We start from the raw sequence: 57,671 nt of genomic DNA, 5'->3' as shown, positions 1-57,671 counted from the left end.
CAGACCGTATGCCGCGCGGACAGCGCCTCGATATTGCGCGCCCAGTGCAGCCAGCTGCCGTGCCCGCCATGCACCAGCAGCACATGCGGCCCCGCGCCAAAACGGCGCCAGACGATACGGCAGCCGTCGACATCGGTGGAATGGATATGCCCGGTCTGCGTCAGCCGGTGCACGAACGCGGCCGCCTGGCGCGCATCCGGCGCGCCTGCGGCTGCAATGGTGTCGATCGATTCCGCTTCACTGGCGGCCATATCCGTCATCCTGCGCTCTCCTGTCCGTTACGCGCCGAGCACCGCCACGCCGTCCGCCGCGCGAACGCCCTGGCCCACCGGCAGCACAAACACCGGGTTGATCTCGGCTTCCATCAGACGTGGCCCCAAGGCGGCCGCCATCCGCGAAAACGCCACGATAGCATCGACCCGCGCATCGGCGTCGGCTTTTGGCCGTCCGCGACAGCCATCGCGCGACGGGACTAGACCGCCGACGCTTCCTTGCCCTGCTTCACCGTGGCGTCGAGCACCGGCGGCGCGGTAACGATCGACGTCAGCGCGGGCTCGGCCGGCTTGAGCGCGGCCAGGTCCGGCAGCGGGCGGCGCAGCGACGGAATGGCCGCGAATGCCTGCTCCATCGCGTGGGAAACGCCCAGCGTCTCGTGGTCCTTGCGGAAACCGCCCACGATCTGCAGGCCGAACGGCATGCCCGCGTGATCGCGGCCGCACGGCAGCGACAGCGCCGGATGCGTGGTCAGCGTGACCACGTAGGTCAGCGACAGCCAGCGGTAGTAGTTCTCCTGGCGTACGCCATTGATCGATTCGGCGTAGAGCGATGTCCACGGGAACGGCGACACCGGCGTGGTCGGCGACAGGATCACGTCGTAGTCGCGATACAACTGCTGGAACCGCTGCAGGATGCGCGTCTGTTCGGCTTGCGCCCAGGCGCTGTCCACCAGCGACATGCGCGCGCCCATCTCGTAGTTGGCCCGCGTGTTCGGGCCCAGCTTCGACGGGTCGCGCGCGTAGGCGTCGCGCATGCCGGCCACGAAGCTTTCCGCGCGCAGCACGTCGAAGCAGCGGTGCGCTTCGCCCAGATCGATATCGATGGCGTCGCAACGGCGGAACAGGTGACGCATCGCGGCGATCTTCTCGCGAAACGTGCGGCGGATGCCGTCATCGACATCGCAGCAGCCAAAGTCTTCGGTGTACGCCACGCGCAGGCTGCCCAGGTCCACCGGCATCGGCGCCAGGAACGACAGCGGATCGAGCGGGTAGGTCAGCGGATCGCCGGCCGATACCCCGGCGGAGGCCGCCAGTTGCAGGCAGGCATCGGCCACGGTGCGGCCCATCGGCCCCACCACCGAGATCGGCGTCCAGCCCAGCAGCTTGCGCGAACTCGGCACCACGCCCGGCGACGGACGGAAGCCCACCACCCCGCACTTGGCGGCCGGGATGCGCAGCGACCCTCCGGTGTCCGAGCCCGTGCAGACCGGCAGCAGGTCTGCCGCCAGCGCGGCAGCCGAGCCGCCCGACGATCCGCCCGCGTTGAGGTTCGGATTGAACGGATTGCCCGTGGCGCCCCAGACGTCGTTGCGCGAATTGGCACCGGCGCCCATTTCCGGGATGTTGGTCTTGCCGGCCACGATGGCTCCCGCAGCGCGCAGGCGCGCCACCAGCACATTGTCTTCGGCCGGTACGTTGTCGCGGTACAGCGGCGAGCCGTACGTCGTCAGCAGGCCGGCCGTGGCCTCCAGGTCCTTCACGCCAAGCGGCAGGCCGTGCAGCAGGCCCAGCGGCTTGCCATCGAGCACCGCCCGTTCGGCGGCGCGGGCTTCCTCGCGGGCGCGGTCGAAGCAGGTGGCGGTCACCGCGTTGAGGAACGGGTTCACCTGTCCGATCTGCGCGATGCAGGCGTCCAGCAGTTCGACCGGCGAAATTTCCTTGCTGCCGATCATGCGCCGTAGCTCGGTGGCCGGGCGCGCCACCAGCGTCTTCTGTGCTTCGTTCACGACTGTCTCCAGAGGCCGTCTCAATCGGCCGTAATGTTCGCACGCTGTGCCGTGGCGCGCATCAGCGGCAGTTCCTTCGCAATCAATGCGGACACCGCCGCGCCGTTGCCGTCCAGCGGTTCGAAGCCCGCATGGGTCAGCGCCTTGCGCGTCTCCGGGTCGGCCATCACGTCGGCCAGTGCCTTTTCCAGCTTCAGCTTCACGTCGGCCGGCAGGCCGCGCGGCGCCACCAGCGCCAGCCAGGTGTCGGCGTCGATGCCGGGATAGCCCGCTTCGGCGGCCGTCGGCACGTCAGGCAGCAGCGCGGACCGCCTGGCGGTGGTCACCGCAATGGCCTTGACCTTGCCCGACTTCACCTGCGGGATCGCGGCGGCCACGGTATCCACCGTGAACGGGATCTGCCCGCCGATCAGGTCGGTCATGGCCGGCGCGCTGCCCTTGTACGGCACGTGCAGCAGCTTCACGCCGGCCAGGTTGAACAGCATCTCGCCGGCGAACTGGGCCGTGGTGCCGCTGCCGAACGAGCCGTACGTCAGCTTGCCCGGTTGCGCCTTGGCGGCGGCCACCAGCTGCTTCAGGTTGCCGACGGGCTGGTCCTTGTTGGCCAGCAGGATCAGACCGGTGCGGCCCATAAACCCGATTGGCTCGAAGCTCTTCACGGGGTCGTACGGCAGCTTGGCGTGGATGGCCGGGTTCACCGTGAACGTGGTGCCCGAGCTGGCCAGCAGCGTATAGCCGTCCGGCGCGGCCTTGGCGACGTAGCTGGCGCCGACGATGGTGCCTGCGCCGGGGCGGTTGTCGATCACCACGGTCTGGCCAAGCTTGTCGCCAAGCTTCTTGCCGACCAGGCGCCCGATCACGTCGGTGGCGCCACCGGGCGGGAACGGAATCACCAGCTGGATCGGCTTGGACGGAAAGGTGTCCGCAAACGCCAGCGAGGCACCGGCTGCGAGGCTGCACGCAACGACGGCGTGGGCAATTCGGGAAGGCAAACGGGTCATGATCAAGCTCCGCAACGATGCAATCGAAAGATCGGGATTCGGTTCAGGGGACTATCAGGCGGCCAGCGCCGCGCCACGCTCGGCAAAGCGCGCGTATTCCTCGGGCGGCACGAACAGGCCGCCCGTCGTCCACACCAGATGGGTGGCATGGGCCATCGCGCCGTCCAGGTGGTGCTGTGCCAGGTAGGCGCGCCCGGCTTCGGTGCCGGTCAGCATGCCCGGGCCGCTGAAGCCAGCCGCGGCGGACGGCTCGATGCGCAAGCCTTCGGCTTCGCGCACGCGATGGAGGTCGGCAAACAGCGTGTCGTCGGTTACGGTGCAGACCCCGGCCAGCAGCGCACGCATGGCCTGCGCGGCCAGCGCCGACGCCTGCGGCACGGCCAGCCCGTCGGCCTCGGTGCGGTTGGTAAGGCCCACGTCGTACACCGTTGCGCCCGGTGCCAGCATTTCCACCAGGAAGCACGGCGACTGCGTGGGCTCGACAAAGACCGGATGCACGTTCGGGCCATAAAGCTGGCGCAATCCGAAGGCGATGCCGGCTGGCGCGCCGCCCACGCCGCATGGCAGGTAGACGAACAGCGGGTGCGTGGCATCGACCTTCAAGTCTGCCCCGGCCAGCTGGTCGTGAAGATGCAGGGCGGCGGCACTGTAGCCCAGCATCAGCGACAGCGACCGTTCATCGTCGACGAAATAGCTGTATGGGTCGGCGTCGGCCTCGCGGCGGCCGGCCGCGACGGCGGCGGCATAGTCGCCCGTGTGTTCCACCACGGCCACGCCGCGCGCCCGCAGGCGGGCCTTCTTCCATTCCTTGGCGTCGGCCGACATGTGGACGGCCGCGCGGAAGCCCAGCGCCGAGGCCATCACGCCGATACTCAGCCCGAGATTGCCCGTGGAGCCCACCGCCACCTGGTAGCGGCCGAACAGCGCGCGCGCCGGGGTTTCGGCCAGCACGCCATAGTCGGCGTCACGCGTCACCAGGCCGTGTTCGAGCGCGAGCGACTCGGCAAACTCCAGCACTTCATGAATGCCGCCGCGCGCCTTGATCGAACCGGCCACGGGCAGGCTGTGATCGGCCTTGATCCACAGCGCGCCGGCCGAGGCCGGCAGACCGAGCGCACGCTGCATGGCCGGCGCTGGCAGCAGGTCCGATTCGATCCGCCCTGCGCTGCCTTGCAGTTCGGGAAACAGCCGCGCCAGCAGCGGCGCAAATCTGTCGAAGCGCGCCCGGGCCGTTTTCACATCAGCTAGACTAATGCCGCGCCCTTCCACGACGGTGGGTACGGCCGCAGCGTCACTGCGGTGGGGGTTGCCCCAGAAGACCGGGCGGGCGGCCTGCAGATCGGCGAGCAGTTGTTGCGGGAGTGTGGAAAGATCGGTCGGCATGAAGCAGGGAAAAGCGGAAGGGGTGACTTCATTCTTGTCCCATTACACCGTCGTGACAAACCATTTGTACTGATCCGAGCATTAGCCTGACTAATGGCCAATACGCTTTCTGCATCATTATTGGGCTGGCTGCGCTGTTTTGAGGCGGCGGCCCGACATTGCAACTTCACGCAGGCGGCCGCCGAGCTGTGCGTGACCCAGGGCGCGGTCAGCCAGCAGGTCAAGCAGCTGGAGCAATGGCTGGACCGGCCGCTGTTCCTGCGCACGCCGCGCGCGCTGGTGCTGACGCCGGAAGGCGAGCGCCTGCGCTTTGTGCTGCGCGAGTCGTTCCAGGCCATCGAAGGCACGCTGACGCAGTTGCGCAGGCCGCGCGACAAGCAGCCCATCGCGCTGTCGTGCTCGCCGTCATTCGCGATGGTGTGGCTTACGCCCCGGCTGGGCGGCTTCTTCCGCCAGCATCCGGACATCGGCTTGCGCGTCTATGGCGAATTCCACGCGCTCGACCGCTCGCGCATGCTGCGCGACGGCACCGAGGCCGCCGTGCGCTTCGATCCCGGTGGCTATCCGGACCTCAAGGCGCATCAGTTCCTGGAGGAATGGCTGATCCCGGTGGCCAGCCCCGCCTATCTCGACGCGCACCCCGAACTGCAATCGCCCGAAGGCCTGCGCGCCGGCATGCTGCTGCACGACGTAACCCCGTGGGATGGCGCCGGCGAGTTCGAGGAATGGCAATGCTGGCTGCGCCACGCCGGCCTGACCCTGGCCGATGCATCGGCCGGCCAGCGATTCAACCTGTCGCAGCTGGCCATCAATGCCGCGCTGGCCGGGCAAGGCGTCGCTATGGGACGTTCCGCGCTGGTGCTAGAAGACCTGGAATCGGGCCGCCTGGTGGACCTGTGGGGCATCCACGCGCGCAGCCACGCGTCGTACCACTTTGTCTGCGCGCACGGGCAGACCGCCCAGGTGGCCGAAGTGGAAGCCTGGCTGGTGGCCGAGGGCGCGGCATTCGACGCCGCGCGCCGGCGTGTGCTGGGAATCGGCTAGGGCGCCTGGCTAGCGCAGGTGGCTAGGCCTGCATCGTATCGATGTGGACCTCGGATTCCAGCGTGCGATGCACCGGGCATTTGTCGGCAATGACCATCAGCGAGGCGCGCTGCTCTGCAGTCAGCTCGCCACTGATCGCGATGCGCCGCTCGATCCGGTCCACCATGCCCACGGTGGTCTCGCAGTTGGCGCAGTCCTTCGCATGGATCTTTTCGTGCCGCAACTGCACGGCCACGTGTTCCAGCGGCAACGCCTTGCGTTCGGCGTACATGCGCATCGTCATCGACGTACAGGCACCCAGCGCCGACAAGAGCAGCTCATAGGGATTCGGGCCGGCATCGTCGCCGCCCAGCGCAGCGGGCTCGTCGGCAACGAACGCATGGCCGCCCACGCGGACGGTCTGCTGGTATCGGCCCCGATGGCGCTCGGCCACCACCACCACGCCGGGCTCGGGAATCTCGGCCTGGACGTCCTCGGTCAGCGTGGGCAGGTAATGCTGCGCCCACGCCGCAATCATGCTGGCCGCATACGCCGCGCCGGCGCGGTTCTGCAGCAGGTGGTCGGCGCCGTCCAGCGCCACGTAGCTCTTGGGCTGCGCCGCGGCCTCGAAGATCGCCAGGCCGTTCTGCACTTCCACCGTGTCGTCGGTCGGCGACTGCAGGACCAGTAGCGGCTTGCCAAGGTGGGCCACCTCGTCGAGCAGCGTGTGACGGGAAACATCGTCGATGAACTGCCGCGCGATGCGGAACGGACGCCCCGCCAGCCTGACCTCCAGCTCGCCTTCGGCGCGAATGCGCTCGACGTTGTCTCCCAGCAGCCCCAGCACATGGCGCGGATCGCTGGGCGCGGCGATCGTGACCACGGCGCGGAGTTCGGGCAGGCGGCGGGCCACGCCCAGCACGGCGGCGCCGCCCAGGCTATGGCCGATCAACAGCGTGGGCGCCTGGCCGCGCGCACGCATATACATGGCCACGGCCTCCAGGTCGGCGAGGTTCGACGAGAAATTGGTGCTGGCGAAATCGCCCTCGCTGGCGCCGATGCCCGTGAAATCGAAGCGCAATACGGCAATGCCCTGGGCCGTCAGTGCCCGCGCGATGCGCGTGGCCGCCAGGCTGGCCTTGCCACAGGTAAAGCAGTGCGCAAACAGCGCATGCGCGCGCACCGGGCCATCGGGCCACTCCATCCGGCCGGACAGCGTACCGCCCTGACTGCCGGGAATCTCGATTTTCTCGACGCTCATCACCGCCCCCTCGACACGCGTTGCCCGAACTCCCGAAGCATAGTCCACGCACCGGTTTCGCGTGAGGGCGCGCCATCGGCGCGGTCGCCTGGAACCTGTCTCAGGCCATATCGATCAGCGCGGGGTCCATGTAGCGTTCGGCGTAGGCGCGATGAATGCCTGCCGCGATGAACAGGTCGAACAGCTCGGCGTCGATATGCTGCTGGTCGCGCAGCCGGGTCATGATGCCCACGGCTTCGGACAGCGTCTTGGCCTTCTTGTAGGGGCGGTCGGCAGCCGTCAGCGCCTCGAAGATATCGGCGATACCCATCATCCTGGCTAACGGGCTCATCTGGTCGCGCTTGAGACCACGCGGATAGCCGGTGCCATCCATCTTCTCGTGGTGTCCGCCCGCAATCTCCGGCACGTCACGCAGATGCTTCGGAAACGGCAGGCGCGACAGCATGATCTGCGTCTGCACGATATGGTCCTCGATCTTGAATCGCTCCTCCGCGGTCAGCGTACCGCGCGATATCGTCAGGTTGTGCAGTTCGCCACGGTCGTAGAGATACGCGGGCGCGCGAAGCCGGAACCCCCACGGATTGATGTCGGCGATCTGGTCCCTTGCGGCACGTTCGATCCGATGATCCGGACGGTCGGCCAGCAGCGGCTCCATGACCGGCAGCGGCACGGCCGGCATGCTGTTCCGGCGGCTCAATTCCTCGTGCGAGACGCCGAGCCGGTCGTCCAGCGTGCGCCGCCAGGTCCGCGTGGCGATCTGCCGCAGGCGGGCCTGGTCCCCGGCCTCCATCTGCTCGCCGCCCACATTGCACGCCGCCACGAACGCGAACTCCTCGTCGAGCTGGCGCAGCAGCCCATCGCGCCGCTCGCGCGCGGCCTGCGGATCTTCGCCATCGGCCACGGCCTGCAGACAGGCGATTTCCGCGTCGCGCTTCAGCACCTCGAAGCGCATGCGCACTTCATGAATACGGTCATACAGCATTTCGAGCTTGGTGGCCTTGTCGATCACGTAGTCGGGTGTGGTGACGTTGCCGCAGTCATGCAGCCAGGCGGCCACGTGCAGCGCCTCCCATTCCGTTTCGGTCAGGTTGAAGGACTGGTAGGGCCCTTCGGTGGCATCGCAGGCGGCCCGCGCCAGCAGCTTGGCCAGTTCCGGCACGCGCGCGCAGTGGCCGCCGGTGTGCGGGCTCCTGGCGTCGATGGCGCCGGCCAGCAGGCGGATGAACGCATCGAACAGGTCGCGCTGCGCCGTGGTGAGCTCGCCCACCTCCAGCGCGCCGGCCGACAGGCTGGCCATGGTGCTGGCAAATGCCAGCTGCGCGGCTTCGATCGGCGTATCGCGCAGCACCAGCACGACGCCCAGCAGCGCCTGCTGGCGGTTGATCAGCGGAATGACGGCGGCGTGTACCGGCGCCGCGCCCGCCAGCACATCGAGCCGCGCGGCGGCCACGTCGGCCGATGTCAGATGGCCGGCGCGCGCCGTGCCTTCGCGCACGGCCGTGCGCACCAGCGCCAGGGTGTCGTGCGCCAGCGTCTCGCTCATCGTGGTCACTTCGGTGCCACTGCGGTCGAAGCCCACGGCGGGGCGCAGGCCTTCGTCCTCACTGGCCGCCAGGTACAACGCCCCGGCCTGTCCGCCTGCGGCGCTCAGCGTCTCCTGCAGCAGCAGCGGCAGCAGCCGGTCGAGACGGTGCTCGGCCGATACGGCCCCCATGACGTGCAGCATGCGCTGGATGGTGCCGCGCATCTGGTCCATCGTCATGGCCAGATCGTTCACTTCGTCAATTTGCGAGCGGACCGACACGGGACGCACGAAATCGAAGCGGCGGATGGCGTCGGCCTCGGCGGCCAGCGACTGCAGCGGCCGCGCCACGCTGCGCGCGACCAGCCAGGTGACCGGCAACGCCAGCAGCAGCACCAGCCCGGTCATGACCATGCCCCACGCGGCGTGTTGCCGGGCATCGTGCAATAGCTCGGTCTGCGGAATGGCGGACACCAGCAGCAGCGAATTGGGGTCCTTGGGGTCCAGCCAGTCCACCGACGTGTACCAGGCTTCGCCATCGGCACGTTCCAGCTGCATGGGGTGCGCGACGGCCTGCCGGTCGCCGGGCGCCGCCACCCTGGCGGCAAGGCCGGTCAGTACGGCCAGGCCGTAGTCCTCGGGACGACCCGCCGGATCCATGATCACCGTATCGGGCGCGGCCACGGAATCGGGCGTCGTACGGTTGATGGCGACGAGCCTGCCCTTGCGGTCCAGCAGCGCCAGCACCGCGCGCGGCGTCAGCGTTTCGTGGTTCAACAGCTGGCCCAGCGCGTCCAGCCGGAAGTCCCCGCCAACCACGGCCTGCCCGTCAGCGGTGCGCAAGGCCAGCGTGGCGCCCGATTCGCGGTCGGAATAGAACATGTACGGATCGGTGCGCACCAGCGTTCCGGACGCCATGGCCGAGGCGTACCAGGGCCGCGTGCGCGGGTCGTAGCGCCCGGCAAAGTCGGCGGCATCAGCCTCGCCGACCGGAGCCAGATCAGACGCAAGGTAATAGTACCGACCCACTGCGCGACCGCTGTCGCGGTCCACGCTTTGCACCAGGAATGCCGCGCGCGGCGGCGCCTTGTAGGCGCCGCGCTCGCCCTCGTCGCGCAGCGGGCGCATATAGAAGAAACTGCCGTCCGCGTAGCCGATATACAGCGCCTGCAGGATCGGCGAGCTTTCCAGCGCGTCGCGCATCAGCGCCATGCGCTGCTTGCGCTGCGCCAGCAACCTGGCATCGGCCAGCGAACTGTGGGTGAGCAGCCGGACCGCCATCTGGGCCGGCTGCAACAGGTTCTCGACTTCCTCCAGGCTCTCGCGGCTGACGCGCTGGGTGGTGTCCGTGACGGACCGCTCAAGCGCGTCCTTGGTCATCACGTAGTTGATGCTGCAAATCAGCGCCCCCACCAGCAGCACCAGCGAGCCGAACCACGTCCAGAGATGGAAATGGAGCCGCACGCTCCGTCGCACTGCCGTTGCCATACAGCCCCTCCCGATGTGGGGTGCTTCGTGAAATGACAGTTCAGCGTCCGTCGAATCTGCGCGCCAGGCCCTTGCGCTGGAAGGCATCGACGACGAATTCGATGAACACGCGCGTCTTGGGCGGCAGCAGCTTGCGGTTGGGATAGTAAAGCGCCAGAGGGCCGTTGTCAGCACACCAGCCAGGCACCAGGCGCACCAGGTCGCCGCGTTCCAGCCACGGCGCGGCATGCGGCATCGGCAGCAGCGCCACGCCCAGGCCCTGCATCGCGGCGTGGGCCATGGCTTCGGGGTCGTCGAAGATCAGCCGGGTACGCGGCTCGGCCAGGGCTTCCTCGCCAATCTGGTTGCGCAGGTTCCACAGCCGCAGGCGGCCGGTGGAGGCAGACCGGCGCACGATTCCATCGAACGCGGACAGGTCGGACGGATGCTTCGGAAGGGTCTTGCCTGCCAGGTAGGCGGGGGAGGCTACCGCCACCACGTAGGTCCGCGCCAGTTCGCGCGCCACCACGCCCTCGGTCAGTTCGATGCCGCCGCCAATGGCCGCGTCGAAGCCGCCGGCAATCAGGTCCACGCTCCGGTTCTCGAAATGCCAATCGGGAACGATGGCTGGATACATCGACAGGAATTCGCCAAGCAGCGGCACCAGGTATTCGCGTCCAAACGCCACGCCCATGCTGACCTTGAGCACCCCGGCCGGCTTGCCGTCTTCCTGCGCGGCGCTGGCAAACGCATCGCGCAACGTGGAATAAGGGTCGGACACCTGCCGGAAGAACTGCTCGCCGCCCATGGTCAGCGTGAGCTTGCGCGTGCTGCGCTGGAACAGCCGCAGTCCGAGGTGGTCCTCGAGCCGGGCCACGTTCTTGCTGACGGCGGCGGGCGTCAGGCCGAGCCGGCGGGCCGCAGCCGAAAAGCTGCCCGTTTCGGCACTCTGGATAAACGATTCGAGCAGATTCAAGGCTTCCATGGCGGCAAGCTTATACCAATGGTTGAAAAAGTTGATCCGGATTTATGACTACCGGTAGGGGATACCACAAACCATACTTCGCTTACCAACCCTCTCTCAACAAGGAAACGGATCATGACCTCGCTCTCGAACAAAGTTGCCTTCGTAACCGGCGGTGCACGGGGCATCGGCGCTGCCGTGGTACGCCGCCTGGCCCGGGACGGCGCCGCCGTCGCCTTTACCTACCAGAGCTCCGGCGCCGCCGCACAGGCGCTGGTGGAGTCGATCCAGGCAGCCGGCGGCCGCGCCAAGGCCTATCGCGCCGATGCAGCCGACGCCGCCGCGCTTACCGACGCCATCAACGATGCGGCCGTGCATTTCGGCAAGATCGACATCCTGGTCAACAACGCCGGCGTGCTGTTCCTGGGCGCGGTCGAGGACTTCTCGCTGGAAGACTTCGACAAGACGCTGGCCGTCAACGTCCGCGCCGTGTTTGTGGCCAGCAAGGCCGTGCTGTCGCACATGGGCGAAGGTGGCCGCATCATCAACATCGGCAGCACCAACGCCGACCGCATGCCGTTCGCCGGCGGCGCCGCCTACGCCATGAGCAAGTCCGCCCTGAAGGGCCTCGTGCAAGGCCTGTCGCGCGATCTGGGCCCGAAGGGCATCACGGTCAACAATGTGCAGCCCGGCCCGGTCAACACCGACATGAACCCCGAGAACTCCGACTTCGCCGCATCGCTGCATGGTCTGATGGCCCTGCCGCGCCACGGCCACCCGGATGAAATCGCAAGCATGGTCGCCTATCTGGCGGGCCCGGAAGCCAGCTTCGTCACCGGCGCCAGCCTGAACGTGGACGGCGGCTTCGCGGCGTAACGCCTAACGCCGGTCGCTCGGCGCGCAAGCGCCGGCATCGACGCTCCGCTCGGCATCGCCCCTCCGCCGCATGCGGTCGAGGGGCCATTGACCGTCATGCCCGCACGCATGCGGGGCAGTCGCAACACGTACGGCGCCACAAAGTTGCGAACAACAAGCGGTGTGAGACAATCGCAGGCGTTTTCCGGGCAATTGCCCGGCATACCTTTTTAACGCCCCGTACATGTCCAGCACTACCCAGCACATTCCGGCTACCACCGAGGGCATCGATCCCTGGTCACACCTCGACGAAGCCGGCACCGGGCTGAACGTCAACGACTTCCTGACCACCATGCTGAGCCAGCTGGTGACCGCCCTGCGCAGCAGCGTCACCGAGCCGTATGCGACGCAATTCGACCTGACCGTGCCGGAATGGCGCATTCTGGCGCTATTGGCCCACGGCGAGCCGATGTCCTTCGCGGAACTGGTCAAGCAATCGACGTCGGACAAGGCCCTGGTCAGCCGCACGCTGCGATTGCTCGAAGACCGTGGCCTCGTCACGCTGGAATCGGAGGGCACGACGCCGCGCAAGCGCCTGTCCTGCAAGATCAGCGAAGCCGGGGCGGCCCTTCATGCACAGGTGATTCCACTGGCGCGGCGCGGTCAGGCTTCCGTGATCCGGCTGCTCACGCCCGAGGAGCGGCAGGGTCTCTATGCTGGCCTGCGCAAGCTGCACGGGATCTGCACGGGCCCCGGCAAGGCATAGCGCGCCTTGCCGGCAACGGCGGCGCCGGCAGTTAGCGGCGCCTGGCGACGTGATCGAGGACGCGATCCAGCTTGGCGTCCATCGTTGTCAGTTGCACCTCGACCTTGTTCAACCGCTCGTCGGTCCGGTCGGCTCGCGCTTCCAGGCGTTCGAGCCGTTTGTCCATGGCAGCGAACCTGCCGTCATAACGCTGGTCCATGGCTGCCAGCTGACCGTTGAACCGCTTGTCCATCTCGTCGAAACGCACATGGATGCGCTTGTCGAGTTCCTCGATGCTCCGCGTCACGGCAACCAGCTTGTCTGCCATCGACGCGTTGATCGTGGTCATGATGTAGAGCACGAACGTCACGCCTGCGCCGACCATCGCCAGAACGGGCGCCCACTCCGCCACGCCGTAGCGGCCCGGTGGCGGCCCGCCCGCATCGCCCGGTGCCCGCGACCTGCCCCGGTGCGGCTTCGCATCGATGGCGTCATTGGCGCAGTGTTCTGCCATTGCGGCAGTTCGAAGAATCCTCATGATTGACCCCTGAAACGAAGGTTGCCCGTCGGTGGCCCGCTCCGTTTTGGGCGGACTTCATCACACGAAACAACCATACCGCAGCGTACAGAAAGCCGATATCGTATTTGTCTCATCGCGGCTAGATTCAGATTGCTCTCATATGCCGCGGGGCAAAGGACGCGCCCATGGTCGCGTGCACCCAGCGCGCCATGGCGCAAATTACAAACGTCGGTAAGTCGGCGCTGCCAGTTGCCGGGTCAAATGGCAGCGAGCCGCGCGGCGTCAGTGCATTGGCCGCTGGTATGAAACCTGCGCCAGCAAATTTCCGCATACGCACCCAGCGAGGAGACGCCATGGCCGCCTTTGACCCCAACGACACCAATGTATCCAGCACCCAGCAAAAGCTCCAGGCCGATACCCGGCAGCTGGCGAAGGATCTCGATGACCTGCTGGCCCAGCTGCCAAACCTGACCGGCGAGGCAATCGAAACCGCCAAGCAGACCTTCCTGGCGAAGGCCGCCCAGGGAACGGACAAGCTGGCATCGATCAAGGCATCGGTCAGCGACAGCGTGTCGCGCGGCCAGGAATGCGTGACCGACTATACGCACCGGGAGCCGATCAAGGCGCTGGGCATGGCGCTGGGAATTGGCGTCCTGCTGGGCGCGTTGCTATGCCGGCCGACCCGTCATGGCGACCGCTACGACGACTGACGCGCGGGCCCTGGCGGCTGGCTGAATCAGGCTGCCAGGGCGTCCGGCACCGGCGTGCCGGGCAGCGCCGCGCGCAGGATGTCGGCAAGCCGCTCCACCTCGGGCGGCATCGTGGCCGACGCGCGCACCATCGCGAGCGACATCGACGGCAGCGCAGGCAGGCCATGTTCCCCGGCCTGCAGCGCCCGTACGCCCGCGGGCAATCCGTAGCGCGAGCGCACCGTCAAGCCCAGCCCCGCAGCGGCGGCGGCCCACAGCCCGCCAAGATTCGGGCTCGAAAACGTGATTCGCCACGGAATGCCTGCACGGTCCAGTGCGGCCACCGCGGCCGAATGAAACTGGCACGGGCGGTCGAAGGCCACCAGCGGCAACGGCTCGCCATCGTCCGGCTGCCAAGGCATCGTCGCCGCGCCGGTTGCGGCGCCGACCCAACACATCGGCACGTCGTCGATCCGTTCCACGTACCGGTGCCCCATCGCATACCCGGCCACATCGTCCGATATGGCGGGATGCATGTCGGCCCACACCAGCGCCAGATCGCACCGTCCGCTGTCGATCCGCTCCAGCAGGTCGGCATTGCGGGACACCACCGCCTCGATGCGCACCCTTGGGTGGGCGCGTGCGAAGCGGCCCAGCACTTCAGGCAGCAAGCCTTCGCCAAATTCCTCCTGCAGCCCCAGGCGGATGCCGCCCGACAGGTCCACCCCGCGTACCGCACTGACGGCTTCGTCGTTGAGCTCCACCAGACGGCGCGCGTAACCCAGCATCGCCTCGCCAGCGGCCGTCAGCGCCAACCCGCGCCCGGCCTTGCGGAACAGCGGCGTGCCGGCCTGTTCCTCGAGCTTGCGGATCTGGGCGCTGATGGCCGACGTGGATCGGCCCACGCGATCCGCCGCGCGGGCAAAGCTGCCCAGTTCCATGCCGGCCAGCAGACTGCGCAGCGCAGCCAGATCGAGATTGGTTCGGGACATCGCAACCATCCTGTTTTATCGAACGAACTGTGAAGAATTTTCCGATTTTCAGGATGAATTCTCGGTGACAGACTGGATCACGTCAAACAGCTTCGGGATCACCTGTCACCTATGTCTTCGCACACCGTTCCGCTTCCCGTACCGCCAGCCCGGCGCCTGACACCTTCCCATCGCTGGAAGGTATTGGGCGTCGGCGTGGCGGCCAACGCCAGCGTACTGGCCGCTGTCGGCGGCATTCCGACCACAGCCGTCTGGATGCGCACGGGCTACCACCTGGACACCGCGCAAGTCGGCCTGGCCGTCGGCGCGATCGGTCTGGGCACCGCGCTGTCCGAACTACCGTGGGGCGTGGCGGCCGACCGCTGGGGCGATCGCCCGGTGTTGCTGGGCGGACTGGCCGCCACCAGCGCGGCGCTGCTGGCGATGGCCCTCTGGCTGTCGCCCATGACGGGGCCCGCCGCGCATATCCCCTCACTGTCATGGCTGGTGGTGGCCATGACGCTGGTCGGGCTGGTGGGCGGCAGCGTCAACGGTGCCAGTGGGCGCGCGGTCATGCGCTGGTTTCACGAAGGCGAACGCGGGCTTGCCATGAGCATCCGCCAGACTGCCGTGCCGATGGGCGGCGGCATCGGGGCGCTGACCCTGCCATGGCTGGCGTCAACCGTCGGCTTTACCTGGGCTTATGGGTGGCTCGCGCTGTTGTGCGGCGTCTCCGCCCTCCTGACCTGGTGCTGGCTCCATGAACCGCCCGACTTCCAGGCCACCTCCGTGGCGCAGTTGCGCAGCCCGAACCCGCTCGGCCGGGCAGGCATCTGGCGCATCGTGCTGGCCATCGGTCTGCTTTGCGTGCCGCAATTCGCAGTGCTGACCTTCACCTCGATCTTTCTGCATGACTACGCACAGGCCGGGCTGGGTACGATCACGACCACGCTGGTCACGATCCAGGCCGGCGCGATGCTCACGCGCATCTGGAGCGGCCGCTGGACCGACCGGCACGGCAATCGGCGAACCTATCTGCGTGCCTGCACGCTGATCGCGGCGATTGCCTTCCTGCTGCTGGCCGGCTGCGTGCATGGCAGTGCGGCGGACAGCCGGTGGATGGCGCTGCTTCCGGTGGTGCTGGCGCTGGCCGGTATCGCGGTATCTGCCTGGCACGGCGTCGGCTACACCGAACTGGCGGCCATGGCCGGCGCCGACCGGGCGGGCACCGCGCTCGGCATGGCCAACACGGTAGTGTTCTTCGGTTTCTTCCTCACGCCGCTTGCGCTGCCGCACTGGCTGGCGCTGACATCGTGGCCAGTCGTCTGGGCAACGACGGCCGTGGTGGCGCTCGGCGCCTCGCCGCTCTTTCCGCGGCCAGCCAGCCGCTGAAGCCGGGCCAGCCATCCGCGCCGCACAGGGACGAAAAAAAACCGGGGCGCGTTGCCCCGGTCTTCGTTTCGGCTTCTCGAGCCCTGCTCAATGCGCCATCGAGTCGTTCAGGCGGTTCTCGTTGTTCGACTGGCCTTCCTCGTCCGGCCAGTTCCGGCCCACCATCCACTCGTAGAGCGTCGGCAGCACGATCAGCGTCAGCAGCGTGGCCGTAATCAGGCCGCCGATGATGACGATGGCCAGCGGACGCTGCGTTTCCGAGCCGATGGCGCGCGAGACGGCCATCGGGAACAGGCCCAGCATGGCCAGCATGGCCGTCATCAGCACCGTGCGCAGGCGGTCCATCGAACCGGTCAGCACGGCCTGGCGCACCGGCATGCCTTCCTGGCGCAGCTGGTTGAAGTACGTCACCATCACCACCCCGTTCAGCACGGCCTGGCCAAACAGCGCGATAAAGCCGATGGCCGCCGACACCGACAGCGGAATGCCGGTCAGGAACAGCGCGAACACCCCGCCAATCAGCGCGAACGGGATGTTCGAGATGATCAGCGCCGCGCTCTTGAACGACTGGAACGCATTGAACAGCAGCAGGAAGATCAGCAGCACCGACAGCGGCACCACGATCGACAGGCGCGCCATCGCGCGTTCCTGGTTCTCGAATTCGCCCGACCAGCTGATCTTGACGTCTTCGGCGTTCACGTTCTTCTTCACCAGTTCCTGCATGTCTTTCACCACGCTGCCCATGTCGCGGTCGTGGATGAAGATGCCGATCGACGTGGTGCGCTGGCCGTTCTCGCGGCTGATGTTCATCGCGCCGGACGCCGCCCGGAACGTCACCAGCTGCGACAGCGGCACCTGCGCCCCGTCGGCGGTCTGCATGAAGATGTTCGGCAGGTTCGGCAGTTCGCGCTCGCCCGGCTTCAGGCGCACCACCACGCTGAAGTGCTTTTCGCCCTCCCACAGTTCCGTGGCGGCCTTGCCGGCCAGCGCGCTTTCCATCAGGTCCTGCACATCGGCCACGTTGATGCCGTAGCGGGCCGCCTGGGCGCGATCGAATTCCAGCACGTACTGCGGCAGCTCTCCGTCGCGGTCGATGAACGCGCGCATCACGCCCTTGACCGACTGCACGTTCGCCAGGATCTGGTCGGCCACCTTCTTGTTGTGCTCGAGGCTGTCGCTCTGCACCTTGATCACGATCTGGCCCTTGATCTGCGAGATGCTTTCCAGGATGTTGTCGCGCACCGGCTGCGAGAAATTCGGCTCGATGCCCGGCAGCTGACGCAGGTTGTGGTTGATCTCGTTGATGATCTTGCGCTTGTCGAAGCCCGCGCGCCACTGCTTGTCGGCCTTCAGGTCGACCAGGATCTCCACCGTGTTGATCAGCTTGGGATCGGTACCGTCGTCAGGGCGGCCCACCTTGGAAATCGTGGTGTTCACCTCGGGCGTCTTGCGGATCACGTTGCGCAGGATGCGGGCCTGGTCGCGCGCCTCGACCAGCGACACCGACGCCGGCAGGTCGAAGCTGACCCACATCGAGCCTTCGTCCAGCTCGGGCAGGAATTCGCTGCCCAGGAACTTGCCCACGCCCACGGTCGCCACCAGCAGGCCCAGTGCAATGCCCACCACCTTCTTCTTGTTGTCCAGCGCCCAGGCCAGCATCGGCTCGTAGATGCGCTTGCAGTACCGCACCACGAAGTTGTCGTCGTGGGCGATGTTCTTGGTCAGCAGCAGATGGCACAGCAGCGGCACCACGGTCAGCGACAGGATCAGCGAGCCGATCAGCGCGCCGGTCACCGTGTACGCCATCGGCGCGAAGATCTTGCCCTCGTGGCGCTGCAGCGTGAAGATCGGGATGTGCGCCGCGATGATGATGATCATCGAGAACACGGTCGGCCGGCCCACCTCGGTGGTGGCCTGCAGGATCGCGTAAAGCCGCGCGCGGCTGTCCTTGATCTGCTGCTCCTTGAGCTCGCCCAGCCGCTTGAAAATGTTCTCGACGACGATCACTGCGCCGTCGACGATGATCCCGAAGTCCATCGCGCCCAGCGACAGCAGGTTGGCCGGAATGCCGACCCACGTCAGGCCGATGAACGTCGACAGCAGCGACAGCGGAATCACCAGCGCCACGATTGCCGCCGCGCGCACATTGGCCAGGAACAGGTAGAGCACGGCCAGCACCAGCAGCGCGCCTTCCACCAGGTTGCCGAACACCGTGTGCAGCGTCTTGTCGATCAGCGTGGAGCGATCGTAGTACGGCACGATCTTCACGCCCTTGGGCAGGATCTGCGAGTCCAGCAGTTCGATCTTCTGCTTCAGTGCCTCAAGCACCACCGACGGGTTTTCGCCCTTGCGCATCACCACGATGCCCGAGACGATGTCGTCCTCGTTGTCCTGGCCCATCAGGCCCTGCGGCGGCGCCGAGCCGATCTTCACCTCGGCAATGTCCCTGACCAGGATCGGCGTGCCGTTGTTCTCGGCCACCACCACGTTGGCGATGTCCGCCGAAGAGCGGAAGCTGCCCAGCGAACGCAGCAGGTACTGCTGGCGGCCATGGGCCACCGCGCCGCCACCGGCGTTCGAGTTACCGCGCTGCAGCGCCGTGAACAGCTGCGACAGCGAGATCTTGGCGTCGCGCATGCGGCCCAGGTTGGGGTTCACCTCGTACTGCTTGATCGAACCGCCAATGGTCACCACGTCGGCCACGCCCGGCACCTGGCGCATGTTCTTTTCGACCACCCAGTCCTGCAGCGTGCGCAGTTCCTGCGCCGTATAGCCCTTGCCGGTCAGGCGGAAACGGAAGATTTCGCCGATGGCGGTGGACAGCGGCGCCAGCTCCGGCTGCACGCCGTCGGGCAGGTCCACGCTGCGCAGCCGCTCGATGATCTGCTGGCGCGCGGTGACGTCGGTGGCCTTGTCGTTGAAGGTCACCATCATGAACGACAGGCCGAACTGGGTGTGCGAGAACACCCGCACCGAGTTCGGCGTGCCTGCCAGTGCCGTTTCGATCGGAATCGTGACCTGACGCTCCACCTCCTCGGCGGCCCGGCCCGGGTACAGCGTGATGATGTTGACCTGGATGTCCGAGACGTCCGGGAAGGCCTCGATCGGCAGGTTCTTGAAGGCGGCCAGGCCGCCCGCGACGAAGATGATCAGGCCGAGCCAGACGAACAGCTTCTGGTGCAGCGCAAAGCTAACGATACGTTGGATCATCGGGCCGCCTTTATTGCTTGGCGGCCGCACGCGCGGCATTCACCGCGGTGGCATCGCGCAGGATGTCCTGCAGGTAGAGGTTGCCATCCGTGATGACAACGTCACCGTCCTTCAGGCCCGCCACCACTTCGGTCGTGCCCGGCAGCGACACGCCCAGCTTGACCTCGCGGCGCTCGAACACGAACGGCGTGGACGACGTGCGCACGAACACGTAGTTCCTGTTGTCGGCCAGGAACACGGCCTTGGACGGCACCGCAATCCCCTGGAACGACGCGGCCTGGAGCTTGGCCGTCACGAACATCTCGGCCTTCAGGCGGCGGTCGGCGTTGGGCACCACCAGGCGCACCTTCACGCTGCGCGAGGCCGGATCGACATAGTCGGCGATCTTGACCACGGTGCCCGTGAAGGTCTCGCCGGGATAAGCGGCGCTGACCAGCTGGACGTTGATGCCGGGCTTGAACAGGCCGAGGTCCGCCTCGGCGGCGTCGAGCTGGGCCCACAGCGTGCTGGGATCGGTGATCAGGAACAGCGGCGCATTGGGCTGCTGGTCCGGGCGCACTTCCATGCCGGGATTGATATTGCGTTCCACCACCAGCCCGTCGATCGGGCTGCGCAGCGCGAAACGCTGGTTCACGGCGTCGCCGCTGCCCGCGCCATACATGCGCAGCGCGGCCTGCGTGCGGGCCAGGTCGGCGGCGGCACGGGCGTTGTCGGCCTGCGACTGCTCCAGGTCCTTCTGGGCGATCACGCCGGCCTGGTATAGCTCGCGCTGGCGGGCCAGTGCCTTGGCGGCCACGGCGCTGTCGGCCGCAGCCTTGCGGGCGTCGGCCTGGGCCACGCCGAAGTCGGGCGATGTCAGCATGGCCAACGCCTGGCCGGCCTTCACCGTGGCACCCGGCTGCACCATGATCTCCATCACGCGGCCCACGAACGGCGTGGCCACGCGCACGGTCTTGTCCTCGTTCCAGACCAGGCGGCCCGGCATGCTCAGCATGCGGTCGCCGCCGCTTTGCACGGGCTGGCCAACCACCCCGGAAAGCGCCTTCACGCTGGCCGGATACGTGATGGTCTGGCCGGAGATCTTCGGCTCGTCATCGTTTTCCGGGACTTCCTTCTTGCCACAGCCGGCCAACGCCAGCGCGCACAGAGACACCACGGCGGCCATGCGGAAACGGCCGGAGAGAGACGGGAAATTATGGGCGCGACGCATCGGTACGAACCTGGGGAAGCTTGTTGATATCGGATTGGGTGGATTGCAGCGCGGTCAGGTAGGCCGACAGGGCCTTGGCATAGTTGCCCTGCGCTTCCACGGCATCCACACGGGTCTGGCGCAGCGCGCGGCGTGCGTCCAGCAGGTCCAGCACGCCGCTGGCCCCCTTGGAATAGGCGAATTCGGCACTGTTGGCCACGCTTTCGGCGGCCGGCAGCACCGATTCACGCATCTGCTGCAGCGACGCCCGGGCGGCGTCCAGCTGCGCACGCAGCCGGCCGATCTCGTTCTGGGCCTCGAGCAGGATGCGATTGCGGTCGTCCAGCGCCGCGTAGTAATCGACCTCGGCCCGGCGCGCCTCGCCGCCGAAGCTGTGGCGCACGAACAGCGGGATCGACACGAACGCGCCGTAGCTGTTGCCGCTGCCGGTGGTGTTGGTCTCCGAAACAGGATAGTGCTCGTACTGCACGCCTACGGTCACGTCGGGCACGCGGCCGGCACGGGCCAGGTCGCGCTGCGACGACGCGGCGGCCAGCCGCGCTTCGGCGGCGGTCACGTCCGGGCGGCGCTGCAGCACTTCGGGATCGAACGGCGGCACCGGCGCATCGGGGGCCGGCCAGTCCGCCACCAGGCGGTTGTCCATCAGCGTGCCGGGCACGCCCATCGCGGCGGCCAGCGCGGCCTTGTCGCTGCTGTGGTCGGCCATGGCCGCGCGCAGGTCGTTCTGGGCGCGCAGCGTTTCGAGCTGGAGCTTGGTCACGTCCGCGCGCGACACATCGCCCGCCTTGAGCCGCGTCTCGTTGGCCTGCTGGGTCCGGCCGTAGAGCCCGACGGTTTCGGTCAGCACCTCCACGCGGGTCTGGCTGACCACGGCTTCGTACCAGGCCTGGTCCACGGCGCCCAGCTGCTGGGCCACCACCGCCTGGGTCTGCTCGCCCGCGGCGGCGCTGGCCTTGCGGGCGACCTCGGTACGCAGGTTGCCCTTGTTGGCCGTCTCGATGACCTGGTCCACGCGAACGGTCGAATCCACCGTCTTGCTGCGCAGGTTGCCAGCGCCCACGCCAAGGTGCGGGTTGATATTGGCCACGCCCAGGCTCAGCACCGGGTTGGGCCGCTGGGAAGCAATCTGGATGTCGGCCTGGCTGGCCTCTTCGTTACGGCGGGCGGCGATGATGTCGCGGTTGCAGCGCAACGCGTCAAGCCGGGCCTGCGCCAGCGTCAGGGCAGCCTTGGGGGGTGGTGGCACACAGGGGCCGTCGGGCGGCATTGGCGCGCTGGCGGCGTGACCAGCACTGACCACCAGGGCAAGCAGCGTTGCCGCGGCGGCACGGAAAACAGCAGGAAAATGCACGATCGGTCTGGCTCAATTCGACTTGCGGTCTGGAGTAAACGACCGTGCCAGCCGAATGGTGGACCGGGTAAGTGACTTTTATCGTTCTGTTTTACCCGGCGTCCAGTCCATTAATACCGCATGCATGGCAGCGCACGATCTCCCATGCGCATTTGACAGCAACCCCATTACAAATTGCTTTCATCCTGTCGATAAATTTCGACATTTGCATCGAACCCACCGGTCAGGGAAAACACCGATTGGCGCCGTACGGACGTAAATGGCTGCACCGATGGTTTATTAGCGAAACATTAACGGCCTGCCGCCACGACAATACGTTGCGCGCGATCAAGGACCGGCCGGTCGACCATTTTCCCGTCCACCGCAATGGCGGCGCCCTGCGCGGCCGCGGCCTGCTCCACCACGCGGCGCGCCCACGCTACTTCGGCATCGGTGGGCGCCAGCGCCGCATGCACGCCGGCTACCTGGCTTGGATGAATCAGCAGCTTCGCGCCGAACCCGAAGCGACGCCCACGTAACGTATCGGCAGCCAGCGCCTGGGCGTCGCCGATGGCGGTGCAGACGCCGTCCACCGGAGCCGGCAGGCCGGCAGCCCGGGAATGGAGCACCAGGGCACTGCGGCAGTAGTGCAGCGGAAGGTCGTCGTCGCCCACGTCGAGATCGAACATCAGGTCGATGCTGCCGAACAGCAGGCGCGTGACGCCTGGCGTCCGCGCCACATCCGGTAAATCGGCAAACCCGGCGGCGGTTTCCAGCAAGGCATGGCAGGGGATATCCGGCAACCCTGCGCGAAGTGCCGCCAGCGACGCATTGTCTGCCTTCGGCAGCACGATGGCCTGGACCGCCTGCGTGCGGCAGAAAGCCAGATCGTCGCAAAAATACGGCGTATCGGCGCCGTTCAGGCGCAGCAGCAGCGCCACGCCCGCCGCGTCGGCCTGCTGTTGGAGTGTGCCCCATACTGCACGCAAGCCGTCGCGCGCCTGGGCCTTGGCATCGGGTGCGACGGCATCTTCCAGATCGACAATCACCGCATCGGCACCGGCCGCGATGGCTTTCCCGATGCGATCCGGCCGCGACGCTGGCACAAACAGATAGCTGCGCGGGACGCGCGCCTGGGCAGGAGTTGCGCTCATGCCGCCTCCTCAGACCACGCCGTCGGCGTGCAGGCTGGCGATCTGCGCCGCGCTGCAGCCCACTTCGGCCAGGATGGCATCGGTGTGCTGGCCGACGCCCGGCACGGCATCCATCCGCGCATCGGTCATGCCTGGCGGCAGCAGCGCCGGAATCGGTCCGGCCGGCGTGTCCACCTGGCGCCACCGCGCGCGGGCGGCCAATTGCGGGTGATGCCACACATCGGCCATGGTATTGACGTTGGCATTGGCGATCCTGGCCTCTTCCAGGCGGTGCACCACCTCGGCGGCACTGAGCCGGCTGAAGGCCTCGACGATGCGGGCGCGCAGCTGCGCGCGGTTGGCGCTGCGCAGGCTGTTCGTGGCAAAGTCAGCCTGCGTGGCCAGATCGGGCTCCTGCAGCACCACCTTGCAGAACACCGCCCATTCGCGCTCGTTCTGCAGACCCAACATGACGGTTTTGCCGTCGCCGGTCGGGAACGGCCCGTACGGATAGATCGTGGCGTGGGCGGCGCCCGCGCGGGGCGGCGGCTCGGCGCCTTCGAACGCGTAATACATCGGAAAGCTCATCCACTCGACCATCGATTCGAGCATCGACACGTCGATGCGCTTGCCGCGCCCGGTCTGGCCCCGCTCGATCAGTGCCGCCAGCACGTTGCTGTAGGCGTACATGCCAGCCGCGATGTCGGCCACCGATGCGCCCGCCTTGACGCCCTCTTCCGGCGTGCCGGTGACGGACACGAAGCCCGACTCGCTCTGCACCAGCAGGTCGTACGCCTTCTTGTCCCGATAGGGGCCATCGCCGCCGTAGCCCGAAATATCGCAGACGATCAGGCGCGGATAGCGTTTCGACAGCGTTTCATAGTCGAGCCCCAGCCGCGCGGAAGCGCCGGGCGCCAGGTTCTGCACCAGCACGTCGGTCTTTTCCAGCAACGCCTCCAGCACCGGCCCTGCGCCGGGCGCCTTGACGTCCAGCGTCAGGCTTTCCTTCGAACGGTTGGTCCACACGAAGTGCGACGACAGCCCCCGCACCCGGCCGTCATAGGCACGCGCGAAATCCCCGGGGCCGGGACGTTCGATCTTGATGACGCGCGCGCCCAGGTCAGCCAGCTGGCGGGTGCAGAAAGGCGCCGCAATGGCCTGTTCGAGCGAGACTACGGTGATGCCTTCAAGCGGTCTGGACATGGCAGTGTCGGGGGCGAAAGATGCGCATGGCGCGATGCCGACAATCTACCTGCCGGCGCCGGCCGTGTGAAATAGGGAATGCGGAAGGCACCATAAGTAGAATCAATACCCTGGCGTTTTCATATCTGATAAGTCGAAGGGGAGAGACCCACCATCATGGACATCCGCGCCATGCGCTATTTCGTGGCCATCGTCGACCACGGCAGCCTCACGCGGGCCGCCGAGGTGGTGTGCGTGGCACAGCCCGCGCTGTCGCAGCAGCTGGCCGCGCTGGAGGACGAGTTTGGCGTGCCGCTGGTGCATCGCGGCGCCAAGGGCGTGCGACCCACCGAGGCCGGCAAGACGCTGTACCGGCATGTGCGTAATATCCTGCGCCAGATCGAGATTGCCGGGGCCGACGTACGCGTGGCCGGCACCGAGGTCTCGGGCACCGTGGCCATCGGGCTGCCCACCACCGCTGCCGCCGCCTTCGGCATGGCCCTGGTGCGGGCCGTACGCCAACGCTATCCGCAGGTGCGGCTGCAGCTCTTCGAAAGCATGAGCGGCTATATCTCCGAACTGCTGAACCAGAACCGGCTCGACTTTGCGATCCTGTTCCGCGACACACCGTCGCGCGCGGTGGAGCCCGAGCCGCTGGCCAGCGAACCGCTCTACCTGATTGGCACACCACCCGGCCCGGCGCCGCGCGGCAAGGCCACCGAGACGGTGGCGCTCAAGGCGCTCGACGCGCTGCCACTGGTACTGCCAAGCGGATCGCAGGGTCTGCGCGAGGTGGTGGAGCGGCGCTTCGCACAGGCCGGCATCGCCCTGAACGTGGTGGCCGATCTCGATTCGCTGCCGTTCCTGCTGGCCGCCGCCCGCGAAGGGCTGGCCTGCACGATCCTGCCGGCCTCGTCGCTGGATGAAAGCGATGCCGCCGTGCCGCGCCGGCGTATCGTGCCCGAACTGCGCCGCACGCTGTCGCTGTGCTGGCCGCGCGCGCTGCCACGTTCGAACGCGGCGGAAGCCGTTGCCGACGTCCTGCGCGACATCGTCAAGGAGAGAATTGCAGAAGGCGGTTCGTTGGCGCCGCCGGCATTGCAAGCATTGCCAAAGAGCTGACCCCGGACAACCGCCCGGCAGGGCGCCCCGGGCCGCGCTTGCCACGCGGCGGTTCCTCCCGCATCATCGCCACATCCCACGTCGTTCGTCGCCTACCAGTCAGCCATGGCAACTGCCAGCTACGCGTTCAAGCCGCATGAACGGCCGTCGATGCCGGGGTCGCCCGCCACGCCGGACCACCCCACGCCACGGCGCGTCGCCTACTTCTGCGTGGGCGTGCTGATCGGGCTGACCGGCGCCTTCGGCAACGCGCTGGTGGTGGCCAACCTCAACAACATCCAGGGGGTGTTCGGCCTGTACAGCGACGAGGCCGCGTGGCTGTCCACGGTCTATGTCATGACCAATGTCTGCATGTCGATGCTGGTGATCAAGTTCCGCCAGCAGTACGGCCTGCAGCGGTTCACCAAGGTCTTCCTGCTGTCCTACGCGCTGATCACGGGCGCCCACCTGCTGACCCACACCTTCGGCACCGCCCTGCTGGCGCGCGCCGCCAATGGCATCGCCGCCAGCGGCATGTCCACGCTGGCGCTCTACTACATCATCCAGTCGCTGCCGGCGCGGCATCGCATGCGTGCGGTGGTGATCGGCTTCGGCGTGCCGCAGCTGGCCACGCCGCTGGCGCGGACGTTTTCCACGGGCATGCTCGAAGCCGGCAACTGGCAGACGCTGTACCAGTTCGAATTCGGCCTGTCGCTGCTGTCGCTGGTCACGGTGGCGCTGCTGCCGCTGCCGCCCAGCGAGCGGATCAAGGCCTTCGAGCCGCTCGACTTCGTCACCTTCGCGCTGTTCGCCCCGGGCATGGCGCTGCTGTGCGCGGTGCTGGGCCAGGGCCGCATCCTGTGGTGGACCGAGGCGCCGTGGCTGGGCTACGCGCTGTGCGGCGCGGTGATCCTGATCGCGGCGGCGCTGTGGATCGAGCACAACCGCGTGAATCCGCTGCTCAATACGCGCTGGCTGGGCAGCATGGCGATCATCCGCTTTGCCGTGGTGGCCACGTCGGTGCGTATCCTGCTGTCCGAACAGCCGTATGGCGCGGTGGGCCTGCTGACGGCGCTGGGCATGGGCAACGACCAGCTGATCTCGCTGTATATCGTCGTGTCGATGGCCACGGTGGCCGGCATCGCGGCCAGCGCCCTGACCCTGAATCCGCAGAACCTCGGGCGGCCAATCCGCATTTCGCTGATCCTGATCGCGATCGGCGCGTTCGTCGATGCCGGCTCGACGAACCTGACGCGGCCGCAGAACATGTATTTCACGCAGTCGCTGATCGCCTTTGCGGCAGTCTATTTCCTGGGTCCGACGCTGCTGATCGGCATGGGCAGCGCGCTGCAGCGCGGCATGAGCCATTTCGTCAGCTTTTCGGCGCTGTTCAGCATCACGCAGTCGCTGGGCGGGCTGGCGGGGTCGGCGCTGCTCGGGACGTTCCAGACCTGGCGCGAGAAATTCCATTCGCATGCGCTGGTGCAAGGCATCAGCCTGTCCGACCCGCTCGACGCCGCGCGCCTGCAACTGCTGGCCAACGCCTACAGCCGCGTGCTGGCCGACCCGGTGCTGCGCCAGACCGAAGGCACCATGGCGCTGGCGCAGCAGGTCACGCGCGAAGCCAACGTGCTGGCGTTCAACGACGTCTTCCTGGTGATCGGCATCCTGTCCACCGTCACCTTTGTCTGGCTGCTGGCGCTGTACCTGAACCGGGTGGTGCCGGGACATATTCCAGAGAAGAAGCCATCGCCAACCCCGCCCTCCACGGAGAAAGGCACTTGACCCCACCGCCCGACCGGCCAGAACCGCCCGAATCGCCCGAATCACCAGCGCAGCCCGATCGCACCCCCGCCCAGCCCCCGGCCGGCAAGCCCGAACGGCTTGACGACCCGGTGGAGGTCGATGCTTCGCCCAAGGGCTGGGCGCCGCCGCGCGGATCGCGCCGGCTGACCGCGCTGATCGTCGTCGTGGCGCTGGCCAGCGTGCTGATCATCCTGTACGCCTGGGGCCTGCCGCCGTTCTCGCCGTCGATCCAGAGCACCGACAACGCCTATGTGCGCGGCCAGACCACGATCATCAGCCCGCAGGTGAGCGGCTATGTGACCGAGGTGCCGGTGCATGACTTCGACCTGGTGAAGACCGGTCAGGTGCTGCTGCGGATCGACGACCGCATCTATCGCCAACGCGTGGCACAGGCGCGCGCATCGCTGAACACGCAAATTGCCAACCTGGCGAACGCCGACCAGACCCAGCGCGCCCGCGAGGCCACCGTGAAGTCGCAGCTGGCCAATGCCGACAACGCCCGCGCCCAGCTGCTGCGCGCCCAGGCCGACATGAAGCGTGTGGACGAACTGGTGGCCGACGGTTCGGTGTCGCTGCGCGAACGCGACCAGACCCGGGCGGCGCTGCGCCAGGCGGAGGCTGCCGTCGAGCAGTCGCGCGCCGCGGTGGAGATCGCCCGGCAGGACGTGGAAGCCATCATCGTGGGCCGCGAGGGCCTCAAGGCTGCCGTCGAACAGGCGCGGGCCGCCCTGCAGCTGGCCGACATCGACCTGTCGAACACCGTCGTCATCGCGCCGCAGGACGGCCGGCTCAGCCAGATCGGCGCGCGGCTGGGGCAGTACGTGACATCGGGCTCGCAGCTGATGTTTCTGGTGCCGCCGCAACGCTGGGTCATCGCCAACTACAAGGAAGCCCAGACCGCCCGCATGGCGCCGGGCCAGCGGGCCACGTTCCGCGTCGATGCGCTGGACAACGCGCGCCTGACCGGCCGCGTGGAGCGGCTGTCGCCGGCGGCCGGTTCCGAGTTCGCGGTGATTGTCGCCGATAACGCCACCGGCAATTTCGTCAAGGTGGCGCAGCGTATCTCGGTGCGCATTGCCATCGACCCTGATCAGCCGATGGCGGATCGCCTGCGTCCGGGCATGTCGGTGCAGGCCGAAGTCGACACCCGCACCAATCCGCCACCCACGCGATGACGCACACGCCTGTTCCTGCCGCCTGCATCGCGCTGCGCCTGACGCGCCGCGCCGTGCTGCCCGCCATCGGCCTGCTGCTGGCCGGCTGCATGGGACCGCGCCCGCCCGCGCCGGAGCCCGTCGCGCCGCCGGTCGCCTGGCGCGTGGACCCCGGCCCCACCGTCGCCATCGAGCGCGAATGGTGGCAGACCTACGGCGACCCGGCGCTGACCGCGCTGGTGGCCCAGGCGCTGGGTCAGAACGACGACATCGCCATCGCCGTGACACGCGTGCGCCAGGCCGATGCCCAGGCGCGCATCGCCCGCGCCGCGCTGTTCCCGACGCTGGACTTCACGGCCAGCGGCACACGCGCCCGCGGCATCAACGCATTCGGCACGGCCCGCACCGCCAACACCGGCCAGTTGGCGCTGGATGCTTCCTACGAGGTCGATCTGTTCGGCCGCATCGCCGATTCGGTGGGGGCCGCGCGCAACAGCCTGCTGGCCAGCGAGGCGGCGCGCGACACCACCATCCTGTCCGTATCGGCCGCCGCCGCGCGCGGCTATATCACGCTGCGGGCGCTCGATGCCCAGCTCGATGTGGTGCGCCAGACGCTGACGTCGCGCGCCGACGCGCTGCGCCTGGCGCGCGACCGGGCGCGGGCTGGGTACACGTCCCAGCTCGAATACGAACAGGCGCGGGCAGAATATGAATCGACCGCCCAGGCCGTACCCCAGGCCGAACTGGCCGTGGCACGGCAGGAAAACGCGCTGGGCGTACTGGTGGGCAATCCCGATGCGGGCGCCATCGCGCGTGGCCTGCCGCTGCAGGCGCTGCAGCAGCCGCCCGTGCCGGCGGGCCTGCCGTCCGAACTGCTGCGGCGGCGGCCCGACATCGCCCAGGCCGAATACACGCTGGCCGCCACCGATGCCAGTCTGTCCGCCGCCCGCAAGGCCTATCTGCCCCGCATTCCGCTGACCGCCTCGGCCGGACTGGTCTATGCAACGGGGCTGGCCAATCCGGTCCGGATCTGGACACTCGGCGGCAGCGTGCTGGCACCGCTGTTCGAGGGCGGCCGCATCGTGGCCGGCGCCGATGCCGCCGCCGCACAGCGCGACGAGGCCGCCTATGCGTACCGCCGCGTGGCGCTGACCGCCTTCCGCGAAGTCAACGACAACCTGGCCGCGGTGCAGAAGCTGGGCGAACAGGAAGCGCGGCTGCGCGAGCAGCGCGACGCGCTGGCGGCGGCCCTGCGCCATGCCATCAACCGCTATCGCGCCGGGTACTCGCCCTATCTGGAGCAGCTGGACGCCCAGCGCCAGCTGTTCAGTGCCGAACTGAACCTGATCCAGACTCACACCGACCGCCTCAATGCCAGCGTGGCCCTGTACCAGGCGATGGGCGGCGGCTGGCAGCCGGCTGGCGGGACCGGCCAATAAGAAAAGCTTATGGCGCCAGTCGCCGATTGAATTTCTCCTGCGTGCGGGGCTGGGCTAGAGTGGGCCCCACAACACCCGGCAAGACCCCAGAACACCGGCCGGGCGGCTTTCATCAGGAGACAGCATGACCCGTACCCTTCGCGCCCTGGCCGGCGTGGCACTGGCGGCAGCCGCCATCGGCCACGCCCAGGCAGACACCTACCCCTCGAAGCCGGTCCAGATGATCGTGCCGCAGGCGCCGGGTGGATCCAACGACATCGTCGCGCGGCTGGTCGCGGCGGACCTGTCGCAGCGGATCGGCCAGCAGGTGGTGGTCGAAAACCGCCCCGGTGCCGGCGGCAACATCGGCACGCAGACCGCCGCGCGTGCCACGCCCGACGGCTATACGCTGCTGATGACCATCAGCAGTACGCAGGCCATCAACCCGTCGCTGTACCGCAGCGTGCCGTTCGACCCGGTCAAGGATTTCGAGCCGATTTCGCTGGTGGCCACGGTGCCCAACGTGCTGGTGGTGAATCCGGCCTTCCCGGCCAAGTCGATGTCCGAACTGATCGCGATGGCCAAGGCCAAGCCCGACTTCTATCGCTATGGATCGGCGGGCAATGGCACGCTGAACCACCTGCTGGGCGAGATGCTGAACACGATGGCCGGCATCAAGCTGGAGCATGTGCCCTACAAGGGCGTGGCGCCGGCGCTGAACGACGTGCTGGGCAACCAGGTGCCGATGGCGTTTGCCAGCCTGCCGTCGGTGCTTTCGCACATCAAGGCCGGCAAGGTGCGCGCACTGGGCGTCAGCTCGGCCAAACGGTCGCCGTTCGCGCCCGACATCCCGGCCATCGGCGAGACCGTGCCCGGCTATAGCGGCGATCTGTGGGTCGGCCTGTTCGCGGTGCGCGGCACGCCGAAGGAAGTCGTCCAGAAGCTGTCCACGGCCATGCAGGCCGCACTGGCCGACAAATCGCTGCGCGACAAGCTGGCCGCGCAGGGCGCCGAAACGCTCGGCGGCACGCCGCAGCAACTGGCCACCACGCTGCGCGCCGATATCGACAAGTGGGCAAAGATCGTCAAGCAGTCGGGGGCCCAGGTGGACTGAGCCGCGCCGGGCACGGCTCGCCCGGACCGCTTCAATTGGCTTCAATTGGCTTCAACGGGCTTCAACGGGCTTGAGCCGTAGCACGACGCTTTGCTCTCTTGCCGTGGGAGCGGACCGTCGGCCGCCGATCCGGGCCCTGCGCGACCGGCATCGTGTCGAGGATTTCCCGAATGTCTGCGCCATGTCCGCGTATCATCGTGCGCTTGCCTGCTCCGTACCGCACCCCTGATTCGCCATGCCTGACCATTCGTTGTTGTCCGCCCTGCTTATCTTCGGACTTGGAGGGCTGCTCGGTGGGGTGGGCGGCCTGTTCGGCATCGGCGGCGGCCTGATCGCCATTCCAGCGCTGGGCCTGCTCTACGGCATGGACCAGCAACTGGCGCAAGGCACCTCGCTGGTCATGATCGCGCCCAACGTGGTGATCGGCTTCTGGCAATACCGCAAGCGCGCCGACATCGACCTCAAGACGGCAATCGTCCTGGGGCTGTCCGCCATGCTGTCCACCTATCTGTCCGCAAGGCTCGCCACGTCGATCGACGCTGCACTGCTGCGCCGCATCTTCGCCGTGTTCATAATCGGCCTGGCCCTCTACTTTCTCTGGCGGCTATTGCCCGGCCGCGCCGCGACGCACCAGCAGGCACGGGTATCGGCATCCTGGATTCCGGCCGTCGGCGTGGTCGGCGGCGCGTTCTCTGGATTCTTCAGCGTAGGCGGCGGCGTGGTCGCCGCCCCTGCCCTGGTCGGCCTGTTCGGCATGCGCCAGGCCGCCGCCCAGGGACTGGCCCTGGCCCTGGTCACACCCGGCGCGGTAGTGGCCCTGCTCACCTATGCACACGCCGGCCATGTGGATTGGACCAGCGGCATCCCGCTGTCGCTGGGCGGCATGCTGACGATCTCCTGGGGGGTGGCACTGGCCCACCGCATGCCGGAACGGCGCCTGCGCGCAGCATTCGCGATATGCCTGATTGCAACGGCGGTGGTGATGCTGCTGCGGGGGTAGGCAGCCTGCCACGCAGCACTGCTAGCGGCCGTCCTGCGGGAGATAGCACGGATCGCGGCACAGTTGCCGGTGAATTGGCATATCCTCGAATCTGACCGTGCGTATCGTGATCGCACGCCGCCACACACCGGCAGCAAGGACTTCCTTCAGATGCGCGCGAGCTGGCATCTCGATACCGAGGCTTGCGGAATGGGTGACATTCATGCGTGAGGCCCCTCCCGCTCCGCCAGCAGTGCCTCATGATGTGTCAGCACGATCCGCTGACGTTCTTTATCAGATCTGGCGAGGTAGTCGGCCTGTTCCATTGAGACGGAGCGACGGGTCACGAAGAGCTTTCCGCAAAGTAGCTCCGCCGGCGTCAAGTCGAAGAGGCCCTCGTACCGGATAGTCCAGAAGTAGCGCGGATCCACGGCGCCCGCTTCGTGTACCGCCCGCATGACGGGCGGCAACAGTTGCGGAGCCGGCGTGACGAACTGCCATGCAGGAAATTCCAGGTCGCTTGCCTCCCTGCCGCGCCCTCCACAGAGCCGCCCCGCCGCCAACTCGCGCACCAGATCATCCATCGACATGCCGGCGAAGTGGCTTTCGATAACTTCCGCAGGCGTCAGCGTTGTCAGCGGCAATACGGACAATTCGCGCATTGCCTTCAAAAGATCGCCTGCCACATTGGTGGCGTGGCTGTTTCGCGAAACGCTGCGAACATCCTGAGCTTGGATTACCGCTACGGCTTCGGCAAACATACTGACCTCCTGGTTGTCACCACGAGACCAAGGCTACGCATGCCGTGGGGGCCGCTCAAGCACCGCAACAGGATTATGGCAATCCTTAACGCTTCCGCCACATTCCGTTGCGCGCCGCCCTCAACCGGCCTTGTGGAACACCAGGCTGAAGTTGTTGGCCGGCATGGGAATCGGTTCCGCACAGGTCAAGCCGTGCGCCGCACCCAGGGCGATGACGGCTTCCATGTCGCGTACGCCCCAATCGGCATCGGCCACGCGCAGCTGCCGGTCGAACGCTTCGTTGCTGGGTGCGGTATGCGCGCCGTTGCGGCGGTAGGGGCCGTAGAGATACAGCACGCCACCGGGGGACAGGTGCCGGCCGGCGCCGGCGAACAGCGCCTCGGCGGCGGCCCAGGGCGCGATGTGGATCATGTTGATGCAGACGATGGCATCCACCGCGTCGATGCCCCAGGGCTCCTGCCTCACGTCGATGGGCAGCGGCGGCCGCACGTTCGCGGCCTTGTCGTGGGCCGTCCAGGCCGCGATCGATTCGCGGTGCGTGGCGTCGGGATCGCTGGGCTGCCAGGTGAGCCCGGGCAGCGCGGCCGCGAAGTACACCGCATGCTGGCCGGTGCCGCTGGCGATCTCGAGCACCGTGCCGGTTTTCGGCAGGGCGTCGCGCAAGACGGCCAGGATAGGCGCGCGGTTGCGGTCGGTGGCGGGCGCCATGCGGCGCGCGGTCAGGTCTGCGGCGGGCTGTGTCATGGGGATTCCTGTGGACGTGCGCCGACGATGTGCCGGGCGCCAGCCCACAGGGTAGCAGGCCCGCCGTACCTGCGTGGTCAGACAGCGCAAGGCGCCGCTGATGCGCGTCTTGTGCCGCGCTTAGGCGCGGCGGTTCAGCCGCAGCGCCGACGGCGTGGCAGTCAGGTAGCCGACCGCCGCGCCAAAGCGGTCCTTGTAGTTGGCGCGCACCAGCGGGTCCAGCGTGCCCTTCACCTTGTCGTGCAGCCCCTTTTCCCAGTCGCCGGCATGCTGGAAGTTGGTCATGATGTAGGTCCAGCCGTGGATCTCGTCCACCGCGTGCAGCCCGGTGGATTCCGCGCCCGCCGGGCACGACAGCACGCGGGACAGCTGCTTCGTATCCACGTTGTAGGCCCACAGGAAGTTGTTCACATGCGTGTTGCTGTCCTCGCCGACAAACAGCGTGCGGAGTGCCTCCGAGAACTTGAGGTTGTCCGGCGTGGCCACCTTGTCCGGATTGGCGTAGTTGCCCAGCGCGTCCTGCGCCTTCTTCGGGCCGCCGCCCAGGTCTTCCGACACCAGCGCCGGCACGGCCGCCATGTCGACCGGCACCCATTCGCTGTCCATGCGCACGCCCGCCCGGTCCGACTGCGCCCCGCGCAGGTTGAGTTCGTAGACCGCGCCCGAGTACGGGCCTTCCACGCGGATGTCGCCGGCATTGGCGGCGTTGCCGGCCAGCATGCTGGTCTCGATGCGCGAGATGGCCGAGTACGCTTTCTTGTCCGCGATATTGACGGTCGTGCCTTCCATCTTGGTGAAGCCCAGGCTGCCGCCCACCAGTGCGGCGTAGCGGTGGGTTTCCAGGAATGCAGCGGCCTTCTCCTGCCCCGGCTTGAGCCTCACCCAGTTCGGCTTGCCGTCCAACAGGATGCGCATGAAGCTCGCATCCTCCGGGTCCTTGAACTTCACGTCCATGATGTCGGTGAGCTGGATGCCGCCGTCCACGAGCCTGCGGATCTCGTCGCTGCTGGCACTGCCCAGCGGAATCCACGACAGCGTGGCCGCGCCCGGGCCGGTGCCCGATGTCTGGTGCCACTTGGCCACATACAGCCTGCCCGCCGACAGGTCGCGCGGACGGTCGGCGATGAACAGGAACAGCCCGCCATTGGTGGCGTCGTCGCCCATCAGCACGGTGCGCTCGTCGGGCATCACCTGCACCAGTTCGTGCGAGATACGGCCCAGGCAATAGTGCTTGCGGATCGACCCGGTGCCGTCGGGGTGCACGGTCACCTCCGGCAGGTGGCCGTAGTGATACGGATTGGCGCGGCCCGCATCGCCATACAGGTGACGGCTGAAGCCGCGCAACTTCTTGTCGGTGGCGGCCTTGGCCGCGTCGGGCTCGTATTCCTCGCTCGACAGGTGCGTGTTCCACGGCGACAGGCTTGCGCCGCAGGTGATCCACAGGCCATTCACGCCTGACGTGTCCACATTGTGATACTGCACCAGGCTCAGCTTGCCGGTCTTGGGGTCCTGGTCCAGCGTCAGCACGGCGATGGGCGACGGCAGCATGCCGTGCATCTCGGCATCGGCCTGGTCGCGCGTGGTGTACTCGAACTGCACCACCGCGAACACCGTGTTGCCCTTGACGCCGCGCACCCTGGCGTTGCGCAACGTCAGCAGCGAACTGCCGTCGGGGGCATCGGAATAGAACTGACGCGCCTTGCCCGGCACCGAGCCGTCCATGATCGGACGGTTCTGGATGTCGTAATAGCCGCCGGCCAGCACCTTGCCGCCCTTGCCGTCCGGCACCAGGTCGCCGGTGACGAAGAACGGCTGGTAGGCCAGCGTGTAGTCCTGCCAGGTGCCGTCGGTGTACGACACCTTCAGCGACGAACCCACCGTCGTGGTTGCCATGGCCGCGGCGTTGTCCAGCGTGGGCGCGGCCATGCCGCTGAACGTGGCGGATGCAAAGGCAGCGGCCTTGCGGCGGGGCGCGGCGGCAAAGGCGGCCTCCATTGCGGACATGCCGCCGGCCAGGCTGGCGGCAGCGGCACCGAGGGGCAGCATCGGGGCGCCGCCCAGGATTTTCAGGGCGCGGCGACGGGCATTGACGGTCTGGTCGGACATGGGATGGAAGTGGGCTCTGGTGGTGTCTGGCAGTTCTTTTGAAGGGATGCGCGGTGGCAGAAACGACATCTGCCCGTCCGGATGGTAAGGCCCTTTCATGACAGATGTTTGATGGTCAGCAAACTGTCACGCATTTGGTGCCCCGGCCGGCTGCGCTACACTCGCCCTCCTGCCTGTCGAATTCCCTGCCCTGTCTTGCCGACCTTCACGCTAGCCGCCCCGGTACACGCCGACATCGAGATACGCAAAAGCCGCTTTATCGCGCTGGCCGTGCCGGTGCCCGATCGCGAGGCGGCCATGGGCGTGATCGCGGACCTGCGCGCCCGGCATCCCACGGCCACGCACGTGTGCTGGGCCTTGCTGGCCGGCGGCCAGTCGGGCATGTCCGATGACGGCGAGCCGTCCGGCACGGCCGGCCGGCCGATCCTGGAGGTGCTGCGCCATCACGACCTGGACGGCGTGCTGGCCGCCGTGGTGCGCTATTACGGCGGCGTCAAGCTGGGCGCCGGGGGGCTGGTGCGGGCCTATACCGACGCCATTGCGGGCGCGCTCAAGGATGCGGAGCGGATCGAGCGCATCGCCTACGCCACGCTGACCGTGCTGGTCGATTACCCCGACGAACCGCGCGTGCGCCGCTGGATCGATCAATCGGCCGATGCGGGCTGCACGTTGGCCGAGACCCGCTATGGCGCGCTGGCCACGCTGGTCATCCGCCTGCCGGCCGCGCTGCGCGAGCAGGCGCAGGCAGCCCTGCGCGATGCCACCCACGGGCGAGCCGGGTTTCCGGCCGATGAGGACTAGCCCAATGGCCGAATCGCAATCCGGCATGCCAGCCGACATCCTGGACGACAACCGGGAATTCACGGCGCAGGTGCTGCCCGGCCCGGTGCGCTTTACCGCGCCGGCGTCGCTGAGCCTGCTCGAAAGCGCCCTGCTCGATGGCGTAAGCCTGCCCAGTTCCTGCCGCAACGGCACCTGCCGCGCCTGCATGAGCAAGCTGCACGCGGGCAGCGTGCGGTATCGGATCGAATGGCCGGGGCTGAGTCCGGACGAGAAGGACGACGGCTACATCCTGCCCTGCGTGGCCTGCCCGACGGGCGATGTGGTGTTCGAGCCGGTGGGCGCGGGGTGATCGCGCCAGCGGACGTCTGGCACCTTCCTACAGGCTTCAATGGGTGACGCGGTAGTCGCCGACGGCGTTTCCCGCGACCCTGCGCCCACGCTCAGCCGACGGTATAGCGCGTGTAGACGCGCATCTTTTCGCTCATCTCCAGCAATCGCTCGCGCAGCATGGCGTGCAGGTAGCGCACGGCCGGCGAAAACTGCCGGCGATGCGGGCATACCAGATTGAGCGGCACCGGCTCGCCAGGCTGCTCGGGCAGCAGCAGTTCCAGCCGACCCTGCTCGACGTCGGCACAGACATCGATCCACGACTTGTACGCGATGCCGCGCCCGTCGATGGCCCAGCGCCGCGCGATCTCCGCGTCATCGCATAGCAGCGTGCCCTTGATCGTGATCTGTCGCCGCATGCCGGCCGCAGGGAAGTGCCAGCGATCGTACAGGCGGCCACCCAGCACAAACGGCAGGCATTGGTGCATGAACAGGTCATCCAGCGATGCCGGGCGTCCATGGCGTTTCAGGTAGTCCGGCGAAGCCACCAGGACGCGCCGATTGTGCTCGGCCAACGGCAGCGCCACGTAAGTGGCGCCTTCGTTGGCGCCGTAGCGGATGGCGATGTCCACCGGGTCCCGGAATACATCGGTGACCTGGTCGGACAACGACAGCCGGAGCACCAGCTTGGGGTGCGATGCCTGGAACGCCGTCAGCAGTGGCAACAGGACATTGCGCCCCAGGTCGGAAGGCGCTGCAATCTTCAGGGTGCCCTGCAGCGCCGTCTGCTCGCCATGCATGCGCTCCCGGCCTTCCTTGAGCATCGCCAGCACTTCGTCGGCATAGGGCAGGTATTGCTCGCCCTCCGCGGTCAGCCGGAGGCTGCGCGTCGATCGGGCGAACAGCCGGATATCCAGTTCCTTTTCCAGCCGCAGGATGGCTGCGCTGACCTGGCCGGGCAGCAGATCGGCCTCGCGGGCAGCGTTCGAAAAGCTGCCGAGCGCCGCGGTTCGTACAAAAAGATGAAGGTCGTCGAGTCTGATCATTTTCACTGCACAAGTGAAAGTCGTGCCTGATTATCACAGCTGGATCGACCTGACCTCGAAAGACCGCACTCACCGCCCGTTTATCGGGCTCAATCCCGCTGGCGCCCGTTGACCGAAAAGAAGCGTAGCGCGATCTTGAGCGCGTCGGGCCCGCTGGGGTCCGAGAACGCCTGTCCGGGCGCGCCGCCGCTCCATGCGTGGCGCAGCCCTTCCACCTTCACCACGCGCAGATAGGGACGCGGCCCCGCCTGCCAGTCGAACACGTCTACCGCGCGCCGCGTGCCGCGCCGTACGCGCCTGGCCGGCAGTGCCCTGGGGGCCGGGGTGCCCGGTGGGAACAGTTCCAGCCACATCGCCGCCGTGGACGTGGCGTTGTCGTAGGACACCACGCTGTCTTCATCGCCGTGCAGCAACAGCAGCGGGGGTGGGGAGCGCCCGGCCAGCGCCAGGCGGGCCGCCACGGCGTCGGGCGCCCGGTCGCCGCGCATGGCTTTTGGCGCCTGCGAGGCATTGATGGCGCTAAAGGGCGCGGCGCCCGAATGGGAACCGATGGCCGCAAAGCGATCCGGATAACGCAGGCCCAGCATCATCGCCATGGCGCCGCCCGCCGACAGGCCGAACGCGCAGACGCGATGGGCCAGGATGGCGTAGCGTTGGCTGACATGGTCGATCATCGACATCAGCAGCGCGGTTTCCGATGCACCGCGCGCCGCGGGACGGAACCAGTTCCAGCAACGCTGGGCATTGGCGTGTACCGATTGCTCGGGCATCAGCACGACCCAGCGCGCGTCGCGCGCCACCGTGGCCACACGGGCGCACGCGGCAAAACTGGCGGCATCCTGCCCGCAGCCGTGCAGCAGGACCAGCAACGGCGCGGGCCGGGCCGCGCTGACGCCGGGCGGAACGAACACCCGGTAGCGGCGCTGCCCCACGCTGCCGATCCCCAGGCTGAAGCCCCACAGGCCTTCCTCCCAGGATCCGCCGCTCTTGCTGACCGGCACGCGCGCCGGTGTCACCACGCCGGTCAGGGCCTGGCGCGCCACCTTGCCCACGGCGCGGCCCATGGCCTTGCTGACGGCCTGGCTCTGTTGCCGGGCCGCGCGCACCATCGGATCGGTCACGGTCCTGGTGACCGTGCGGCTGAACTGGCGTGCGCTGCGCGTCGCCTGCTTGCTCAGCGTTGCCCACAATTTGGTGCCGCCCGTGCGCCGTTTCATGCCGCATCGCCCTTTCGTTTCCGCTGCTGCGTGGCCAGACCTCCGCTGCGATGATGCACGAGTCTACGGGACGAATATGTCAGATTGTCATGAACCGGCGCGTCCGGAGACCGCCCGGATGCGGTCAATCCGTCAAGCAGGACCGTCAACGGCCGCCCGCGTCATGCACGGCGCGGCTATCGGCCGGCGCTTCGTCGCGTTCTCGCAGACCGTAGTCGCGCAGCACCTGCGCCACGCGCAGCCGGTAGTGGGCGAACACGCCGCCGCGCCCGGCCGCCTGCGCCTGGCGGTGGTCGAGCGTATTGCGCCAGGCCAGTACGGCTGCCTCATCGCGGAAGAACGACAGCGACAGCAGCTTGCCCGGGTTCGTCAGGCTCTGGAAGCGTTCCACCGAGATGAAGCCGTCGATGGCTTCCAGCGTCGGTTTCAGGTGGGCGGCAATGTCCAGGTAGGTGTCCTGGCGCCCGGGCGCAGGCTCGACTTCGAAGATTACGGCAATCATCGGGGGGCTCCTTCTTATGGTTCAGGGTTGTACGTGAAACTGCGGAATCCGGGCGTTGACCGATGGCCGATAGCGTACGCGATCCACCAGTCGCGCCGGTTGTATCCCGCGCGACAGCAGTGCCTGCACGGTACAGGCGGCCAGCACCTGGGCCAGCGCATCGCCGGGGCAGCCGTGACGCCCGGCACCGAATGTCCAGGGGCGGCCCGCCGCTGGTGTCGCCCCTGGGCCCGCCTGCGGGGCAGCGTCATGCGCGGCGGCGGCCAGCAGCACCAGCACCGCATCGCCGGCGCGAACGGGCTGGCCGCACACGATGGCGTCGGCGACCATGAAGCGCCGCGTGTTCTGCACGGGCGGGTCCAGGCGGGCCACGTGTGCCACCAGCCCATCGGTGCAGCTGTCCGGGCCGGCGGGCTGGCCGGTACGCCCCAGATGGACCAGCGTGTTGCCGATCAGGCCAGCGGTGGCCTCGCACGCCTGGATCATCAGGCCCACGGCGTTGGCGACCATCGTCGGGGTGTCGATGCCCGCCAGCGCGGTGTCCTGCGACAGCGCGTGCAGCAGGCTTCCCGCAGGCGCCGACGGCGTACAGTCGCGCGTCCATTGCGTGAGCCATTGCGCGGCCGCCGCGCCCGCTTCCACTTCGGCCGGCGTGGCCAGCGGCGACATCGCCATCGCAAAGGTGGAAACGAAGCCGGCTACCCGCGTGGAAACATGGCCATCGGCGTCGCGTTCGAGCGGCAGGCCCAGCAGGTCCGCGACGGTCAGCACGGGCAAGGTGAACATCCAGCGCGTGGCTTCGTGCGCATCGTCGCCGGTCATGCGCGGCAGCGCCGCGGCCAGCGCATGGGCGCGCACGCGCACCAGGCCCAGGTCTAGCCCGGCCAGATGGCGCAGCACGATGGCCTTCAGGGCAGCGTGGGCGGGGCCGTCGGTCATGCGAACCAGGCGGCCGAACAGGTCGCCCGCCGGCCCGCCGGCCAGCGCAGGCGGCACCGGCTGGCCAGGCGGACGCACGCGGGCGTCGGGATGGTCCAGCACTTCCGCCACGGCGGCGGCGCTGGCGGCCACCCACAGCTTCAGCGACGCGTCGTAATGGAACGCACGCGTGCGCGCCAGCCGGCGATACCAGGGATAGGGGTCCGGATGGGTGACCGCCGCAATGGGGTCTGCGGGGCTGGCATGGGCGGCGCGCGCCACGCCTGGAGAGCACAGCGCGTGCAAGGCATCAAGGGACGAATCCATCACGGTTTCCGGCTGAATGGGCGATACGGCCATCTTCGCAGCGCGGGGACCGGAAAAGGTTCGTCCTGTCGTGAAATGTCGAATGCGCGGCCCGCGCGGCGCGTGACCCCGGTCAAGCTGGCGCCAGACTCGGACGCGCCGCAGCCTGACAGCCAGTCGCTGCATGCGCAATATCAGATATGTCATGGAGACCGTTCTGCTATGCTGCCTCGCACTCCAACCACCCTGACCCAATGACCCGGCGCCTCTGGCTCTTCATGTTCTGCGCGATCGCGCTGGGCGTCTGCGGCCCGGTGGCGCTCACCACGTGGGTATCGCGCGAACTGGCCGAGCAGTTGTTCCGCCAGCGTGTGGACGCCTTCACCGAACGCGCACTGCTGCGTGTGGAAGTGGTGGCGCGCGATGCCGTCGAAGCCGCCCGCCAGGCCGACCAGTTCGGCGGCACGCCATGCACCCAGGCCCATCTGGACGCCATGCGCGAGGCCGACCTCCATCACCGCTACGCACGGCAGATCGTCTTCCTCGATGGCGAGCAGTTGCTGTGCGCGTCGTCATCGGTGCCCGGGGCGCTGCGCAGCATCGAAGGCCAGAATCCGCACTGGACCGCGCTGCCGGCGCTGCGGGCCTTGTATCGCATCGATGCCGCCGGGGAACCGCCGCCGGCCGTCCAGTTTCGCGTGGGGCGGCACGTGGCCGTGGTCGATGCGCAGTTCTTTATTGATATCGTGCCGCTCGATGCGCAGATTCGCCTTGGCATGATCGACACGCGCTCGGGCAAGGCCGTGGCGATCTGGGGCGACACCGATACGGCCACGCTGCAGCGCGCATGGGCCGAGAAGCTCGACGGCAAGGTGCGGCGCGACCGCTATCTGGACGTCAAGCAGTCGCAACACCTGCCATTCGCCGTGGTGGCCTACGAGCCGCTCGACGCGATGACCGGCACCTGGCGGCAACTGCTGGTCGTCGGCCTGCCCGTGGCGCTGCTGGTCAGCGCGCTGGCCGCCTGGCTGATGCTGCGCTGGGGCCGGCGCCTGCGCAGTCCCGCGTACCTGCTGCAGGACGCCATCCGCCGCAAGGCGTTCTTCGCGGTCTACCAGCCCGTGATGGCGCTCGACGACGGGTACTGCGTCGGCGCCGAGGCGCTGGTGCGCTGGCGCATGCCGGACGGCTCGGTGGCGCTGCCGGACCGCTTCATTCCAATGGCGGAATCGGTCGGTGCCATCCATGCCATCACCACGTGCGTGATCGAGGCCGTGCTGGCAGACCTGGGACCGCACCTGGCCGCCGATCCGGCCATGCATGTATCGATCAACCTTTCGCCGGACGACTTCCGCGCACAGGACACGCTGCCCGCCATCAGCGCGGCACTGGCACGCGCCGGCGTGCGCGCCGGGCAGATCTGGATCGAGGTCACCGAGCGCGGCTTTGCCAATGACACCGCCTGCCGCGAGATGATCGCGGCCTTCCGCAAGGCCGGCCATCCCATCCTGATCGACGACTTCGGCACCGGCTATTCGAGCCTGGCCTATCTGCATGACCTGGACGTGGACGGTATCAAGATCGACAAGGCCTTTGTCGGCTCGATGACGACGGATGCCCCGTCGAAGTCGGTCGGGCCCCATATCATCGGGATGGCCCGTGCGCTGGACATCGATATGGTGGCCGAGGGCATCGAAACCGAAGCGCAGCGCGTGGCGCTACGGCAACGCGGCGTGCAGTACGGCCAGGGCTGGCTGTTCGGCAAGGCCATGCCGGTGGCCGAATTCCTGTCGTTCTGGCAACAGCACGCGGGCACCACCGTCGAAGCCTGAGCGCCGATGCCGGCGTCCGCGCGCCAGTTTGCACCTATACTCGCCGTTTCCTTCCGCGCGAGCGCGTGCGAACCACCATCGACGAGCAAACCACCATGCCTTGAGCCATCAACACCTGACGGAACGAAGGTTCCGCACTGCCGGCATCGGGGACAGGGCCGGCATGGCGGAGTTTGACGGGCACCACGGTTCATGAACCTGTCGTCGACGATGGCAAACGTCGCGGCGCAGGGCACACATCAGAAAAACAGGAACCGGGTAGTCAGGACGCGGAAGACCGCCATCCAGCCTTGCGGCGCACAGCGCACGGGGCACGCGATCGGCGGCGGGCATGAATCGATGACACAAACAGATCGTGCGCAGGGCGCCGCGCTGGCCGGCTTGCGCGCCGCCGACGGGGCAAACGGCGGAAGCCTCGGCGGGAACCTCAGCAGACATACCGCGGGCATCGGCGGCGGTGCGGCCAGCGGGCCCGTCAATCCCGTGGAGGCGGCCCTGCCCTGGCAGACGCGCCACGACCAGCTGCTGGCGGTGCGCCGCACGGTGCGGCTGTCGATTCCGATCAACATCATCCTGGGCCTGAGCGTGCTGGCCGTGGCCTGGCACGCCGGGCGCGGCGCCACGGCGGCGGTGTGGTTCGTGATATCGCTGCTCTGGAACGTGCTGCGCATCTGGATGTGCCAGGTGCCGGTGGGCCCGGCGCCCGGCATCACGCGGCCGGACGCTGGGCGGCTGGCACGCACGGTGGCACGCCACCTGCGCATCCACTGCACGCTGGCGCTGCTGTCGGGGCTGACCTGGGCTGCCATTCCGGTGCTGTGCGATGGCTACACGTCGCCGCAGACGCTGTTCTACCTGACCGTGGTCTGCGGCATCACGGCCGGCGCGGTGACCCACGGCTTTGCGTACGCGCCCATTCCGCTCTGTTTCATCACGCCACCGCTGCTGTCGGCGGCCGCCTGCCTGGTCTTGTTTGGTGACTTCGACAGGTACTGGCTGGCCGCCACCACCCTGCTCTACCTGGCCGCGCTCATCCGGGGCACGCTGGAAAGTGAACGGCAGATCCGGCATTCGATCCGGCTCAAGAACGAGGCCACTGCCATTCAGGATTCCCTGCGTATCGCGCATGACCATGCGGTGAATCGTGCCGACGAAATGTGGACGCTCGCCAGCCTGGATCCGCTGACCGGCCTGCTGAGCCGCAGCGGCTTCTTTGCACGGGCCAACAAGCGTTTTGCCAACGGGTTGAGCGGCCGGCACTGCCTGTTGCTGCTGAACCTGGACGGCTTCAAGCTCATCAACGACGCGTTCGGCCACAAGGCCGGCGACGGCGTGCTGCGCGAGGTGGCGCGGCGCCTGGAGGCGGTGGCGGGCCCCGCCATGCTGGTGGGCCGCATGGGCGGCGACGAGTTCATGCTGCTCTACGATCCGATCGACAACGACGATTGCCCGTCGACGCTGGCCGCCCGGCTGATCGAGGCCGTGCGCCAGCCGCTGGACGGCTACGAATTCTGCGCGGTGGGCATCAGCATCGGCATCTGCCGCGGCCCGGACATCTGCCTGGACGACATGCTGCTGTTCGCCGACGCGGCACTCTACGCGGCCAAGCGGGCGGGCCGCAACAGCGTGTACGTGTTCGACGACGACCTGCATCGACACCTGCAGATGCAGCGCGACATCGAACGCGACCTGCCGCGTGCGCTGGCCGACGACACGCTGGAGGTGTGGTTCCAGCCAATTTTTGCCGAAGGCGGCGCACAGGTGCGCAGCCTGGAGGCCCTGATTCGCTGGAAACATGCGCGCCATGGCTGGGTGCCACCGCCGGAACTGGTGTCGGTGGCCGCGGCGTCCGGCTTGTCCGAGACCTTGCTGCGCGCCACGCTGTCAAAGGTCTGCCGCCTGTCCCAGGCCATCGGAGCCCAGGGCGGGCCACGCATTCCCATTGCCATCAACCTGTCGCCCCGCGAAATGGCACAGGTCGAGATCGACAAGCTGCTGCTGTCGACGCTGGAGGCCTGCCGGATCGAACCGGGCCTGCTGACCGTGGAAATCACCGAGGAAGTGGCGCTAGACGTGGTGGCCGTGCAAGGCAAGCTGGCCAACATGGCAAAGGCCGGCGTGGCGATTGCGCTCGACGACTTCGGCGTGGGCTACTCCGGGCTGGGGGCGCTGCGCCAGCTCGGCGCGGCATGCGTGAAGGTGGATCGCAGCTTCATCACCGATATCGCACAGTCGCCCCGCAACCAGGATCTGATGCGTGCGGTGCTCAATCTCGGGCGCTCGTTCGGCTTCGAAGTCGTGGCCGAGGGCGTGGAGCACGAAGCCGACCGGCAGACGCTGATCGGCATCGGCTGCGATGCCATGCAAGGCTACCTGCTGGCGCGTCCGATGCCCGAAGCCGAACTGCTGGCCTGGCTGCGCGCGCGCGCGGCCACGGCCACGGCGAACAGCGAGGCCAGCATCGACGGCGGCGGGGCCTGACGTCAGCCGCCGCGCGCCCGGCGGGCCTCGTACGCCTTCAGGTGGGTCAGTGCCATGGCCAGCGTGGGCGCGTCGGTGCTGCCCCGGCGTGCAAGCAGGTCGCCGACGATCTGGTCCGATTCGATGGCGGCGCCCCGCTCCACGTCGCGCAGCATCGACGCCGTGATGGGCGAGCCTTCCGTGAACAGCGTGGTCCTGGCTTGCTGCATCGCCGGCTCGCGCACCGGATAGCCATTGGCTGCCGCGATGGCGGCGCATTCGTCCAGCAGGGCCGCGATGGTCTCGCGGCCGCGCGGCGCGGCAAGGATGTCGCCGATGGTGGCCCGCATCAGGCAGGTGGAAGCCGCCAGCGTGGCCAGGAAGAACCATTTTTCCCACATGTCCTGCAGCATCGCGTCGCTGCGTTGCACGTCGAAGCCCGCGTTGCCGAATACTTCGGCCAGCGCCTGCGCGCGGGGGCTATTGCCCGACGGGCGCTCGCCAAATGACAGGATGTGGAATGCCGACAGATGCAGGATGGTGCCCTGGTCGTCGAGCGTGCTTGAAATCATGCAGCGGCCGCCCATCACGCGGGCCGCGCCAAAGCGGGCATCGAGCTGGTCCAGGTGCCGCATGCCGTTGAGCAGGGGCACGATCACGGTGTCCGGGCCCACGGCCGGGGTGATCGAATCCATGGCGCCGGCCAGGTCATAGGCCTTGCAGCTCAGCAGCACCACGTCGTACGGCGCGGCGATCTGCTCCGGAAGTACGACCGGGGGCGTGGCGATATGCAGATCGCCATGCGGGCTCTTGACGCGCAGCCCATGCTCGGCAAGTTGCCCAGCCCGCCGTGCGCGCACCAGAAAGGTCACGTCACGCCCGGCCTGCAACAGCCGTGCTCCGAAATAGCCGCCCGTCGCGCCGGCACCGACCACCAGAATACGCATCCTCGACTCCCAGGTCTGGCCCGGCACCTTGCCGGGCGATGCGCCATTCTAGTGGGGTTCCGGCAAGGCTGCCGGCGGCTTGCCGATCCTGCCGATCAGGCCGGAAACGGAAAAGGGGCCGTCAGTGGCGGCCCCCCCTCGTCGCGTCGCGTCATGTGAGCAGATTGAACACGAAGCCTAGTGCAATGGCGCCGCCCAGAGCCTCCAGCGTGGCCAGCGCCACTAGTTCGCGGAAAATGCGTGATTCGTCCTGCTTGGTCACCATGGTATTGTCTCCAGTCGGTTTTCCAAACGGCTGGCCGGTGGTGTCGTACCGGTCAGTCACACTGCAACCTGCGACTTCAGTAGACTGCAACGCCGGTGTGCAGAACAGTTGGCATAAACCCGCATGGGGTGATCCCCGATGGCATGCCGCGCTGTGGGTTTCCACCCCATGCAAGGAAAACCCCTACAATAGCGCCCCACGCAACGGCACCCGATCCGCCCCGCCACATGGCAGCGGACAAGCGCGCCGCCTGCATCCTGCTGTACCTGAACCCCTGCATTCCCATGATCTCAAACGCTTGCGGCGTCGACTTCGGCACGTCCAATTCCACCGTCGGCTGGTTGCGTCCCGGCGCCCCCACGCTGCTGCCGCTGGAAGACGACAAGTCCACGCTGCCATCGGTGATCTTCTTCCACGCCGAGGATCCGCTCGTCAGCTACGGGCGCGCCGCGCTGGCTGACTACCTGGCCGGCTACGAAGGCCGCATGATGCGGTCGCTCAAGAGCCTGCTGGGCACGTCAATGATGGACGACAGCACCGAGGTCATGGGCCAGGCCATGCCGTTCCGCAAGCTGCTGGCGCACTTCATTGGCGAACTGAAGGGCCGCGCCGAGCGCGCTGCCGGCCGCCAGTTCAGCGCGGCGGTGCTGGGGCGTCCCGTTCACTTCATCGACGAGGATGCCGCCGCCGACCAGCTTGCCGAAGACACGCTGGCGGAGATTGCCCGCGACGCGGGCTTCAAGGACATCGCCTTCCAGTACGAGCCGATTGCGGCCGCCTTCGACTACGAGGCCGGCATCGGCAGCGAGGAACTGGTGCTGGTAGCCGACATCGGCGGCGGTACGTCCGACTTCTCGCTGGTGCGCCTGTCGCCGGCGCGCGCGAAGAAGACCGACCGCCGCGAGGACATCCTGGCCAATGGCGGCGTGCACATCGGCGGCACCGACTTCGACCGCGCACTGAGCCTGGCCAGCGTCATGCCGATGCTGGGCCTGAACAGCCAGTTGCGCAACGGCAAGGCGATGCCGTCGGGCCAGTATTTCGACCTGGCCAGCTGGCACACGATCAACCTGGTCTATACGCGCCGCGCCTGGGCCATCGTGATGGACAACTATCGCGATGCCGCCGAAACCGAGAAGCTGGACCGCCTGATCCGTCTGATCAAGGACCGTGCGGGACACTGGCTGGCGATCCAGGTGGAGGCCGCCAAGATTGCACTGTCCGAGGCGCCGCTCACCACCATGGACCTCTCGCGCATCGCGCCCGATACCACGCTGGATGTCACGCGCGACGATTTCGACCAGTCGATCTCGAAACTGGTCGACAAGACGGCCAGCACCGTAAAGGGCATGCTGAAGACGGCCGGCGTTCCGGCCGATGCGGTGGATACCATCCTGTTCACCGGCGGCTCCAGCAGCGTACCGATGCTGCGCGAGCAACTGGCGCGGCTGCTGCCGGGCGCGCAGCGCGTGGAAGGCGACCTGTTCGGCGGTATCGGTTCAGGGCTGGCGCTGGACGCGGCCCGCAAGTTCGGCTGAGCCGGATTCCCGGCGCGTGCCCGGGGACGCTGGCAGACTGACCTGCTGGCCTGCCGGCGTGCCGACCGATTGGCCTACTGCTCGGCCTTGCAGAGGCCGATCTGCTGGGCCATCAGCACCAGGTCGGCAAAGGTGCGGGCGCGCATCTTGCGCATGGCCTGGCCACGATGGATCTTCACCGTCACCTCGCTGATGCCGATTTCCCCGGCGATCTGCTTGTTCAGCAGGCCCGAGACGGCCATGCCCATGACTTCCGCCTCGCGCGGCGTCAGCGTGGCGTAGTTGCCGCGAATCTCCTCCACCTTGCGCAGGCCCCGGCGACGCAGCCGGTCCTTCTCGATGGCCGCCGACACGGCGTCGAGCAGGTCCTGGTCGCGGAACGGCTTGGCCATGAAATCCTCGGCGCCCGCCTTCATGGCGGTCACCGTCATGGCGATATCGCCGTAGCCGGTCATGAAGATGATCGGGATATGCACCCCCATCTGCGCCAGGCGGGTCTGCAGGTCGAGCCCGCTCGGGCCGCGCAGCCGCACGTCGAGCACCAGGCAGCACGGCACATCAGGCAAGCGGTATTCCAGCAGCTCGGCTGCCGAGCCAAACAGCGCCGCCTGCATCCCCACCGACCGGAACAGATTGCCCAGGCCGGCGCGCAGCATGGCGTCGTCATCGACGATCAGCACCATCGCGTCGTCGTCGGCGCCCGTACCGGCGGGGTCCCCGCTCTGGGATGTCACGGCTCTGTTCTCCAAGGTCCTTGAGGGCATGTTGCGGTGCCGCCCGACGGGCGGCAAGTCAGGCGAAATCCGCGCGCACGGGGGCGACACGGGCCGGGGCGCGCCCAGCATTTCAGCACAGCGCGCGCCGCTTCGCCACCCATACCATTGGCTGAGTGGACAGCGCCGCCAAAACGCCCCGCAAAACCCTGCTTGTCGGCGGGCCCGCCAAGACCTATACCAAGTGGGTATGGCGAAGCCGCACGCGCCCGCCTACCCTGCGCGTGCCTTGTTATCCCGTCGCCCCCTGTTGCCCCCGTCGCCCATGTCCAGTCCTGTCCACTGGCGTGATCGCACGCCCGCCCGTCGCCGCCTGCCCGGCGCCTGCAAGTTCGCGCGCGGACGCCGCGGCGGACCGCTAATCCGTAGACACGATCGCCTAATACGATGGGCCAATGGCTGCAGACGCATGTGCCGTCTAGTCTTGCGTCGGGTCGCATCTTGCCTGTGCCCAGGCATGACGACTTCGATGCAACCCCGGTGCAGGACGGGCCAGCGCACGCTGCGCCGTCCGCGCCCAGCCCCAACCTTCGTTTCAAGGAATTTTCATCATGTCGAACCCGAAGCTCGAAGTACTGACCCCGCAGAACAGCCAGCTGATCATCATCGACCACCAGCCGCAGATGGCCTTCGGCGTGCAATCGATGGACCGCCAGGCGCTGAAGAACAACGTGGTGGGCCTGGCCAAGGCCGCGAAGATCTTCAACGTGCCGACCACCATCACGACCGTCGAAAGCGAATCGTTCTCGGGCTACACGTACCCGGAAATCCTCGACGTGTTTCCGAATGCCAAGACGCTGGAACGCACCTCGATGAATTCCTGGGACGACCAGAAGGTGCGTGACGCCCTGAAGGCCAACGGCCGCAAGAAGGTCGTGGTGGCCGGTCTGTGGACCGAAGTCTGCAACACCACCTTCGCCCTGTGCGCCATGCTGGAAGGCGACTACGAGATCTACATGGTGGCCGACGCCTCGGGCGGCACCACCAAGGAAGCCCACGACTACGCCATGCAGCGCATGGTGCAGGCCGGCGCCGTGCCCGTGACCTGGCAGCAGGTGCTGCTGGAATGGCAGCGCGACTGGGCGCACCGCGACACCTACGACGCCGTGATGAAGCTCGTCAAGGAACACTCGGGCGCCTACGGCATGGGCGTGGACTACGCCTACACGATGGTCCACAAGGCCGCCCAGCGCACCGGCACGCCGCATGAATCCATCGCGCCGGTGCCGGCACGCTAATCACCCGCGCCATCGGCATTCAATTTATTTGAATGAAATGTACAGCGCGAGTGCGGCAGTCACCGCATTCGCGCCGCTACAGTTCATGCCATCGCAGCACGGCCGGCGGATAGCCAGGAAATACGCCGGGCCGATAACTCAAACAATCTGAACTACTTCTTGCAGGGATATCTCATGTCCAACATCGCCCCCCAATCCCAGGCCGAACAACACGACGCGTCGCGCCGCAAGCTGCTGGTCGGCAGCACCATGGGCGCAGCCGCTGCCACCGTGGCATCGATGGCCGCGCTGACGCCGGCTGCCGCGGAAGCCGCACCGGCCGCGGGCCGCCAGTCGAAGCAGGGTCACTACGTGACCACCAAGGACGGCACGCGCATCTTCTACAAGGACTGGGGTTCGGGCCGCCCCGTGGTGTTCTCGCACGGCTGGCCGCTCGACGCCGACGCCTGGGACGCCCAGATGCTGTTCCTGGTGCAGAAGGGCTTCCGCGTGATCGCCCACGACCGCCGTGGCCATGGCCGCTCGGACCAGCCGGCGCAGGGCAACGACATGAACACCTACGCCGATGACCTGGCCGCCGTGCTCGACGCGCTGGACATCAAGGGTGCCACGCTGGTTGGCCATTCCACCGGCGGCGGCGAAGTGGCCCGCTACATCGGCCGCCACGGCACGAAGCGCGTGGCCAAGGCAGTGCTGATCGGCGCCGTGCCCCCGACCATGGCCAAGAGCGCCGCCTACCCGAACGGCCTGCCGCTGGAAGTGTTCGACAACATCCGCAAGGGCGTTGCCGAGAACCGCTCGCAGTTCTACAAGGACCTGGCCACGCCGTTCTTCGGCTTCAACCGCCCCAACGCCAAGGTATCGCAGGGCACCATCGACGCCTTCTGGGCGCAGGGCATGGCCGGCGGCATCCTGGGCCAGTACCTGTGCATCAAGGAGTTCTCGGAAGTGGACTATACCGAGGACCTGAAGAAGATCGACGTGCCCACGCTGATCCTGCACGGCGACGACGACCAGATCGTGCCGATCGACAATTCGGCCAGGCTGTCGGCCAAGATCGTCAAGAACGCCACGCTGAAGGTCTACCCCGGCGCTTCGCACGGCATGTGCGTGATCAACGCCAACCAGGTCAATGCCGACCTGCTGGCCTTCCTGAACGCCTGAGCCGCCTGAAATCATGTCAGTTACCCGCCGGCAGTTCATCGCCTCGGCCGCCGCGCTCGGCGCGGCAGCCTCTTCGGAGCTTTTCGCCATGTCACCGAACCCGACTCCCGATCTCATCCTGGTCAACGGCAAGTTCACCACCCTTGACAAGTCCAACCCGCAAGCCGATGCCGTGGCCATCCAGGACGGCCGCTTCCTCAGCGTCGGCACGCGCGACGAGATCATGAAGCTCGCGGCTGCCAGGACGAAAGTGATCGACCTGAATGGCCGGCGGGCCATTCCCGGGCTGATCGACAGCCACATGCACATCATTCGTGGCGGCCTGAACTACAACATGGAGCTGCGCTGGGACGGCGTGCGGTCGCTGGCCGACGCCATGCGCATGCTCAAGGACCAGGTCGCCCGCACGCCCGCGCCGCAATGGGTGCGCGTGGTCGGCGGCTTCACCGAGCACCAGTTCGCCGAAAAGCGCCTGCCGACCATCGAGGAACTGAACGCCGCGGCGCCGGATACGCCCGTGTTCATCCTGCACCTGTACGACCGCGCCATCCTGAATGGCGCCGCGCTGCGCGCCGTGGGCTACAACAAGGACACCCCGAACCCGCCGGGCGGCGAGATCATCCGCGACAAGAGCGGCAATCCCACCGGCCTGCTGCTGGCCAAGCCCAACGCGACCATCCTGTACGCCACACTGGCCAAGGGTCCGAAGCTGCCGCCCGAGTACCAGAAGAACTCCACGCGCCATTTCATGCGCGAAGTGAACCGCCTGGGCGTGACCGGCGTGATCGATGCCGGCGGCGGCTACCAGAACTACCCCGAGGACTACAACGTCATCGAGGAACTCCACAAGGAGGGCAACCTCACGGTGCGTCTGGCCTACAACCTGTTCACGCAGAAGCCCAAGGAAGAACTGAGCGACTTCAAGGCCTGGACTTCCACGGTGAAGCCGGGCCAGGGCGACGACCTGTACCGCCACAACGGCGCCGGCGAAATGCTGGTCTACACGGCCGCCGACTTCGAGGACTTCCGCGTCGAGCGCCCCGACATGCCGCCGTCGATGGAAGCCGACCTGGAGCCGGTGATCCGTCTGCTGGCCGAAAAACGCTGGCCGTGGCGCCTGCATGCCACGTACGACCAGACCATCGACCGCGCGCTGGACGTCTACGAGAAGGTGGCCAAGGACGTGCCGTTCAACGGCCTCAACTGGTTCTTCGACCACGCCGAAACGATCTCCGACCGCAACATCGACCGCATCGCGGCACTGGGCGGCGGCATTGCGGTGCAGCACCGCATGGCCTACCAGGGCGAGTATTTCGTCGAACGCTACGGGGCCAAGGCTGCCGAAGCCACGCCGCCGATCAAGAAGATGCTGGAAAAGGGCGTCAAGGTTGGCGCCGGCACCGATGCCACGCGCGTCGCGTCGTACAACCCGTGGGTGTCGCTGTACTGGCTGACCACCGGCAAGACCGTGGGCGGCATGTCGATGTATCCGCAAGCCAACCTGCTCGACCGCGAGACGGCGCTGCGCCTGTGGACCGAAGCCAACACGTGGTTCTCGTCCGAAGAAGGCAAGAAGGGCCAGATCAAGGCTGGCCAGCTGGCCGACCTGGCCGTGCTGTCGGCGGACTACTTCGCCGTGCCGGGCGACGACATCCAGGACATCACGTCCGTGATGACGGTGCTGGGCGGCAAGGTGGTCTATGGCGACAACGAGTTCGGCACCCATTCGCCCGACATTCCGCCGGCCATGCCGGACTGGTCGCCAGCCCGCCATGGCAGCCAGTACCAGCCGCGCCCGACGGCCAAGGCAAGGCAGCTGGCGATGAACACCGCCTGCGGCTGCGCCAGTTCGTGCGGCGTGCACGGCCACGCGCATGCCAGGGCGTGGACGTCCAGCGTGCCGACGTCGGACGAAAGCAGCTTCTGGGGCGCCCTGGGCTGCTCCTGCTGGGCGTTCTGACGCCGGCCGCATCCCGCCATCCGCATTGCATCGAACCGGAGACCCGTCATGCCCTATACCTCTTCCCCGCTGGCGGCGGCCGGCGACACCACGCACCGGCTGCCACGCTGGATGCACTGGATCGCCCTGCTGCTGCTGTGCGCGGCGTACCTGCAAGGCGGGCTCGTCAAGCTGTTCGACTTCTCCGGCGCGGTGGCCGAGATGCAGCATTTTGGCCTCAGCCCCGCCGTGCCGATGGCGGCGGCCACGATCGCGCTGGAACTGGCTGCGCCGGCCATGATCCTGCTCGGCGTGTACCGCTGGGTCGGCGCGCTGGCGCTGGCCGCCTTCACGCTGGCCGCCACCTTCATGGCCAACCGCTTCTGGAGCGCCCCGCCCGATGCCTACTTCATGCTGATGAATGCGTTCTTCGAGCACCTGGGCCTGGTGGGCGGCTTCCTGCTGGTCGCCTGGCACGACCTGCGCACGCGGGGTCGCGCATGACGCAAGCTGCCGCACCCTCCACGGCCAGGTCGTCCGGCTCGTTCGCGCCGCTGGCCCAGTCGACGTTCGCCGTCCTCTGGGTGGCCACGATCCTGGGCAATATCGGCAGCTTCATGCGCGATGTGGCCAGTGCGTGGCTGGCCACCGACCTGTCGTCGTCGCCGGCCGCCGTCGCCACCATCCAGGCGGCGGCCACGCTGCCGGTCTTCCTGCTCGCCATTCCGGCGGGCGTGCTGTCCGATATCCTGGACCGCCGCCGCTTCCTGATCGTGATCCAGATCGCGCTGGCAGCCGTCAGCGGTTCGCTGGCCTTCCTGTCGTGGCAGAACGGGCTGACGATCGAGATCCTGATTGCGCTGGCGTTTGCCGGCGGCATCGGCGCGGCGATGATGGGGCCAACCTGGCAGTCCATCGTGCCCGAACTGGTGCCGGCGAATACGCTGCGCCAGGCCGTGGCCCTGAACGGCCTGGGCGTCAATATCGCGCGCGCCATCGGCCCGGCCATGGGCGGCCTGCTGCTGGCCGGGTTCGGCGCGGCCGCCACCTACTGTGCCGATCTGATCAGCTATGTGTTCGTGATCGGCGCGCTGATCTGGTGGAAGCGCCCCGTGCAGCCGAGCGATCCGCTGCGCGAGCATTTCTTCAGCGCCTTCCGCGCCGGGCTGCGCTTCACGCGGGCCCATAGCAAGCTTCACATCGTACTGCTACGTGCGGCCGTGCATTTCGCGTTTGGCAGCAGCGTCTGGGCGCTGCTGCCGCTGGTGGCCAAACAACTGCTGCACGGCGGTGCCGGGCTGTACGGCGTGCTGCTCGGCGCGGTTGGCGCAGGGGCCATCCTGGGCGCGCTGTCGATGCCCACGCTGCAAAAGCGCCTGGATGGCGATGGCGTGATCCTGGTGTCGGCCATCGCAACCGCCGTGGTCATGGCCGGGCTGTCGTTCGCCCCGCCGGTGTGGCTGGCGCTGCCGCTGCTGTTGGTACTGGGCGCGGCGTGGATCCTGGCGCTGACCACGCTGGGCGGCGCGGCACAGGCCATCCTGCCGAACTGGGTGCGCGGCCGTGCGCTGGCCGTCTACCAGATGGTATTCAACGGCGCGCTGGCCGGCGGCAGCCTGCTGTGGGGCTTTGTGGCCCAGGCACTGGGCACGCCGCACGCGCTGCTGATTGCCGGCGCGGGCCTGGTCGTGGCGGCACTGTTGCTGAACCGCATCCGCCTGCCGCGCGGCGAGGAAGACCTGGGGCCGGCGCATCACTGGCCCGAACCCGAGATGGCCGACGACATCGCCCACGATCGCGGCCCGGTCATGATCCTGATCGAATACTGCATTCCGGCGGCCAACCGCGAGGCATTCCTGCGCGCTGTCCATCACCTGTCCGAGGAACGTCTGCGCGACGGCGCCTTCAACTGGGGCGTCATGGAAGACCCGGCCAACCCGGAACTGCTGACCGAATGGTTCCTGGTCGAGTCGTGGGCCGAACACCTGCGCCAGCATCGGCGCGTGCCGAATGCCGATGCCGACCTGCAGCGCGACGTGGCCCGGTTCCATGTGGCCAGCGAGCCGCCGCGCGTGCGGCACCTGCTGGGCGTGGGGCTGCCGGGCGCCACGCGCTGATCCCGGCATCCACCGTTTCGTTGTTTTGTTGTGTTGTTGTGTTGTTGTATTGCGAGACCATCATGAAGATCTATCTTGTCTCTCTTGGCGCCGGCATCCTGGTCGGCATCATCTATGCCCTGATGCAGGTGCGCTCGCCCGCGCCGCCGGCCGTGGCGCTGATCGGCCTGCTGGGCATGCTGATCGGCGAACAGGTGGTGCCGCCGATCAAGCGCATGATCGCCGGCGAGCCCGTGACCCTCTCGTGGTTCCATTCCGAGTGCGTGCCGAAGATCACCGGCACGCCCGGACCCGCCACGCTGACGGCAAAGACCGATGAAAAGACCGATGCGGCGCACTGACGGGCTGGCGTTGCTGGCGGCGCTGGCCGCACCCGCATCGGCGCTGGCGGCCGACTCCGTGACGATCTACGGCCGGCTGAACACCGCCATCGAATACTCGCGTGCCAGCACGGCCACCGACGGCACGTCGCTGGGCAGCGTGGTCCGCCAGACCAATTACCGCTCGGTATGGGGCCTGCGCGGCGAGGAAGGGCTGGGCGGTTCCCTCAAGGCCGTCTGGCAGATCGAAAGCAACCTGTCGATCGACAACGGCCAGGGCGGCATCGCCACGCGTAATTCCCGCATCGGCCTGCAGGGCGACTACGGCCTGCTGTTCATGGGGCACTGGCATACGCCCTATACCGAGTCGACCATGGCGTACGACCCGTACTATCCAACCACGGCCGGCTACATGGCGCTGATCGGCAACGGCTCGACGTCCAGCTCGGATAACGTGCAGGACACCAGCTCGTTCGACCGGCGCCAGAAGAACATCCTGCAGTACCGCACGCCGCAGCTGGCCGGCGTCAGCGTCTGGCTGGGCTGGGGCCTGCCGGAGGAGAAAAACACGGTCGCGCGCAACCCGGCGCTGTATTCGGCCGCCGTGGTCTACGACCAGGGGCCGCTGAATGCCACGCTTGCCTACGAAATCCACCAGCACTACCAGGCCGCCGGGCGTAACGACGATGCACTGAAGGTAGGTGTGGCCTACCAGCTGTTCAAGGGCACGCGCATTTCGGCGCTCTACGAACACCTGCACTACCGCACCGACACCGGCGACCTGCAGCGCAACGGCTACTATGCGTCGCTGGTGCAGCAGCTGGGCCCGGGCAGCGTGCGGCTGGGCGTTGCGCTGGCCGCCAACGGCACGGGGTCATCCACCGATACGATCGGCTTTTTCCGCAGCGGCCCGGAGACCGGCGCCACGCAGTTCACGGTCGGCTACGACTATCCGCTGTCCAAACGCACGGCGCTGTTCGTCTTCTACAGCCGCATCAACAACAGGAAGAACGCGATCTACGACTTCGCGATCAACGAACTGGGCGTCAGCGCCGGGGCCGACCCGCAGACGTTCGCCCTGGGCATGCGGCACAACTTCTGAGGTCGGATGCCACGCACGGGGCGTCACTCATACCTTGGTATGGGTTCGCTCCGATTCGTGGCGGAGCGGGGCGGAAGCGAATATCCTTGTGGGTTTCCGCGCGGATCATGGTTGCTGCGCCGGCTTCCGCTGCCGGCGGCGCACCGGCAATACCACCGTATGATGTCGAGCATGGCCCGGCGGGATTATGCTGTGCGCGAGCGGTGGCCCCTGTCACCGCTCCAGACTTCTCAAGGATTCCGTGTGACTGCCACCCCCGTGATTGCCATTGTCGACGACGACGCCTCCGTCCGGCATGCCATGGGCAGACTGGTGCGCTCGCTGGACATGACCGCGGAACTCTATGGCGGCGGCTCGGAACTTCTGGCATCCCCGTCGATCGCCGGCATCGACTGCGTCATCACCGACGTGCAGATGCCCGGCATGAACGGCTTTGCCCTGTGCGAGGCGCTGCGCGCCCGCGGGCACAGGATGCCCGTCATCTTCATGACCGCCTTCGCACAGGAAGGCTACGAACAGCGTGCCCGCGACGCCGGCGCGGCCTGTTTCCTGAACAAGCCCTTTCAGGATACGGATATCATCGGCTGCATCGAGGACGCCCTGCACATCCGCCCCGGAAACTAGGCCCGCTCCCAGGTCTCCCATTTTTCTCCGGCGCCGCCCCATGACGACCGACGAATCCAGCCTGCCGACTCACTTCCGGAACGGCCCGCAAGACGCGCTCTCCCTGTCGGAATACCGCTTCGAAGCCTGCGTGCAGGATGGCATCGTGGCACTCTCGCGCGGTGCGCATGCCCGCACCGGCAGCACGCTGATGCTGGCACACGCGGCGTCCCCGCGCGCGGAGCCCGATGCCGCGCGGCGCATCGAGACCGAATTCGCGCAGCGCGGACTGCTGCGCGCGGAATGGGCGCTGGTGCCGCGCGCGCTCACCCGCTACCGCCAGGGCGTGGCGGCCATCTACGACGACCACGCCGGCACCCCGGTGTCCGCCCTGGCGGGCCAGCGCCTGCCCGTGGCGCAGGTGCTGTCGATCGCGCTCGGTGCCAGCGCGGCGCTGAAGGCCGTACACGAGTGCGGCCTCGTGCATCGCGCCATCACGCCGTGCAGCCTGTTCGTCGATGACGCGGGACGCTGCCGGATCGGCCGCTTCGGCTTTGCCATCCACGCCTCGCAGCCCGATGCCGACCGCCCCGCCCTGACCATGCTGGCGGGCGAAGCCCCGGCGTACATGTCGCCCGAGCACACGGGGCGCACGCGGCATGCCATCGACGCACGCAGCGATCTCTACGCGCTGGGTGTCATCGTCTACCAGTTGCTGACCGGGCAATTGCCGTTTGGCGTCAGGAACCCGGATGACCTTGGCGAATGGATTCACGGCCACGTCGCCGGCACGGCGCTGCCGCCCGATGCCATCGCACCCGGCGTGCCGTCCATGCTGTCGCGAATCGTGCTCAAGCTGCTCGAAAAGAGCCCGTCGCGCCGCTACCAGACCGCCGCCGGACTGCACGCCGACCTGACCCGGTGCGTCGATGCATGGCATTCGCATGGCCATATCGAACCGTTCGAAACCGGCGAGCGCGACATCTCCGCCGATCTGGCGCTGCCGGACAGCCTTTACGAGCGCAATGGCGAACTTGCCGCCCTGACCGACGCGTTCGCCAGAGTGCAGGCCAGTGGCACACCGGCCGTGGCGGCACTGGCCGGGCCATCGGGGGCAGGCAAGAGCACCCTGACGCAGGCCTTCCTCCAGACCATGCAGGCGCGGCGCGCGTGGTGCGCGACCGGCAAGGCGGACCCGTCCCGCCAGGCCGTGCCCTACGCCGTCCTCGCC

The 57,671-nt window shown here is 67.6% G+C and carries 48 protein-coding genes and 1 pseudogene (2 of these 49 cut by a window edge); 25 read left to right on the top strand and 24 right to left on the bottom strand.

Annotated features, from left to right (window positions below; translation table 11 throughout):
• The 5 genes and pseudogenes from AC3G88_RS20800 to dsdA all read right to left on the bottom strand — a co-directional run.
• On the bottom strand, positions 1 to 260 hold the beginning of the coding sequence (locus tag AC3G88_RS20800) for an alpha/beta fold hydrolase (RefSeq protein WP_488773787.1). 655 nt of this gene lie to the left of the window's left edge; 260 of the gene's 915 nt are visible here — the first part of the coding sequence; it begins with the start codon at positions 258 to 260; its stop codon lies beyond the left edge, outside the window.
• 18 nt (positions 261 to 278) lie between these two features.
• Positions 279 to 470, bottom strand: a pseudogene (locus AC3G88_RS20795) (hypothetical protein); the annotation flags it as partial.
• 2 nt (positions 471 to 472) lie between these two features.
• Entirely contained in the window at positions 473 to 1,948 is a 1,476-nt protein-coding gene (locus tag AC3G88_RS20790; protein WP_488773866.1) for an amidase, read from the bottom strand.
• Between the two features lie 74 nt (positions 1,949 to 2,022).
• Entirely contained in the window at positions 2,023 to 3,003 is a 981-nt protein-coding gene (locus AC3G88_RS20785; RefSeq protein WP_488773788.1) for a Bug family tripartite tricarboxylate transporter substrate binding protein, read from the bottom strand.
• A gap of 54 nt (positions 3,004 to 3,057) precedes the next feature.
• Positions 3,058 to 4,386, bottom strand: coding sequence for a D-serine ammonia-lyase (gene dsdA, locus AC3G88_RS20780; RefSeq protein ID WP_488773789.1), 1,329 nt, complete (start codon positions 4,384 to 4,386; stop codon positions 3,058 to 3,060).
• A 93-nt stretch (positions 4,387 to 4,479) separates the two neighbouring features.
• Here dsdA and AC3G88_RS20775 point away from each other — a divergent pair, with 93 nt between their 5' ends.
• On the top strand, positions 4,480 to 5,430 hold the full coding sequence (locus AC3G88_RS20775; protein WP_488773790.1) for a LysR family transcriptional regulator: 951 nt from the start codon (positions 4,480 to 4,482) through the stop codon (positions 5,428 to 5,430).
• Positions 5,431 to 5,452: 22 nt separating this feature from the next.
• Here the strand turns inward: AC3G88_RS20775 and AC3G88_RS20770 are convergent, their stop codons facing one another.
• From AC3G88_RS20770 to AC3G88_RS20760, 3 genes are all read right to left on the bottom strand, one after another.
• Positions 5,453 to 6,670 (bottom strand): bifunctional alpha/beta hydrolase/OsmC family protein, encoded by a 1,218-nt coding sequence (locus AC3G88_RS20770; protein ID WP_488773791.1) that lies wholly within the window; start codon positions 6,668 to 6,670, stop codon positions 5,453 to 5,455.
• A 100-nt stretch (positions 6,671 to 6,770) separates the two neighbouring features.
• Complete coding sequence (locus AC3G88_RS20765; protein WP_488893818.1) at positions 6,771 to 9,680, bottom strand: HD domain-containing phosphohydrolase; 2,910 nt, start codon at positions 9,678 to 9,680, stop codon at positions 6,771 to 6,773.
• A 40-nt stretch (positions 9,681 to 9,720) separates the two neighbouring features.
• Entirely contained in the window at positions 9,721 to 10,644 is a 924-nt protein-coding gene (locus AC3G88_RS20760) for a LysR family transcriptional regulator (protein WP_488773793.1), read from the bottom strand.
• 114 nt (positions 10,645 to 10,758) lie between these two features.
• Here AC3G88_RS20760 and AC3G88_RS20755 point away from each other — a divergent pair, with 114 nt between their 5' ends.
• Positions 10,759 to 11,499: an SDR family oxidoreductase gene (locus AC3G88_RS20755; protein WP_488773794.1), complete on the top strand. Its 741-nt coding sequence runs from the start codon at positions 10,759 to 10,761 to the stop codon at positions 11,497 to 11,499.
• Positions 11,500 to 11,722: 223 nt separating this feature from the next.
• A complete protein-coding gene (locus AC3G88_RS20750) occupies positions 11,723 to 12,244 on the top strand; it encodes a MarR family winged helix-turn-helix transcriptional regulator (RefSeq protein WP_153947070.1) in 522 nt (173 codons plus the stop codon).
• Positions 12,245 to 12,275: 31 nt separating this feature from the next.
• On the opposite strand, the gene AC3G88_RS20745 is transcribed toward AC3G88_RS20750, so the two are convergent.
• Positions 12,276 to 12,737: a hypothetical protein gene (locus tag AC3G88_RS20745; protein WP_488773795.1), complete on the bottom strand. Its 462-nt coding sequence runs from the start codon at positions 12,735 to 12,737 to the stop codon at positions 12,276 to 12,278.
• Between the two features lie 359 nt (positions 12,738 to 13,096).
• Here AC3G88_RS20745 and AC3G88_RS20740 point away from each other — a divergent pair, with 359 nt between their 5' ends.
• Entirely contained in the window at positions 13,097 to 13,453 is a 357-nt protein-coding gene (locus AC3G88_RS20740; RefSeq protein WP_488773796.1) for an ElaB/YgaM/YqjD family protein, read from the top strand.
• A gap of 26 nt (positions 13,454 to 13,479) precedes the next feature.
• Here AC3G88_RS20740 and AC3G88_RS20735 read toward each other — a convergent pair whose 3' ends face one another.
• A complete protein-coding gene (locus tag AC3G88_RS20735) occupies positions 13,480 to 14,424 on the bottom strand; it encodes a LysR substrate-binding domain-containing protein (RefSeq protein ID WP_488773797.1) in 945 nt (314 codons plus the stop codon).
• Between the two features lie 111 nt (positions 14,425 to 14,535).
• Between AC3G88_RS20735 and AC3G88_RS20730 the strand changes: the two genes are divergently transcribed.
• A complete protein-coding gene (locus tag AC3G88_RS20730) occupies positions 14,536 to 15,795 on the top strand; it encodes an MFS transporter (RefSeq protein ID WP_488773798.1) in 1,260 nt (419 codons plus the stop codon).
• An 87-nt stretch (positions 15,796 to 15,882) separates the two neighbouring features.
• Here AC3G88_RS20730 and AC3G88_RS20725 read toward each other — a convergent pair whose 3' ends face one another.
• From AC3G88_RS20725 to AC3G88_RS20705, 5 genes are all read right to left on the bottom strand, one after another.
• Entirely contained in the window at positions 15,883 to 19,005 is a 3,123-nt protein-coding gene (locus tag AC3G88_RS20725; protein WP_488773799.1) for an efflux RND transporter permease subunit, read from the bottom strand.
• A 10-nt stretch (positions 19,006 to 19,015) separates the two neighbouring features.
• Complete coding sequence (locus AC3G88_RS20720) at positions 19,016 to 20,215, bottom strand: efflux RND transporter periplasmic adaptor subunit (RefSeq protein ID WP_488773800.1); 1,200 nt, start codon at positions 20,213 to 20,215, stop codon at positions 19,016 to 19,018.
• A complete protein-coding gene (locus tag AC3G88_RS20715; protein WP_488773867.1) occupies positions 20,199 to 21,482 on the bottom strand; it encodes a TolC family protein in 1,284 nt (427 codons plus the stop codon). Before AC3G88_RS20715 ends, AC3G88_RS20720 begins: the two co-directional genes overlap by 17 nt.
• Positions 21,483 to 21,856: 374 nt before the next feature.
• Positions 21,857 to 22,699: an HpcH/HpaI aldolase/citrate lyase family protein gene (locus tag AC3G88_RS20710; RefSeq protein ID WP_488773801.1), complete on the bottom strand. Its 843-nt coding sequence runs from the start codon at positions 22,697 to 22,699 to the stop codon at positions 21,857 to 21,859.
• 9 nt (positions 22,700 to 22,708) lie between these two features.
• Positions 22,709 to 23,881: a CaiB/BaiF CoA transferase family protein gene (locus tag AC3G88_RS20705; protein ID WP_488773802.1), complete on the bottom strand. Its 1,173-nt coding sequence runs from the start codon at positions 23,879 to 23,881 to the stop codon at positions 22,709 to 22,711.
• A gap of 156 nt (positions 23,882 to 24,037) precedes the next feature.
• On the opposite strand from AC3G88_RS20705, the gene AC3G88_RS20700 reads away from it, so the two are divergent.
• From AC3G88_RS20700 to AC3G88_RS20675, 6 genes are all read left to right on the top strand, one after another.
• Positions 24,038 to 24,982, top strand: coding sequence for a LysR substrate-binding domain-containing protein (locus AC3G88_RS20700; RefSeq protein WP_488773803.1), 945 nt, complete (start codon positions 24,038 to 24,040; stop codon positions 24,980 to 24,982).
• A 105-nt stretch (positions 24,983 to 25,087) separates the two neighbouring features.
• Complete coding sequence (locus AC3G88_RS20695; RefSeq protein WP_488893817.1) at positions 25,088 to 26,746, top strand: MFS transporter; 1,659 nt, start codon at positions 25,088 to 25,090, stop codon at positions 26,744 to 26,746.
• On the top strand, positions 26,743 to 27,942 hold the full coding sequence (locus AC3G88_RS20690; RefSeq protein ID WP_488773806.1) for an HlyD family secretion protein: 1,200 nt from the start codon (positions 26,743 to 26,745) through the stop codon (positions 27,940 to 27,942). The genes AC3G88_RS20695 and AC3G88_RS20690 overlap by 4 nt, the downstream gene beginning before the upstream one ends.
• The gene (locus tag AC3G88_RS20685; protein WP_488773807.1) at positions 27,939 to 29,360 is read left to right on the top strand and encodes an efflux transporter outer membrane subunit; all 1,422 of its coding nucleotides are present in this window, start codon (positions 27,939 to 27,941) and stop codon (positions 29,358 to 29,360) included. The genes AC3G88_RS20690 and AC3G88_RS20685 overlap by 4 nt, the downstream gene beginning before the upstream one ends.
• A 124-nt stretch (positions 29,361 to 29,484) precedes the next feature.
• On the top strand, positions 29,485 to 30,453 hold the full coding sequence (locus AC3G88_RS20680) for a tripartite tricarboxylate transporter substrate binding protein (RefSeq protein WP_488773808.1): 969 nt from the start codon (positions 29,485 to 29,487) through the stop codon (positions 30,451 to 30,453).
• A gap of 235 nt (positions 30,454 to 30,688) precedes the next feature.
• Positions 30,689 to 31,453 carry a sulfite exporter TauE/SafE family protein gene (locus tag AC3G88_RS20675; RefSeq protein WP_488893816.1) on the top strand — a complete coding sequence of 255 codons (765 nt, stop codon included), beginning with the start codon at positions 30,689 to 30,691 and terminating at the stop codon, positions 31,451 to 31,453.
• A gap of 200 nt (positions 31,454 to 31,653) precedes the next feature.
• Here AC3G88_RS20675 and AC3G88_RS20670 read toward each other — a convergent pair whose 3' ends face one another.
• The 3 genes from AC3G88_RS20670 to AC3G88_RS20660 all read right to left on the bottom strand — a co-directional run bounded on the left by AC3G88_RS20670 (position 31,654) and on the right by AC3G88_RS20660 (position 35,043).
• Positions 31,654 to 32,193 (bottom strand): hypothetical protein, encoded by a 540-nt coding sequence (locus AC3G88_RS20670; protein ID WP_488773810.1) that lies wholly within the window; start codon positions 32,191 to 32,193, stop codon positions 31,654 to 31,656.
• A 120-nt stretch (positions 32,194 to 32,313) separates the two neighbouring features.
• A complete protein-coding gene (locus tag AC3G88_RS20665) occupies positions 32,314 to 32,937 on the bottom strand; it encodes a DUF938 domain-containing protein (RefSeq protein WP_488773811.1) in 624 nt (207 codons plus the stop codon).
• A 120-nt stretch (positions 32,938 to 33,057) separates the two neighbouring features.
• Complete coding sequence (locus tag AC3G88_RS20660; protein ID WP_488893815.1) at positions 33,058 to 35,043, bottom strand: PhoX family protein; 1,986 nt, start codon at positions 35,041 to 35,043, stop codon at positions 33,058 to 33,060.
• Between the two features lie 195 nt (positions 35,044 to 35,238).
• Between AC3G88_RS20660 and AC3G88_RS20655 the strand changes: the two genes are divergently transcribed.
• Entirely contained in the window at positions 35,239 to 35,844 is a 606-nt protein-coding gene (locus AC3G88_RS20655; RefSeq protein ID WP_488773813.1) for an IMPACT family protein, read from the top strand.
• Positions 35,845 to 35,848: 4 nt separating this feature from the next.
• The gene (locus tag AC3G88_RS20650) at positions 35,849 to 36,175 is read left to right on the top strand and encodes a 2Fe-2S iron-sulfur cluster-binding protein (RefSeq protein ID WP_488773814.1); all 327 of its coding nucleotides are present in this window, start codon (positions 35,849 to 35,851) and stop codon (positions 36,173 to 36,175) included.
• A gap of 91 nt (positions 36,176 to 36,266) precedes the next feature.
• Here the strand turns inward: AC3G88_RS20650 and AC3G88_RS20645 are convergent, their stop codons facing one another.
• The 4 genes from AC3G88_RS20645 to AC3G88_RS20630 form a co-directional block, all read right to left on the bottom strand.
• Complete coding sequence (locus tag AC3G88_RS20645; RefSeq protein WP_488773815.1) at positions 36,267 to 37,199, bottom strand: LysR family transcriptional regulator; 933 nt, start codon at positions 37,197 to 37,199, stop codon at positions 36,267 to 36,269.
• A gap of 89 nt (positions 37,200 to 37,288) precedes the next feature.
• Positions 37,289 to 38,416: an extracellular catalytic domain type 1 short-chain-length polyhydroxyalkanoate depolymerase gene (locus AC3G88_RS20640; protein WP_488773816.1), complete on the bottom strand. Its 1,128-nt coding sequence runs from the start codon at positions 38,414 to 38,416 to the stop codon at positions 37,289 to 37,291.
• Between the two features lie 145 nt (positions 38,417 to 38,561).
• Positions 38,562 to 38,918, bottom strand: a complete 357-nt coding sequence (locus AC3G88_RS20635; RefSeq protein WP_488773817.1) for an antibiotic biosynthesis monooxygenase family protein — start codon at positions 38,916 to 38,918, stop codon at positions 38,562 to 38,564.
• 21 nt (positions 38,919 to 38,939) lie between these two features.
• The gene (locus tag AC3G88_RS20630) at positions 38,940 to 40,163 is read right to left on the bottom strand and encodes a cytochrome P450 (protein ID WP_488893814.1); all 1,224 of its coding nucleotides are present in this window, start codon (positions 40,161 to 40,163) and stop codon (positions 38,940 to 38,942) included.
• A gap of 233 nt (positions 40,164 to 40,396) precedes the next feature.
• Here AC3G88_RS20630 and AC3G88_RS20625 point away from each other — a divergent pair, with 233 nt between their 5' ends.
• Both AC3G88_RS20625 and AC3G88_RS20620 read left to right on the top strand, forming a co-directional pair.
• Complete coding sequence (locus tag AC3G88_RS20625; RefSeq protein ID WP_488773819.1) at positions 40,397 to 41,974, top strand: EAL domain-containing protein; 1,578 nt, start codon at positions 40,397 to 40,399, stop codon at positions 41,972 to 41,974.
• 339 nt (positions 41,975 to 42,313) lie between these two features.
• Positions 42,314 to 44,455 carry a putative bifunctional diguanylate cyclase/phosphodiesterase gene (locus AC3G88_RS20620; protein ID WP_488773820.1) on the top strand — a complete coding sequence of 714 codons (2,142 nt, stop codon included), beginning with the start codon at positions 42,314 to 42,316 and terminating at the stop codon, positions 44,453 to 44,455.
• Between the two features lie 2 nt (positions 44,456 to 44,457).
• On the opposite strand, the gene panE is transcribed toward AC3G88_RS20620, so the two are convergent.
• The gene (panE, locus tag AC3G88_RS20615) at positions 44,458 to 45,381 is read right to left on the bottom strand and encodes a 2-dehydropantoate 2-reductase (protein WP_153947045.1); all 924 of its coding nucleotides are present in this window, start codon (positions 45,379 to 45,381) and stop codon (positions 44,458 to 44,460) included.
• Between the two features lie 549 nt (positions 45,382 to 45,930).
• Here panE and AC3G88_RS20610 point away from each other — a divergent pair.
• On the top strand, positions 45,931 to 47,184 hold the full coding sequence (locus AC3G88_RS20610) for an Hsp70 family protein (protein WP_488773868.1): 1,254 nt from the start codon (positions 45,931 to 45,933) through the stop codon (positions 47,182 to 47,184).
• Between the two features lie 74 nt (positions 47,185 to 47,258).
• On the opposite strand, the gene AC3G88_RS20605 is transcribed toward AC3G88_RS20610, so the two are convergent.
• Positions 47,259 to 47,918, bottom strand: a complete 660-nt coding sequence (locus tag AC3G88_RS20605) for a response regulator transcription factor (protein WP_487522699.1) — start codon at positions 47,916 to 47,918, stop codon at positions 47,259 to 47,261.
• Between the two features lie 590 nt (positions 47,919 to 48,508).
• On the opposite strand from AC3G88_RS20605, the gene AC3G88_RS20600 reads away from it, so the two are divergent.
• The 9 genes from AC3G88_RS20600 to AC3G88_RS20560 form a co-directional block, all read left to right on the top strand.
• Positions 48,509 to 49,195, top strand: coding sequence for a hydrolase (locus tag AC3G88_RS20600; protein ID WP_153947043.1), 687 nt, complete (start codon positions 48,509 to 48,511; stop codon positions 49,193 to 49,195).
• 249 nt (positions 49,196 to 49,444) lie between these two features.
• Positions 49,445 to 50,359: an alpha/beta fold hydrolase gene (locus tag AC3G88_RS20595; RefSeq protein ID WP_254775882.1), complete on the top strand. Its 915-nt coding sequence runs from the start codon at positions 49,445 to 49,447 to the stop codon at positions 50,357 to 50,359.
• 13 nt (positions 50,360 to 50,372) lie between these two features.
• Positions 50,373 to 52,319, top strand: a complete 1,947-nt coding sequence (locus AC3G88_RS20590) for an amidohydrolase (protein WP_488773821.1) — start codon at positions 50,373 to 50,375, stop codon at positions 52,317 to 52,319.
• A 48-nt stretch (positions 52,320 to 52,367) separates the two neighbouring features.
• Positions 52,368 to 52,802 (top strand): DoxX family protein, encoded by a 435-nt coding sequence (locus AC3G88_RS20585; protein WP_153947040.1) that lies wholly within the window; start codon positions 52,368 to 52,370, stop codon positions 52,800 to 52,802.
• Positions 52,799 to 54,415: an MFS transporter gene (locus AC3G88_RS20580; protein WP_488773822.1), complete on the top strand. Its 1,617-nt coding sequence runs from the start codon at positions 52,799 to 52,801 to the stop codon at positions 54,413 to 54,415. The genes AC3G88_RS20585 and AC3G88_RS20580 overlap by 4 nt, the downstream gene beginning before the upstream one ends.
• A 62-nt stretch (positions 54,416 to 54,477) precedes the next feature.
• Entirely contained in the window at positions 54,478 to 54,756 is a 279-nt protein-coding gene (locus AC3G88_RS20575; RefSeq protein WP_400394581.1) for a XapX domain-containing protein, read from the top strand.
• Positions 54,743 to 55,837, top strand: coding sequence for a porin (locus tag AC3G88_RS20570; protein WP_488773823.1), 1,095 nt, complete (start codon positions 54,743 to 54,745; stop codon positions 55,835 to 55,837). The genes AC3G88_RS20575 and AC3G88_RS20570 overlap by 14 nt, the downstream gene beginning before the upstream one ends.
• Positions 55,838 to 56,080: 243 nt before the next feature.
• A complete protein-coding gene (locus AC3G88_RS20565) occupies positions 56,081 to 56,461 on the top strand; it encodes a response regulator transcription factor (RefSeq protein ID WP_488773824.1) in 381 nt (126 codons plus the stop codon).
• A gap of 40 nt (positions 56,462 to 56,501) precedes the next feature.
• On the top strand, positions 56,502 to 57,671 hold the start of the coding sequence (locus AC3G88_RS20560; RefSeq protein WP_488773825.1) for an AAA family ATPase. 4,413 nt of this gene lie beyond the right edge of the window; the window shows 1,170 of its 5,583 coding nt (coding positions 1-1,170); its start codon is at positions 56,502 to 56,504; its stop codon lies off the right edge, out of view.

The organism is Cupriavidus sp. 86D6, assembly GCF_057815095.1.
The sequence above is the reverse complement of the archived record's forward strand: the minus strand, read 5'-3'. Positions and strand labels throughout refer to the sequence as shown.

Coding starts and splice junctions, on each gene's coding strand:
- AC3G88_RS20715 (WP_488773867.1), bottom strand. CDS start 21,482: ATGCCGCCCGACGGCCCCTGTGTGCCACCACCCCCCAAGGCTGCCCTG.
- dsdA (WP_488773789.1), bottom strand. CDS start 4,386: ATGCCGACCGATCTTTCCACACTCCCGCAACAACTGCTCGCCGATCTG.
- AC3G88_RS20575 (WP_400394581.1), top strand. CDS start 54,478: ATGAAGATCTATCTTGTCTCTCTTGGCGCCGGCATCCTGGTCGGCATC.
- AC3G88_RS20650 (WP_488773814.1), top strand. CDS start 35,849: ATGGCCGAATCGCAATCCGGCATGCCAGCCGACATCCTGGACGACAAC.
- AC3G88_RS20730 (WP_488773798.1), top strand. CDS start 14,536: ATGTCTTCGCACACCGTTCCGCTTCCCGTACCGCCAGCCCGGCGCCTG.
- AC3G88_RS20770 (WP_488773791.1), bottom strand. CDS start 6,670: ATGAGCGTCGAGAAAATCGAGATTCCCGGCAGTCAGGGCGGTACGCTG.
- AC3G88_RS20695 (WP_488893817.1), top strand. CDS start 25,088: ATGGCAACTGCCAGCTACGCGTTCAAGCCGCATGAACGGCCGTCGATG.
- AC3G88_RS20660 (WP_488893815.1), bottom strand. CDS start 35,043: ATGTCCGACCAGACCGTCAATGCCCGTCGCCGCGCCCTGAAAATCCTG.
- AC3G88_RS20765 (WP_488893818.1), bottom strand. CDS start 9,680: ATGGCAACGGCAGTGCGACGGAGCGTGCGGCTCCATTTCCATCTCTGG.
- AC3G88_RS20745 (WP_488773795.1), bottom strand. CDS start 12,737: ATGGCAGAACACTGCGCCAATGACGCCATCGATGCGAAGCCGCACCGG.
- AC3G88_RS20720 (WP_488773800.1), bottom strand. CDS start 20,215: ATGCGTCGCGCCCATAATTTCCCGTCTCTCTCCGGCCGTTTCCGCATG.
- AC3G88_RS20675 (WP_488893816.1), top strand. CDS start 30,689: ATGCCTGACCATTCGTTGTTGTCCGCCCTGCTTATCTTCGGACTTGGA.
- AC3G88_RS20785 (WP_488773788.1), bottom strand. CDS start 3,003: ATGACCCGTTTGCCTTCCCGAATTGCCCACGCCGTCGTTGCGTGCAGC.
- AC3G88_RS20625 (WP_488773819.1), top strand. CDS start 40,397: ATGACCCGGCGCCTCTGGCTCTTCATGTTCTGCGCGATCGCGCTGGGC.
- AC3G88_RS20680 (WP_488773808.1), top strand. CDS start 29,485: ATGACCCGTACCCTTCGCGCCCTGGCCGGCGTGGCACTGGCGGCAGCC.
- AC3G88_RS20640 (WP_488773816.1), bottom strand. CDS start 38,416: ATGAAACGGCGCACGGGCGGCACCAAATTGTGGGCAACGCTGAGCAAG.
- AC3G88_RS20595 (WP_254775882.1), top strand. CDS start 49,445: ATGGGCGCAGCCGCTGCCACCGTGGCATCGATGGCCGCGCTGACGCCG.
- panE (WP_153947045.1), bottom strand. CDS start 45,381: ATGCGTATTCTGGTGGTCGGTGCCGGCGCGACGGGCGGCTATTTCGGA.
- AC3G88_RS20750 (WP_153947070.1), top strand. CDS start 11,723: ATGTCCAGCACTACCCAGCACATTCCGGCTACCACCGAGGGCATCGAT.
- AC3G88_RS20790 (WP_488773866.1), bottom strand. CDS start 1,948: ATGATCGGCAGCAAGGAAATTTCGCCGGTCGAACTGCTGGACGCCTGC.
- AC3G88_RS20600 (WP_153947043.1), top strand. CDS start 48,509: ATGTCGAACCCGAAGCTCGAAGTACTGACCCCGCAGAACAGCCAGCTG.
- AC3G88_RS20670 (WP_488773810.1), bottom strand. CDS start 32,193: ATGTTTGCCGAAGCCGTAGCGGTAATCCAAGCTCAGGATGTTCGCAGC.
- AC3G88_RS20735 (WP_488773797.1), bottom strand. CDS start 14,424: ATGTCCCGAACCAATCTCGATCTGGCTGCGCTGCGCAGTCTGCTGGCC.
- AC3G88_RS20685 (WP_488773807.1), top strand. CDS start 27,939: ATGACGCACACGCCTGTTCCTGCCGCCTGCATCGCGCTGCGCCTGACG.
- AC3G88_RS20710 (WP_488773801.1), bottom strand. CDS start 22,699: ATGAGCGCAACTCCTGCCCAGGCGCGCGTCCCGCGCAGCTATCTGTTT.
- AC3G88_RS20775 (WP_488773790.1), top strand. CDS start 4,480: ATGGCCAATACGCTTTCTGCATCATTATTGGGCTGGCTGCGCTGTTTT.
- AC3G88_RS20610 (WP_488773868.1), top strand. CDS start 45,931: ATGATCTCAAACGCTTGCGGCGTCGACTTCGGCACGTCCAATTCCACC.
- AC3G88_RS20665 (WP_488773811.1), bottom strand. CDS start 32,937: ATGACACAGCCCGCCGCAGACCTGACCGCGCGCCGCATGGCGCCCGCC.
- AC3G88_RS20725 (WP_488773799.1), bottom strand. CDS start 19,005: ATGATCCAACGTATCGTTAGCTTTGCGCTGCACCAGAAGCTGTTCGTC.
- AC3G88_RS20630 (WP_488893814.1), bottom strand. CDS start 40,163: ATGGATTCGTCCCTTGATGCCTTGCACGCGCTGTGCTCTCCAGGCGTG.
- AC3G88_RS20760 (WP_488773793.1), bottom strand. CDS start 10,644: ATGGAAGCCTTGAATCTGCTCGAATCGTTTATCCAGAGTGCCGAAACG.
- AC3G88_RS20755 (WP_488773794.1), top strand. CDS start 10,759: ATGACCTCGCTCTCGAACAAAGTTGCCTTCGTAACCGGCGGTGCACGG.
- AC3G88_RS20700 (WP_488773803.1), top strand. CDS start 24,038: ATGGACATCCGCGCCATGCGCTATTTCGTGGCCATCGTCGACCACGGC.
- AC3G88_RS20585 (WP_153947040.1), top strand. CDS start 52,368: ATGCCCTATACCTCTTCCCCGCTGGCGGCGGCCGGCGACACCACGCAC.
- AC3G88_RS20580 (WP_488773822.1), top strand. CDS start 52,799: ATGACGCAAGCTGCCGCACCCTCCACGGCCAGGTCGTCCGGCTCGTTC.
- AC3G88_RS20740 (WP_488773796.1), top strand. CDS start 13,097: ATGGCCGCCTTTGACCCCAACGACACCAATGTATCCAGCACCCAGCAA.
- AC3G88_RS20635 (WP_488773817.1), bottom strand. CDS start 38,918: ATGATTGCCGTAATCTTCGAAGTCGAGCCTGCGCCCGGGCGCCAGGAC.
- AC3G88_RS20570 (WP_488773823.1), top strand. CDS start 54,743: ATGCGGCGCACTGACGGGCTGGCGTTGCTGGCGGCGCTGGCCGCACCC.
- AC3G88_RS20620 (WP_488773820.1), top strand. CDS start 42,314: ATGACACAAACAGATCGTGCGCAGGGCGCCGCGCTGGCCGGCTTGCGC.
- AC3G88_RS20590 (WP_488773821.1), top strand. CDS start 50,373: ATGTCAGTTACCCGCCGGCAGTTCATCGCCTCGGCCGCCGCGCTCGGC.
- AC3G88_RS20645 (WP_488773815.1), bottom strand. CDS start 37,199: ATGATCAGACTCGACGACCTTCATCTTTTTGTACGAACCGCGGCGCTC.
- AC3G88_RS20705 (WP_488773802.1), bottom strand. CDS start 23,881: ATGTCCAGACCGCTTGAAGGCATCACCGTAGTCTCGCTCGAACAGGCC.